48 protein-coding genes and 3 pseudogenes (2 of these 51 only partly in view) are annotated in these 57,671 nt (G+C 43.8%); 33 read left to right on the top strand and 18 right to left on the bottom strand.

The window, feature by feature from the left end:
- Nucleotides 1–1,148: the 5' portion of a dipeptidase gene (locus UQ64_RS21255; RefSeq protein ID WP_060625459.1), read on the bottom strand. It extends 208 nt beyond the left edge of the window; only the first 1,148 of its 1,356 coding nucleotides appear in the window; the start codon lies at nt 1,146–1,148; its stop codon lies off the left edge, out of view.
- A 142-nt stretch (nt 1,149–1,290) separates the two neighbouring features.
- Entirely contained in the window at nt 1,291–1,974 is a 684-nt protein-coding gene (locus tag UQ64_RS21250; RefSeq protein WP_060625458.1) for an SDR family NAD(P)-dependent oxidoreductase, read from the bottom strand.
- Between the two features lie 113 nt (nt 1,975–2,087).
- Between UQ64_RS21250 and UQ64_RS21245 the strand changes: the two genes are divergently transcribed.
- From UQ64_RS21245 to UQ64_RS31040, 4 genes are all read left to right on the top strand, one after another.
- Entirely contained in the window at nt 2,088–2,483 is a 396-nt protein-coding gene (locus UQ64_RS21245; protein ID WP_245238140.1) for a winged helix-turn-helix transcriptional regulator, read from the top strand.
- 42 nt (nt 2,484–2,525) lie between these two features.
- Entirely contained in the window at nt 2,526–3,479 is a 954-nt protein-coding gene (locus UQ64_RS21240) for a TRM11 family SAM-dependent methyltransferase (protein WP_060625456.1), read from the top strand.
- A gap of 31 nt (nt 3,480–3,510) precedes the next feature.
- Complete coding sequence (locus UQ64_RS21235; RefSeq protein ID WP_060625455.1) at nt 3,511–4,128, top strand: NUDIX hydrolase; 618 nt, start codon at nt 3,511–3,513, stop codon at nt 4,126–4,128.
- Between the two features lie 169 nt (nt 4,129–4,297).
- A complete protein-coding gene (locus UQ64_RS31040; RefSeq protein ID WP_156113065.1) occupies nt 4,298–4,450 on the top strand; it encodes a hypothetical protein in 153 nt (50 codons plus the stop codon).
- Nucleotides 4,451–4,650: 200 nt separating this feature from the next.
- Here the strand turns inward: UQ64_RS31040 and UQ64_RS21230 are convergent, their stop codons facing one another.
- The 3 genes from UQ64_RS21230 to UQ64_RS31035 all read right to left on the bottom strand — a co-directional run bounded on the left by UQ64_RS21230 (nt 4,651) and on the right by UQ64_RS31035 (nt 7,404).
- Nucleotides 4,651–5,118: an ASCH domain-containing protein gene (locus UQ64_RS21230; RefSeq protein ID WP_060625454.1), complete on the bottom strand. Its 468-nt coding sequence runs from the start codon at nt 5,116–5,118 to the stop codon at nt 4,651–4,653.
- A 26-nt stretch (nt 5,119–5,144) separates the two neighbouring features.
- Nucleotides 5,145–7,115, bottom strand: a complete 1,971-nt coding sequence (locus tag UQ64_RS21225) for an ABC-F family ATP-binding cassette domain-containing protein (RefSeq protein ID WP_060625453.1) — start codon at nt 7,113–7,115, stop codon at nt 5,145–5,147.
- A 121-nt stretch (nt 7,116–7,236) separates the two neighbouring features.
- Entirely contained in the window at nt 7,237–7,404 is a 168-nt protein-coding gene (locus UQ64_RS31035; protein ID WP_156417634.1) for a hypothetical protein, read from the bottom strand.
- Nucleotides 7,405–7,585: 181 nt separating this feature from the next.
- Between UQ64_RS31035 and UQ64_RS21220 the strand changes: the two genes are divergently transcribed.
- Nucleotides 7,586–7,963 carry a PH domain-containing protein gene (locus UQ64_RS21220; RefSeq protein WP_060625452.1) on the top strand — a complete coding sequence of 126 codons (378 nt, stop codon included), beginning with the start codon at nt 7,586–7,588 and terminating at the stop codon, nt 7,961–7,963.
- A gap of 5 nt (nt 7,964–7,968) precedes the next feature.
- Here the strand turns inward: UQ64_RS21220 and UQ64_RS21215 are convergent.
- Nucleotides 7,969–8,415 (bottom strand): annotated as a pseudogene (locus UQ64_RS21215) (chromate transporter); the annotation flags it as partial.
- Here UQ64_RS21215 and UQ64_RS31030 point away from each other — a divergent pair.
- The 3 genes from UQ64_RS31030 (at nt 8,380) to UQ64_RS21205 (ending at nt 11,376) form a co-directional block, all read left to right on the top strand.
- Nucleotides 8,380–8,523 (top strand): hypothetical protein, encoded by a 144-nt coding sequence (locus UQ64_RS31030; protein ID WP_156417633.1) that lies wholly within the window; start codon nt 8,380–8,382, stop codon nt 8,521–8,523. The pseudogene UQ64_RS21215 and the gene UQ64_RS31030 sit on opposite strands and share 36 nt — an antisense overlap.
- Nucleotides 8,524–8,760: 237 nt before the next feature.
- Nucleotides 8,761–10,572 carry an adenine deaminase gene (locus UQ64_RS21210; protein WP_425339609.1) on the top strand — a complete coding sequence of 604 codons (1,812 nt, stop codon included), beginning with the start codon at nt 8,761–8,763 and terminating at the stop codon, nt 10,570–10,572.
- Nucleotides 10,573–10,923: 351 nt separating this feature from the next.
- Nucleotides 10,924–11,376, top strand: coding sequence for an IDEAL domain-containing protein (locus UQ64_RS21205; RefSeq protein WP_060625674.1), 453 nt, complete (start codon nt 10,924–10,926; stop codon nt 11,374–11,376).
- Between the two features lie 91 nt (nt 11,377–11,467).
- Here UQ64_RS21205 and hemH read toward each other — a convergent pair whose 3' ends face one another.
- On the bottom strand, nt 11,468–12,481 hold the full coding sequence (hemH, locus tag UQ64_RS21200) for a ferrochelatase (protein WP_167348513.1): 1,014 nt from the start codon (nt 12,479–12,481) through the stop codon (nt 11,468–11,470).
- A 450-nt stretch (nt 12,482–12,931) separates the two neighbouring features.
- Here hemH and UQ64_RS21195 point away from each other — a divergent pair, with 450 nt between their 5' ends.
- Both UQ64_RS21195 and UQ64_RS21190 read left to right on the top strand, forming a co-directional pair.
- Nucleotides 12,932–15,199, top strand: a complete 2,268-nt coding sequence (locus UQ64_RS21195; protein ID WP_060625449.1) for an FMN-binding protein — start codon at nt 12,932–12,934, stop codon at nt 15,197–15,199.
- Between the two features lie 196 nt (nt 15,200–15,395).
- Nucleotides 15,396–16,352 carry a 3'-5' exoribonuclease YhaM family protein gene (locus tag UQ64_RS21190; protein ID WP_060625448.1) on the top strand — a complete coding sequence of 319 codons (957 nt, stop codon included), beginning with the start codon at nt 15,396–15,398 and terminating at the stop codon, nt 16,350–16,352.
- A 69-nt stretch (nt 16,353–16,421) separates the two neighbouring features.
- Here the strand turns inward: UQ64_RS21190 and UQ64_RS21185 are convergent, their stop codons facing one another.
- Nucleotides 16,422–17,078: a 3'-5' exonuclease gene (locus tag UQ64_RS21185; RefSeq protein WP_060625447.1), complete on the bottom strand. Its 657-nt coding sequence runs from the start codon at nt 17,076–17,078 to the stop codon at nt 16,422–16,424.
- 112 nt (nt 17,079–17,190) lie between these two features.
- Between UQ64_RS21185 and UQ64_RS32330 the strand changes: the two are divergent.
- The 4 genes and pseudogenes from UQ64_RS32330 to UQ64_RS21170 form a co-directional block, all read left to right on the top strand.
- Nucleotides 17,191–17,706, top strand: a pseudogene (locus UQ64_RS32330) (TerD family protein); the annotation flags it as partial.
- A gap of 111 nt (nt 17,707–17,817) precedes the next feature.
- Nucleotides 17,818–18,489: a vWA domain-containing protein gene (locus tag UQ64_RS32325; protein WP_060625673.1), complete on the top strand. Its 672-nt coding sequence runs from the start codon at nt 17,818–17,820 to the stop codon at nt 18,487–18,489.
- A 182-nt stretch (nt 18,490–18,671) separates the two neighbouring features.
- Complete coding sequence (locus UQ64_RS21175) at nt 18,672–19,289, top strand: DNA-3-methyladenine glycosylase family protein (protein WP_060625446.1); 618 nt, start codon at nt 18,672–18,674, stop codon at nt 19,287–19,289.
- Nucleotides 19,290–19,311: 22 nt separating this feature from the next.
- A complete protein-coding gene (locus tag UQ64_RS21170; RefSeq protein ID WP_060625445.1) occupies nt 19,312–20,016 on the top strand; it encodes a DNA alkylation repair protein in 705 nt (234 codons plus the stop codon).
- Between the two features lie 36 nt (nt 20,017–20,052).
- Here the strand turns inward: UQ64_RS21170 and UQ64_RS21165 are convergent, their stop codons facing one another.
- Both UQ64_RS21165 and UQ64_RS21160 read right to left on the bottom strand, forming a co-directional pair.
- Nucleotides 20,053–20,736, bottom strand: coding sequence for a PspA/IM30 family protein (locus tag UQ64_RS21165; RefSeq protein WP_060625444.1), 684 nt, complete (start codon nt 20,734–20,736; stop codon nt 20,053–20,055).
- Between the two features lie 47 nt (nt 20,737–20,783).
- Nucleotides 20,784–21,002: a PspC domain-containing protein gene (locus UQ64_RS21160; protein WP_060625443.1), complete on the bottom strand. Its 219-nt coding sequence runs from the start codon at nt 21,000–21,002 to the stop codon at nt 20,784–20,786.
- Between the two features lie 287 nt (nt 21,003–21,289).
- On the opposite strand from UQ64_RS21160, the gene UQ64_RS21155 reads away from it, so the two are divergent.
- Entirely contained in the window at nt 21,290–21,703 is a 414-nt protein-coding gene (locus UQ64_RS21155; RefSeq protein ID WP_060625442.1) for a zinc ribbon domain-containing protein, read from the top strand.
- 80 nt (nt 21,704–21,783) lie between these two features.
- Here UQ64_RS21155 and UQ64_RS21150 read toward each other — a convergent pair whose 3' ends face one another.
- Nucleotides 21,784–22,887 (bottom strand): GerAB/ArcD/ProY family transporter, encoded by a 1,104-nt coding sequence (locus UQ64_RS21150; RefSeq protein WP_060625441.1) that lies wholly within the window; start codon nt 22,885–22,887, stop codon nt 21,784–21,786.
- 144 nt (nt 22,888–23,031) lie between these two features.
- Here UQ64_RS21150 and UQ64_RS21145 point away from each other — a divergent pair, with 144 nt between their 5' ends.
- From UQ64_RS21145 to UQ64_RS21125, 5 genes are all read left to right on the top strand, one after another.
- Nucleotides 23,032–24,546 (top strand): spore germination protein, encoded by a 1,515-nt coding sequence (locus tag UQ64_RS21145; protein ID WP_060625440.1) that lies wholly within the window; start codon nt 23,032–23,034, stop codon nt 24,544–24,546.
- Complete coding sequence (locus tag UQ64_RS21140; RefSeq protein WP_060625439.1) at nt 24,543–25,766, top strand: Ger(x)C family spore germination protein; 1,224 nt, start codon at nt 24,543–24,545, stop codon at nt 25,764–25,766. The genes UQ64_RS21145 and UQ64_RS21140 overlap by 4 nt, the downstream gene beginning before the upstream one ends.
- A 5-nt stretch (nt 25,767–25,771) precedes the next feature.
- Nucleotides 25,772–26,002, top strand: coding sequence for a hypothetical protein (locus UQ64_RS21135; RefSeq protein ID WP_060625438.1), 231 nt, complete (start codon nt 25,772–25,774; stop codon nt 26,000–26,002).
- A gap of 303 nt (nt 26,003–26,305) precedes the next feature.
- Nucleotides 26,306–27,079 (top strand): SDR family NAD(P)-dependent oxidoreductase, encoded by a 774-nt coding sequence (locus UQ64_RS21130; protein WP_060625437.1) that lies wholly within the window; start codon nt 26,306–26,308, stop codon nt 27,077–27,079.
- A 467-nt stretch (nt 27,080–27,546) separates the two neighbouring features.
- The gene (locus UQ64_RS21125) at nt 27,547–27,906 is read left to right on the top strand and encodes a hypothetical protein (protein ID WP_060625436.1); all 360 of its coding nucleotides are present in this window, start codon (nt 27,547–27,549) and stop codon (nt 27,904–27,906) included.
- 64 nt (nt 27,907–27,970) lie between these two features.
- Here UQ64_RS21125 and nrdF read toward each other — a convergent pair whose 3' ends face one another.
- The 3 genes from nrdF to nrdI are packed head-to-tail and all read right to left on the bottom strand — an operon-like array spanning nt 27,971 to nt 31,400.
- The gene (gene nrdF / locus UQ64_RS21120; protein ID WP_060625435.1) at nt 27,971–28,930 is read right to left on the bottom strand and encodes a class 1b ribonucleoside-diphosphate reductase subunit beta; all 960 of its coding nucleotides are present in this window, start codon (nt 28,928–28,930) and stop codon (nt 27,971–27,973) included.
- A gap of 39 nt (nt 28,931–28,969) precedes the next feature.
- Nucleotides 28,970–31,054 (bottom strand): class 1b ribonucleoside-diphosphate reductase subunit alpha, encoded by a 2,085-nt coding sequence (gene nrdE, locus UQ64_RS21115; protein ID WP_060625434.1) that lies wholly within the window; start codon nt 31,052–31,054, stop codon nt 28,970–28,972.
- A complete protein-coding gene (gene nrdI, locus UQ64_RS21110; protein ID WP_060625433.1) occupies nt 31,041–31,400 on the bottom strand; it encodes a class Ib ribonucleoside-diphosphate reductase assembly flavoprotein NrdI in 360 nt (119 codons plus the stop codon). Before nrdI ends, nrdE begins: the two co-directional genes overlap by 14 nt.
- Before the next feature lie 487 nt (nt 31,401–31,887).
- On the opposite strand from nrdI, the gene sigK reads away from it, so the two are divergent.
- Together sigK and UQ64_RS31025 are read left to right on the top strand one after the other, a co-directional pair.
- Nucleotides 31,888–32,589: an RNA polymerase sporulation sigma factor SigK gene (sigK, locus tag UQ64_RS21105; protein WP_042125228.1), complete on the top strand. Its 702-nt coding sequence runs from the start codon at nt 31,888–31,890 to the stop codon at nt 32,587–32,589.
- Nucleotides 32,590–32,750: 161 nt separating this feature from the next.
- Entirely contained in the window at nt 32,751–32,912 is a 162-nt protein-coding gene (locus UQ64_RS31025; protein ID WP_156417632.1) for a hypothetical protein, read from the top strand.
- A 244-nt stretch (nt 32,913–33,156) separates the two neighbouring features.
- Here UQ64_RS31025 and UQ64_RS21100 read toward each other — a convergent pair whose 3' ends face one another.
- Together UQ64_RS21100 and UQ64_RS21095 are read right to left on the bottom strand one after the other, a co-directional pair.
- Nucleotides 33,157–34,383, bottom strand: coding sequence for a response regulator transcription factor (locus tag UQ64_RS21100; protein ID WP_060625432.1), 1,227 nt, complete (start codon nt 34,381–34,383; stop codon nt 33,157–33,159).
- Nucleotides 34,361–36,172, bottom strand: a complete 1,812-nt coding sequence (locus UQ64_RS21095) for a sensor histidine kinase (RefSeq protein ID WP_245238168.1) — start codon at nt 36,170–36,172, stop codon at nt 34,361–34,363. Before UQ64_RS21095 ends, UQ64_RS21100 begins: the two co-directional genes overlap by 23 nt.
- A 126-nt stretch (nt 36,173–36,298) precedes the next feature.
- On the opposite strand from UQ64_RS21095, the gene UQ64_RS21090 reads away from it, so the two are divergent.
- Together UQ64_RS21090 and UQ64_RS31770 are read left to right on the top strand one after the other, a co-directional pair.
- A complete protein-coding gene (locus UQ64_RS21090; RefSeq protein ID WP_156417631.1) occupies nt 36,299–36,631 on the top strand; it encodes a polysaccharide deacetylase family protein in 333 nt (110 codons plus the stop codon).
- 224 nt (nt 36,632–36,855) lie between these two features.
- A complete protein-coding gene (locus UQ64_RS31770) occupies nt 36,856–43,221 on the top strand; it encodes a LamG-like jellyroll fold domain-containing protein (protein ID WP_060625429.1) in 6,366 nt (2,121 codons plus the stop codon).
- Nucleotides 43,222–44,155: 934 nt separating this feature from the next.
- On the opposite strand, the gene UQ64_RS21080 is transcribed toward UQ64_RS31770, so the two are convergent.
- On the bottom strand, nt 44,156–44,557 hold the full coding sequence (locus tag UQ64_RS21080) for a hypothetical protein (protein WP_060625428.1): 402 nt from the start codon (nt 44,555–44,557) through the stop codon (nt 44,156–44,158).
- Nucleotides 44,558–44,946: 389 nt separating this feature from the next.
- On the opposite strand from UQ64_RS21080, the gene UQ64_RS21075 reads away from it, so the two are divergent.
- From UQ64_RS21075 to UQ64_RS21050, 7 genes are all read left to right on the top strand, one after another.
- Nucleotides 44,947–45,867 (top strand): ABC transporter permease, encoded by a 921-nt coding sequence (locus tag UQ64_RS21075; RefSeq protein WP_167348512.1) that lies wholly within the window; start codon nt 44,947–44,949, stop codon nt 45,865–45,867.
- 20 nt (nt 45,868–45,887) lie between these two features.
- The gene (locus UQ64_RS21070; protein ID WP_060625426.1) at nt 45,888–46,763 is read left to right on the top strand and encodes a carbohydrate ABC transporter permease; all 876 of its coding nucleotides are present in this window, start codon (nt 45,888–45,890) and stop codon (nt 46,761–46,763) included.
- Between the two features lie 56 nt (nt 46,764–46,819).
- Nucleotides 46,820–48,340 carry an extracellular solute-binding protein gene (locus UQ64_RS21065; protein WP_060625425.1) on the top strand — a complete coding sequence of 507 codons (1,521 nt, stop codon included), beginning with the start codon at nt 46,820–46,822 and terminating at the stop codon, nt 48,338–48,340.
- Nucleotides 48,341–48,411: 71 nt separating this feature from the next.
- Nucleotides 48,412–50,505: a DUF5054 domain-containing protein gene (locus tag UQ64_RS21060; RefSeq protein ID WP_060625424.1), complete on the top strand. Its 2,094-nt coding sequence runs from the start codon at nt 48,412–48,414 to the stop codon at nt 50,503–50,505.
- 78 nt (nt 50,506–50,583) lie between these two features.
- Nucleotides 50,584–50,814, top strand: coding sequence for a hypothetical protein (locus UQ64_RS21055; RefSeq protein ID WP_060625423.1), 231 nt, complete (start codon nt 50,584–50,586; stop codon nt 50,812–50,814).
- The gene (locus tag UQ64_RS32605) at nt 50,811–50,945 is read left to right on the top strand and encodes a hypothetical protein (protein ID WP_280818236.1); all 135 of its coding nucleotides are present in this window, start codon (nt 50,811–50,813) and stop codon (nt 50,943–50,945) included. Before UQ64_RS21055 ends, UQ64_RS32605 begins: the two co-directional genes overlap by 4 nt.
- Nucleotides 50,946–53,717, top strand: a complete 2,772-nt coding sequence (locus UQ64_RS21050; RefSeq protein ID WP_060625422.1) for a glycoside hydrolase family 38 N-terminal domain-containing protein — start codon at nt 50,946–50,948, stop codon at nt 53,715–53,717.
- 10 nt (nt 53,718–53,727) lie between these two features.
- On the opposite strand, the pseudogene UQ64_RS32965 reads toward UQ64_RS21050, so the two are convergent.
- Nucleotides 53,728–53,972: pseudogene (locus tag UQ64_RS32965) on the bottom strand (IS4 family transposase); the annotation flags it as partial.
- 152 nt (nt 53,973–54,124) lie between these two features.
- Here UQ64_RS32965 and UQ64_RS21045 point away from each other — a divergent pair.
- Entirely contained in the window at nt 54,125–56,497 is a 2,373-nt protein-coding gene (locus UQ64_RS21045; RefSeq protein ID WP_060625421.1) for a glycoside hydrolase family 38 N-terminal domain-containing protein, read from the top strand.
- Nucleotides 56,498–56,782: 285 nt separating this feature from the next.
- On the top strand, nt 56,783–57,671 hold the 5' portion of the coding sequence (locus UQ64_RS21040) for an alpha-galactosidase (RefSeq protein WP_060625420.1). The gene runs 1,298 nt beyond the window's last position; 889 of the gene's 2,187 nt are visible here — the first part of the coding sequence; its start codon is at nt 56,783–56,785; the stop codon falls past the right edge of the window.

Below are 57,671 nucleotides of genomic sequence, written 5' to 3'. Positions count from 1 at the left end.
CCGTAAGCGTCTGCTGCAGTTTGCAGAATAGGGTTCGATGGATCGATGTTAAAGGCGCGCGCCTTTTCCATTTGCTTCACATGTACTTTCGCTCCGGTTTGGATGTTAGCTTTCAGATGCGCCTCAACGGCATCAAGAATATGCTGTGGATCCTGATCGCCAACGAGGCGGCAAGTAATCTTAGCATGTGCTTCTTTCGGAATAACTGTCTTGCTTCCTTCCCCTTGGAAGCCGCCATACACACCGTTAAGCTCAAGGGTAGGGCGAGCACCAATACGTTCTACAAAGGAATAACCTTCCTCGCCATATAACGCATCGAGTCCAAGTCCTTCACGGATTTTATCTTCATTCACGCCTTGCTTCACGAATTCCTCACGCAGCATTGGAGAAAGTTCAGGTACACCATCATAGAAGCCTTCTACAGAAACGCGACCTTTGTCGTCATGAAGGGAGCTGAGCAAGGACACGAGCGCGTGCAGTGCATTCGGAACGCCACCACCGTAAGAACCGGAGTGCAGGTCTGTAAGAGCTGTAGTTACGCTCACTTCAAGTGATCCTAGACCACGTAGTCCTGTGCAAATTGCAGGGCGACCGCGTTCCAGCAGGGAAGTATCGGAGACTAGCACCGCATCCGCAGCCAGCTTCTCTTTGTTAGCTTCCAGGAATGGAGGGAGATTTGCGCTGCCGATTTCTTCTTCACCTTCGATACAGAGCTTGATGTTAACAGGAAGAGTACCTTCTTGTTTCAAGATTGCTTCAATCGCTTTGAGGTGAATGAATACTTGTCCTTTGTCATCCGTTGCTCCACGTGCATACAGCTTGCCGTCACGAATCTCTGGCTCAAATGGAGGTGTGGTCCATAGGTTTAGTGGATCTACTGGCTGCACATCGTAGTGGCCGTATACAAGAATGGTTGGCTTACCCGGAGCATGAAGATAATCAGCATATATAACGGGATGTCCCGCAGTCGGATGAAGTTCAATATTCTCAAGTCCGGCCTTCTTTAGTGTGTCTGTTAACCAGTGGGCTGCAGCTAGTACATCGTCCTTATGCTCAGACAAGGCAGAAATACTTGGAATCCTGAGCCATTGCTTTAGTTCTTCGAGATGTTCATCCCGGTGCGTTGAAAAATAAGTTTCGTATGACATAGTGGGTATGTACCTCCTTAAGTTTTGCTGCGCAAAACCGGCTATGAGCTTAATCGCCATGCGTGACCGTCTTGTTTAGCATTCTATAGGAATCATTATACTGGAGAACTCACTATGGATCAAAAGCGATTAGAGAAATATCTTACCAGATGATTGTAGCCGGCGTCACACCTTGAGGAAAAGTATCTTCTGCTTTGTCTTTATTTACATACATGTCATACCAAGCGTCAGCAATGAGTCCCGGATCTGTAGCTGTGCCTGGCTTGATAAATACGCCTAGAACCAGATGACCTGCATAGATTCCTTTCGGAGCCAAGTCAGCATGAAGATTGAGGGCATAATTTCTTAGTCCACTTAGTGCGATACCGACATTACCCATCATCTGCATCGGATAGATGGAGGACAGACCGGTTGTGAACAGTAGCGCTCCGCTGCGTTTCTCCAGCATTTCAGGCAATACTTGCTCCACGCTTCTGATTGCGGCTACAACCAGCGCTTGGAAAGCATCTAGTGCATTCTCCTCAGTAACTTGAGAAGCTGGAGTAGGCGGGTATCCTCCACTTGTAGGGCTGAACTCAAGCACATCGATAAAGCCGTATTTCGCTTTGATGTCGTGGAAGGCAGCAATTACTTGTTCTTTATTGTATACATCTGCATGAAAAGCAGCGGCCTCGATATTCAACGATCGAAGCTCTTCAACGAGGGTATTCAGTTTATCCGCATTACGAGAGATTAAGGCGACTTGGAATCCGTTTGCTCCGAATTTTTTGGCGATGGAGAGTCCTAGGCCGGGGCCAGCTCCCATGATAGCTATCGTTTTTTTCATAATTAATAGTTCCTTTCCGGTTGTTGATTACTAACAGTAACCATGATAAGCTGGATAAGCTTAAGGGACAAGAAGGCACTATTAGATGCTTAAGTTACATGGAGGTAACCACTTTGGAACATTCAATGGACGAACCCACTCGGCTAATGCCGACGCTAGAGGATTGCTCCATCACTCGCCAAATACTGGACAGAGTTGGGGACAAATGGAGTGTGCTCATCATTGTCAATTTGGGTGCAGAAGCATTGCGGTTTAAAGAACTGCAGCGGCGTTCTGGTGGTATATCACAACGGATGCTGACCCAGACCCTCCGTCATTTAGAACGGGATGGCATAGTTTGGCGTAAAGTCACGCCTACAGTGCCTTTGACTGTTGAATACGGTCTGACGAGTTTAGGAGAGTCCTTGCTGAATCCTCTAACCTCCCTAGTGGAATGGGTCAATAGAAACAACACTGAAATCGCCAAAGCACGTATAGGGTATGATCGTCAGCACGAAACGCAAGAGTAGCAAGCTAGGAGTACAATTTACTGGGATAGAGGATGGATTATTGTGCAAAAGAAAAGTGGAAAGAACACATTTATATATACTTACACCTGCTCAGAGGACGAGTTATCGCTATGTCAGATGGAGCTTCGTTGTCTTTTTGGTGAGGAAGTACCTTCTTCAATCTTTAAGAGTGAGGTAGAGGTGGATGTCAGCCGCAGTCCCTTCATTAAAGAGCGGATTGATGTCATGTACGAGGGAGACAGCTTGCCTGAGATTTATGATCAGACGGAGCAGGTGGAGCTTGGCGGCAAGACGTTTAAGGTTATTTTTGTGAAGACCAATGATCTGTCTCCTGCGGATAAAATAGAATATGATGAGCGAAGAGTGATCGAGCGAGAAATTGGGCTGCGTATTGAAGGGGAAGCGGATGTAAACCACCCTCAGTTGGTATACGGTATTGTTACGCTGGGCGGTCGCTGGTACTTTGGAGCTTATCATAAGAACAAGGCCACATGGTTCCGTCAAATGAAAAAGCCGCGTAGCTACTCAATCGCGCTTAGCACACGTGTAGCCCGAGCAGCGGTTAATATAGCTGTTCCGAATCCGGCAGGTGTTCGAGCAATCGATCCTTGCTGCGGCATCGGAACAGTAATGGTAGAAGCTCTGTCGATGGGAATCAACATGGTCGGGCGTGACATTAACCCTCAGATTGCGATCGGTGCCAGAACGAATATTGCCCATTTTGGATTCACAAGTGAGGTAACACTTGGGGATATTGCTGACATTACAGAACATTACGACGTAGCTATTGTAGATATGCCATATAATCTATATTCTAGTATTACACCTGAGGAACAGTTTGCGATTCTAGTGAACGCACGCCGGATTGCAGATCGGGTGGTGATTGTTGCGATTGAACCGGTGGATGAGATGATCAATGAAGCCGGATTTACGATTATCGACCGTTGTGAAGCTAAAAAAGGTTTATTTTCCCGTCATTTAATGCTTTGCCAGTAATCCTAATTAGGTATTTAAAAGGGGTGCAGCAATGGAGCAGAAATGGTTAAGCTGGGCAAAAGAAATACAGGCCATCGCACAGACTGGACTAACTTACGCTAAAGATGTCTATGATATAGAACGGTATCAAGCTTTGCGGGAGCTAAGTGTGGATATCCTTGCTAATTATACGTTCGAAAGCAAGGAGAGAATAAGACTCTCCTTTGCTAGTGAGGGTGGTTATGCTACGCCGAAAGTGGATATCCGTGGTGTTGTTTTTCAGGAAGACAGAATCCTGCTTGTCCGCGAGAAATTGGATGGAAAGTGGGCGCTTCCAGGGGGCTGGGGAGACATCGGTCTGTCACCGAGTGAGGTCGTTGTCAAGGAAATTCAAGAAGAATCAGGATTTGAGACAAAAGCAATTCGCTTGCTGGCTGTTCTAGATAAGAAATTTCATAACCATCCTCCGGAGCCGTATCACGTGTATAAGTTTTTTATTTTATGCAGAATCGTGGGCGGTGAGGCGATGCAAGGGGTGGAGACGAGTGAAGTATCCTTTTTTGCTGAAGATGAACTGCCTGAGCTCTCAGTAGAGAGGAATACAAATGAGCAGCTACGGACGATGTTTGAATATTTACGAAATCCAGAAAAAGTAGTAATATTGGACTAAGAATTTGCATATCATATATGACTTCCGTAAAGTGATGTTTTTTAATGTTTTAAATTATGGGTAATAACTATTATGTAAGCACTTACAATGTTGGCATTCTAAGTTTTTGGGTCGAGCGGTCTACATTTTTTCCTCTACAGTGACGATAAGAATTTTAGGAGGGGATCGCATGGAACAAGAAGAGTTAAGCATTCCATTGAAACAGGAAAATGTGGTGCGTCCTGCAGAGGGCAATATTGCCACTGGGCTGGTTTGGGGTATCTTAATCAGCATTCCGTTATGGATCTCTGTCATTGGTTGGATTCTGGGGTTTTGGCGCTGAGCCGTATTTTATAATTATCTAACTCTAATAGTTGTATAGTATACATCAAAGGCGGTCTCTTCGTATCTGAAGAGGCCGCCTTTTTAGAAATATAAGAAAGTATAAGTTTCACACCATACTTTATGTCTTCTATTTCTCGCTTAAACGCTTACCGTCCTTATAAGGACGCCGAAGGCGTTTATGCTTGTTTCCTGAGTTTCTCAGGATTTTGTATATACTAGTCTAAAGTTCTCGCAAACCACTTTCATCTTTGGATCAAAAGGCTTCTTCAAGAACGCTAAAGATTCTCTGGTGAAGAACTTCTCATGCTCATGGCGCCACGACTCTAGCGTTCTGTCATCCTCGCCTTCGCTATAGGCAAAGTCAGCACCCACCTCATCAAAGGGTGTAATTTGCACATTGGTCGTAACGATCACTGCTTGCGGATTACCACGGCCATCCAGCAAAATACTGTGTCGACCAATTTCCGGCAACGTCTCATCGCAGACTGCATAAATTTCATAGTTAGAAGCGGTTCCTGTCTTAATCCCACGGATCACCAGATCTAGCAGTTCATCGGCCATATGAGGATTGTCGCCAAAGGCCCAAGCCTCGTAGTTATCCGCTGCTTGTGGATAAAGCTGGGTGTATTCTTCCCAAAAAAGCTTAATCTTCGTTTCGTTGCTCATATCCGTATCTCCTCGTTGAATAATCGTTATTGTCCCGCAGTTTCCATCCAGCCCGCATAAAACTCATCTAGTTGCTCTTGCACTGTATCGCGTTCTTTCTGTAGCTCGGCGAGCTCTGCCGCATTGCTACTGATCAGTGGATCTAACATCTTGGCATCGATTTCCCCAAGCTGATCCTCAACCTCTGCAATAGCCTTTTCCCAATCAAAGTGGATGCTTCTCTTGCGGAAACTGGTTGAGTTAGCTGTAGTGCCATTCACGGAACCGTTAGATTGAGGCTTACTGGAGCGTGAAGTGGTTCCTTCCGAAGAGGAAGGTTTTGGCTGATTAGGAATAGAGACTGGTGTCGCTAATGTTAACGCCTGTTCAGCTTGCTTCTCCTTGTAATACTCATAATTACCGTTGAAGACTCCAAATCGTCCACTTTCAATGGACCAGAGCTTATGGAATAGACGATTAATGAAATAGCGGTCATGCGATACGGCCAGTACTGTACCTGAAAATTCCTCTAAGGCTTCCTCTAGCGCCTCACGGGAGTCAATATCTAGATGGTTCGTTGGTTCATCCAGAATTAGCAGGTTTGGTTTACGATGCATCAACACAGCGAAACGCAGGCGGGTCCATTCCCCTCCAGACAGATTCGTGATGTCTTTGAACACATCGGCACCATAGAACAGGAAACGTGCGAGCTGCCCGCGCGCTTCACCTTCTTCTAGTCCGGCTTCTTCACGAAAGTAGCGGAGAACAGATTGTTTGTTATTGTCAGGGACAGCCTCTTGCGCGAGATAGCCAACAACGGTTCTTGATCCAAGCGTGCAGCTTCCGGTGTCTGGCGTCTCCTGACCTAATATAATTCTTAAAAGCGTACTTTTCCCTGCCCCGTTACCACCGATAAGTGCCGTGGTCTCTCCGTAGCGAAGCACTTCGTTTGCGTCTGTAAACAGGCTTCGCTCTCCATATGCCTTACCGATATCCTCCAGAATGACGACTTGATTCCCGGAGCGATCATTTTGCTGTAGCTGTAAATCCATCGATTTGCGCTCTAGAATAGGACGTTTAACCTTCACCATACGATCCAGTGCTTTTTGCATGGAAGCTGCTCTCCGGTAAAAGGCAGGGTTAGGGGGAGTCCCGCGATTCCCAAATTCGATGAGGCGTTTGATGCTCTCCTGCATTTGTTTTATTTTTTTCTGCTGCTCTTGATAATCAGCAAATTGTTGAAGTAGACGTGTTTCCTTCTCTACTTGATAGCCGCTGTAGTTGGTATGAAAGGTAAATGCTTCGCCATCCTCAATCTCGATCACTTTCTTGACTACAGCATCGAGGAAGTAACGATCATGGGAAATGGCTAACACTGTACCGTCATAGCTCTGTAAGTACTGCTCTAACCACTCAATGGCGTTCATGTCTAAATGATTGGTTGGCTCATCAAGTAGAAGTACATCTGGTCTACGCAGCAGCAGTTCTGCGAGTCCGACTTTAGTTTTCTCGCCGCCAGATAGAGAGGAGAAGAGTCGGCTATATTGCCCAGTTCCGATTCCTAGACCAGTGGAAACTCGCTGAATGGTGGATTCAATTTCGTAGCCTCCAGCGGTCTCAAATTTATCCTGAAGGCTACCATATTCTTTCAGCAGCCGATTCCATAGTGTTTCATCCGTTCCGGTATTGAAGGTGGACATTTCAAGCTCCAGCTCTCGCAGGCGTTGTTGCCACTGCAGTTGCTCAGCAAAACTACGTTGTAGAACTTCATATACGGTTTCTTTTTCGTTAACCTCTTGAATTTGAGCCAGCATACCTACTACGCTACCTTTGCGAATTGAGATTTGCCCTTGATCGGGGCGTTCTTCACCATTCAGTAGGTGGAAAAGCGTAGTTTTACCGCAGCCGTTGCGGCCGATTAGACCGATTTTTTCTCCTTGGCGGATATCGAAGGTGATGCTATTTAGTACGAGCTGTGCACCGTGGTATTTTTGAACATTTTGGCATTGAATAATCATATATATTCTCCTTTAAGAATGCCCTTTGCACCGCCAGAACCCTAAATCGAAACTGGAGTTCTGTAAAAAACCATAAAAAAAGACCGTAGGGAAATTTCCCCACGGCCTTATCATTCTCCGGTTAACTGATCCGTCCGGGTGATGGCAGGAAAGGCATTTCACAATTGTTTAGTGTTATTAAATTCATGGAAATGGACAGACTTCTCCCGTTATCGCCATTTACATGAGCAATGCCAGCTATCGCTTTAGGTAGCCGACTCATAACACTGTTGGTCCAATTGTGATCCATTCCTTCCACACCCCTTTCTTAACAAATTTAATGTCAGTGTAAACAATAATCGGAAATTTAGCAAGTAAAAAGATGGCAGAGAGAAGTTTTACACTGCATAGAATATGAATTGTGGAATAATATGGTTTTATGTGGGGGGAGACAAGCCACTAACAATTACAAGATGAAAAGGGGAAGTTATATGGCGCTTTTTGACGGATTGATGGGTAATGCATCACAAGTAAATCTAGCGGAGGTACAGCGGGAATACGCACAAATTCTTGCCCCTCAAGAGAAAATTGAAAGAGCCTACAAGCTGATTAGAGATATGTTTATTTTTACAGACAAACGATTGATTCTAGTGGATAAACAGGGACTGACGGGCAAAAAGACGGATTATCATTCCATCCCGTACAAAAGCATCTCGCATTATTCCGTGGAGACGGCAGGACACTTTGATCTGGATGCGGAGCTATGTATCTATATTTCCAGCAGCACTGTGCCGCTCAAGAAGACCTTTAACAAATCCGTAAATATTTATGAGGTGCAGGCGGTATTGTCACAATATATTTTGAAATAGTTTAGTTAGACAGTGTAGCGAAGCACCAGACCACCATAGGCAAAAGCGGCTAAGATGACTAAGGCAGGATGCACCTTATGCCGCTTTATGACCCAGAATGCGATTACGGCAATGAACAGTGTTTGCCAGATTCCGATAGAGTCCGCAGGACCTTTCGCCATTGTCCAAGTGAGCACAGCCATCATAACTGCAATAACCGGTTGAACAAGCAATGTCATCCCTTTCACTACGGGGGATTGCTTGTATTTTTGCATGACCGTTAACAGGATGATAAGTGCTGCTGCGGAGGGGAGTACGGTCGCTAATAAAGCCACAGTTAGTCCAAACCAGCCGTAGACATCATAGCCGACATAAGCAGCGATTTTGGTAGCAATCGGGCCAGGCAGAGCGTTGCCAAGTGCAAGCATGTTGGTGAATTGTTCATCGGTCAGCCAGCTGTAATGGGGAACGATGCGGGTGCTTGGAGCGCTGAAGCAGCTTTGCTACGAAACGGATTTGGAGTTGTTTGCAGACTTGGTGTTCAGGCGGAACTTGACGTATATGAGGAAAACGTAAGATAATCGTTGGAATAGATGCTGGCGGGTGAGTTCATACCAGGGGCATGTCCGGAGTGTTGGACAATCTTTGGAATAAGAAAACGGCTATCATCTATAGGGATGACGGAGCCGTTTTTTCGTACAATATCAGATTTGCTAACCATGATATCAACACAGCCGATGGTTAAGCAATCCTCTATTAATATGTAACTATTCACTACATCAAGAATGCACTTGGATACTAACGGGGGAGAGATGAAGATGACAACTTTTACAAGAAAGCCTTTAGCAGATTGTGTACCTGAGCTTGTGGCTACGGCAAGAGGCGATAAACCGGCAACATTGGTAATTACAGGCGGGAAGCTGGTTAACGTATGCTCTGGTGAAATTCTAGAAGGAATGTCTGTTGGTGTTCAAGGTGGACGAATAGCTTATGTTGGTAAAGATGTGACACATATGATTGGCGAAGGAACGCAAGTTATTGATGCGAACGGCAAGTATATAGCTCCGGGATTGCTCGATGGCCACTGTCATATTGAGAGCACACAGCTAACCGTTACTGAATTTTCCCGCGCTGTTCTGCCGCTGGGCACAACAGGTGGTTTCTTTGATGCGCATGAGATTGCTAATGTATTCGGGCTGAAGGGGATTCAATTGATGCTGGATGAGATGCGGGGTACGCCGTTAGCAGCTTACATGCAGGTGGCTTCTTGTGTGCCTGCGGCAGGTGCGGAATTCGAGACAACGGGAGCTTCTATTGGGCCGGAAGAAGTGGCAGAAGCCTTTACTTGGGGACCCGATGTGATTGCTCTAGGAGAAGTAATGAATTTCCCTGGCGTTGTTTACGGCGATGAGAAAATGCTTGGAGAAATTCAAGCTACGCTGCGAGCAGGCAGATTTGTAGATGGCCATTTCACATGGCCTTCCAGCGACTGGAGACTCCCGGTATATGCGGCGGCAGGTGTGACTGGCGATCATGAATGTGTGACAGCAGGCGATGTGATTGAGCGTGTTCGACTGGGGATGTATGCCAAAATGCGCCGTGGTTCCGCTTGGCATGACGTAGCTAAAACAATTACGGCCCATACAGAACATGGAATTGATACACGCAGAATGATGCTGGTAACGGATGATCGTAGTTCAGAATCTTTGCGAGATGAAGGGCATATGAATTTCGTTCTACGTGATGCTATTGCTCAAGGTGTTAAACCTATAACGGCGATTCAAATGGCTACTATTAACACTGCTGAACGCTTTGGTTTAGCGCGGGATATTGGTTCTATTACTCCGGGTTCTTTTGCAGATATCATCCTTCTGGACGGCAATTTGGCAGATATTAATGTAGTGCTGACGATTGCCGCAGGTGTAGTAGTTGCGGAGAACGGTGTAATGACGGCAGAGCTTGCTAAATTCACATATCCAGAGGAAGTTTTGGCTTCCGTTCATTTGCCACAGCGTCCTACTTCAGAAGATTTCATCATTGCTGCTCCAATTGAAGCAGGTGAACTTACTACAAGAGTTATTAAAGTAAGGGAAAATCATGTGGAGACTATTGAGCGTATGGTTTCGATACCTGTAGTGGCAGGTCAGCTGGATGTAAATGCTGTAGAGGGTTTGTGCAAAATCGCTGTGCTTGAACGTCATAAAGGGACAGGCAATAAATCAGTGGCCGTTGTCGAAGGCATTGGATTTGAAGAGCCGGCTGCCATTGCAATGACGGTAGCGCACGATAGTCATAATGTACTCGTCATCGGCAATGACGATGAGTTAATGGCAAAAGCTGCAAATGCGGTGGCGGATGCCCAGGGTGGTGTTTGCATGATCACATCCAGTGGAGAAACATTATTCCCGTTGGCTATTGCAGGTCTGATGTCCACAGAGCCATTCGAAATTGCTGCTGCAAAATCAGCTGCGATCAGCAAAGCGCTATATGATGCAGGCTGTACTTTGAATTATGCGTTCATGACCTTATCATTGCTTGCATTGGCGGTTATCCCTACGCTACGCATCACAGATAAAGGTCTCGTTCGGATCTCGCCTGAAGGTATACAGTTAGTGCCGCTGTTTGTTTAAGTAAATTAACTAAGCATAATCCTAATACAAAAAACTGTTCTGAGGTCGTAATGACCATTCAGAACAGTTTTTTTTGTTTAAATATAAGAAAGCAAAAGCTTCACATGATGCGTAATCTTTATATATCTTATTGTAATGAACAATAAGATTAAACAAATTATTAGGGATTGAAACATTTTTCTGAGCCAAATTAAATATAAATAAAGCGTAGTCAGGTGACGATAATAATGTTAAATTAGATAAAATTAAAGTGAATTAATGGAGTTAATTTTACATTAATGGCATATAAAGAATTATAGATAATGGCAGGTTTCGAATAACCCAACTAAGAGGGACGAGGTGCATGGAGAGATGATCAGACTAGAAACGCAAGATATTTTGAATATTAGCATGAAGCAAATTGCTACTATTTTTAAGATGAAGCCGCTTGAACTGAGATTTGTCACCGATTTTCAGGGTGAGAAATATCTCTTAACTAATGATAAGTTACACCTCAACAACCAGCAATATTGGGCAAAGGTTATGGAATGTGTCTTTGTTGATCATGTTAGACCTGTGTTAATGTGTGAGGTACTATATTTCCTTCGTAATGAATTTCTGGAAAGTGATATTAAGTTATGTTTTTCATATGATTACGCAGAGGATGGGAATGACGCAGCTACAGCTACGGCTGAAATATCCTTTAATGACTCAGCAGATTTACAACCGAGTGAGATTGCCGAGCTGATTGATTTTGCGTTGACCTTACAGGACAAGCAGTGGTTCCATGAACTGACTACTAAATATAAGCAGCTTACAGCATAAGCATCCTTTCGATTCTTCATGCTTAACAATTAATATAGCTAACCGTCTTGTCTGCAACAGAGATGATCTGTGGACAAGACGGTTTTTTGTTTTACCACCCTTGGGCATTTTTTTCTATATGTTCAGCCAAAAAATCAAGCCAGTCCTCATGATTATTCAAGCAGGGGATCGCAGTGAAGTCTTCAGCATGTCCTCCTCCAGCCTCAAATTGTTCACGCCCTTCTATCGCTAGCTCATGCAGCGTTTCCAGACAATCGGTCACAAGACCCGGTGAAAAAATCAGAGGTTTATGAATTCCGCGCTCCGCTAGCTTTCCCAAAACATCTGCTGTTGAGGGACCTACCCACTCTTCACGTCCGAAGCGTGATTGGAAAGTAACCTGCCAGCGTCCAGGCTCCCAATGCATTGCAGATGCGAGAAGGCGTGCTGTTTCCATACATTGCTCTGGATAGGGATCGCCTGTATCTGCATATCGTTTGGGGATCCCGTGAAAGGTCAGTACGAAGTAATCAGGATCGGAGCTCAGAAGTTCCATTTGCTGCAGTAAATGCGACTTCATGGCAGAAATATAACCGGGTTCATTATAATAAGCATCCATAAATCTGAGAGCAGGAATAAGGCGCTTCGTTACCGGTCCGGTGGAGCTTTGGCGTCCTAGTGCAGCAAAACTCGCCTGATCGAATACGGATGCCGTTGTAGTGGACGAATATTGAGGGAATAACGGCACTATGATGATGCGTGTGACTCCGTTAGCTTCCAATGTGTTCATCGCTTGTTCCATACTTGGTTCGCTATACGCTAAGCCAAGCTCTACTTGATACCGTGATCCTAGAAGCGTCTGCAAACCAGATTGCTGAGCTAATGAGTGGAAGAGCAGAGGTGATCCTTCTGTAGTCCATATTTGTCTGTACAGCTCAGCCGACCGGCGTGGACGTAAGCGCAGAATAACACCTCGCAGCAAAGGCTGCCAGAACAGAGGTGAATAATCTATGATTCGGCGGTCGGATAAAAAACGTTTCAGGTAAGGACGTACCGCCTTTGCAGTAGGTGCAGTAGGTGTTCCAATTTGAGCGAGTATAACTCCAATAGGTGGCTGTTTGTTCAAAGCTTTGAACTCCTTTCCCATGTTAGAGATCGTTCTAAAATAGCATAGCTAACCTTGAAAGCACAGTTATTGAGATCACTTTGCGCGTATAAATTAATTTTTAATCGCAAATAGTGATATTTCTTATAGGGTGTGTGATTTTCGATACAGAAGAACCGCAGAAAGGTCTGGTAGTATCAAACCAGAAATTGATGGGAAACGGGTTGTAAGTGTATTTGCAATACCTTATGTGAATTATTTCACCTTTTATGCAGCTTTGTGTTAAGAGGAAGAAATGAAATAAATTCAAGATATTTTTATTGGAAGTGGAGCGTGCAGAAGCATGAGAGGGGGGATGGGTTCTTATGAAGAGAGATGTAATGCTTCATAAGAAGAGAAGGGGCGCCGTGAAAGGTAAGTTTAGTTAAAAAAAGCTATATATCACTGGGGATTTGGTAAAGGAGAATTTTATTGAAAAAACTAATTTCTTTAACGGTTAGCGCGGCAATATTGTTAGCGCCATTTGCTTACACACTTAATGTGCCTGCTTTGAACTTGAAGGTGGATGCAGTATCGGCAGCTTCCGAAGAAGCGGATGCACCGGCAGCAAAACCAACAGCAAAACCAACGGCAAAACCAGCAGCAACAGCAAAACCAACGGCAAAACCAGTAGCAACACCAAAGCCAACGGCAAAACCAACAGCAACGCCAAAGCCAACGGCAAAACCAACAGCAACGCCAAAGGCAACAGCCAAACCAGCAGCAAAACCAAAAGCAACCGCTGCACCGGCAGCGACAGTAGTACCAGCGGAAACTGTTAAGCCTGTGCCTACGACATTGCCTGTTACAGTTAATGAAAACGTATACCAAGATGGAGTTTACGTAGCTTATGGCGATGCATACTCCAAAGGCACGGAAGGTGCCAAGATCGAAATTAAATATGGCAAAATTACTAGCATTGAGCTTTTGAGAACCAGTCCTAAGCTGATCGATAGAGATGCCCGTAACAATTATAGTGCTTTATGGCAAGCTTATGGATTGATGAAGGATAGATTGCTTGGCAAAACAAGAGATGGAGCAGCGGCAGTTGATGCTGTTTCGGGAGCTACCCGCTCCAGTAATGGCTGGAAATTGTCTGTAGATAGAGCCTTTGAAAGAGCTCTAACAGTGAAAGATACAAATGCCGTTTACTTTGATGGTGTTCATATGGGCATAGATCCAACAGGTAAATATGCAGTATTTGCAACCTACGAATCCAATAAGCTCACAGCTGTTAAAGTGTACCCGCTGAACAGTACTGGTGATTTCGTGGATGAGAAGGCCTACACAGCTGAGCAATCCGCAGCAGTTGCAGCTATAACGCCAGCATTGCTGGCTAAAGGAACAGCTGCAGAGCCTGTTGCAGGACTCGAAGCCGACTTTAAGGCTGCGACTAATGCTTTCTGGGATGCTGAGCAGAATGCTAAGATTAACAATACTTCTGCTTATGTAGACGGATTCTATTCCTCTTATGGAACTGCAAGAAGTGTTGGTGTTGAAAGAGCTGACATTGTGATCCGCAACGGTAAGCTGGTGGATGTGAAGCTGCTCAGACTTGGGAACAATCTAATTGACAGAGGTGCAACGGCTTATGCAGATGTTGTAAAAGCTAATGCTCCGATGACAGCTAAGTTGCTTGCTAATGGATCTTACTTCGCTAACTACGATGAGAAAGTAGATGGAATTTCTGGCGCTACAGAAAGCAGTCACGGTTGGAACCAAGCCGTAGAAAGAGCTTTCGAAAAAGCATTAAAAGTTCCTGGTGAAGGTAAATATTTTGACGGCAAATTTGCAGGCGTAGATAACCACTCTAAAGTGTTACTGCTTGTTGATGTTGCTTCAGATGCAGTTACAAACATTAAATTAGGCTTGTTTGGGACGGACGGCAAGCTGATCGCTGATGACAAACTAAGTGCAGAACAAAAATCACTGGCGGGTACACTTACTTCAGGATTACTTGAAAAAGGTGTGCAAATGTCTGATATCACAGGTCAAGAAGAGCTATCCGCAGCTGCCAAAGCTGCACTGACTGATGCTTTGACTAACGCATCCAAAGTTCAAGGAACCTATAAAGATGGAACCTTTACTGCATTTGGTGATGCCTATGATAAAGGAACAAACAGAGCAGACGTTACACTGCGTAACGGTAAGATCGTAAATGTTGCCTTGTATCGTGTAGGAATGAATCTTGTTGATAGAGGCAAAGCTGCTTACCCAGAGGTGGTAAAAGCAATTCCACAATTGACCTCTAGCTTCCTTGCAGCAGGTACTAGAGAAGCTGTGCAAGATGTAGATGCTGTTTCCGGTGCAACTAGTAGTAGTGTAGCTCTCAAGACAGCGGTGGATAGAGCATACGGGAAAGCTGAAATCGTTGAAGCTAACAAAGCGGCTTACTTCGATGGAATCTTCATTGGTGTAAGTGCTAATAAGCTTGTAAATGTTATGACGTATGTAGAACATGGCGTTCCTGTTAAAATGCTCGTTTACTATCTAGATAAAAACGGAAGCACAAGAACGATCAACCAGTTGACTGACGCTGAGCTGGCTGTGAAGAGCGAGATTGAGTCGACTTCAACGGGCTATAGCTTACACAAGTATGGCTATCGCGCAGCAGCCTTCGGAAATAATGATGCTGAGAAAGAAGTATCTGCTAAAGTGGTAGAAGCTATTAAATCAGCGCTTGAATCTGCTGGTAAATAATTATCTTTTTATAAAAAAGGAGGATATTCCAGTGCCAGAAGATGGCCGAGGAGTAGCCTCCTTTTTCAAATGTTCTGGGCTTGTACATAAATATGAAAATAGATCGTATAGTGATTTAAAGGGATTTTGGAGGTGAGTGTCTAAAGTTTAATATAGAGAGCAGGCCGAAAGCCTGTTATTAATAGGAGGCTCCAACATGACACAAATTAAACAGCTCGCTCCACAAGATGAATTTGTTGGCTTTTATCTTTTAAGAGAGCTGGCAATTAAACAAACGAACGGCACTCCTCCAAAAGATTATTTTGACATCGTTCTGGGGGATTCCACTGGACAATTATCCGCGAAATATTGGGATGCCAGCACAACTGATAAAGAAACTTTTTTTCCTATGGCACTGGTGAAGGTTCGCGGGATTGCGCACACTTATCGTGAGAAATTGCAAATCAAAGTAACCAAAATTAGATTGGTGAACGATGAGGATGGCGTTGCACTTACTGATTTCATCCGTTCGGCCCCTATTCGTCCAGTAGACCTTATTCATACGATTAAAGGGGTTATGGCAAGTATTACAGATCCGGAGATTGCCTCGATCGTCTCTTTTTGTGTGGGTAAAGTGGAAGAGAAATTGATGCATTATCCGGCAGCCAAAACACATCATCATGCTTATTTTGCCGGACTTGCTTATCATATGGTGCGTATGCTGGAAATCGGTGATTTTCTGTGCAAGCAGCGTCCGTTCTTGAATCCAGATCTAATGAAGGCCGGGATCATTCTGCATGATATCGCGAAGCCAGAGGAGATGGTCTCCCAGCTTGGGATTGTCTCGGAATATAGCGTGCAGGGTAAGTTGATTGGACATATCTCGATGGCTTCTAACTGGATCACGGAAGCGGCCATCCGTCTAGACATTGATTTGAATTCGGAAAAGGTTATGGCGTTACAGCATCTCGTATTGTCACATCATAATCTGGGCGAATGGGGTAGTCCCGTTCAGCCACAGACAGCTGAGGCAGTCGCTCTGCATCATATCGATGCGATGGATGCGAAGCTGCAAATGGTGGAGGATGCTCTGGATACCACACCGGAGACCGAGGAATGGACACCGTTCATCAGAGGTTTAGAGAATAAGGCTGTGTATCGTTTGAAGATTTAAGTGATGTTCTGTAAAACCAAACCCCCAATCAGCAGAAAGGAGCTGGTTGGGGGTTTTTGATGTTCTTGATTATTTCGACAAAGTGGCGCGGCTGCTATAAATGGAGGGTTTATGTTTAGTGCCTTGTTTCTTAGCAGGTTTATTCTTACGAGCAGAAAAAGGAGTGTATCCACCGGCAAACATCGTTCCGCTAGCATATCCTTGACTGGCAGAGAGCAACAGAGGATCATAGTGTTCCTCCTGCTCCATAAGTTTTACTAGAATCGCAGCGGCAGCCCGCGCGTCATCGAGAGCGTCATGGTGCTTCAGCTCAATGCCGAAATGCTCGGATACTACATTAAGTTTATGAGAGGGAAGCTCGGGCAGCATTTTTTTGCCTAATAAATATGTACATAAGTATTGAAAACTCGGATAGCTTATGGACATTCCATCGAGGCAATACCGCAGTACACTCATATCAAAAGCGGCATTGTGCGCCACGACGATCTGCCCGTGCAGCATAGGTTCAACGGTGGGCCATAATTCATGGAAAGTGGGCTGACCGATTACCATTGAAGGGGTGATGCCATGTATTGAAATGTTCATGCCGTCAAACCGCTGCTCCGGATCGATCAGCCAAGAATGTTCTGCAGTGATTACGCCATCTTTAACTTCCACAAGTCCTAAAGCACAGGCGCTGGATCGACTGGAATTCGCCGTTTCAAAGTCAATTGCTATAAAGTCCATTCGTAAAGCTCCTTATCTATCATATATACATTCATATTAAAGTAGTAAAATGATAAATACAATCTAGTACAAGTTACAAATAGTAGTTGAGTAAAAATAAGGAGATGAGTGAGTGCGGCTTATAAAAGGACAAAAGGTGGATCTCACGAAAGGGCGAAGTGTGAACAAGCTGGTACTGAAGTTTGGTTGGACGACCGCTGATGCTAGGGTTAGCATAGATGCAGCTGCCTTTTTGTTATCAGATCGGAATCGCTGCGAACGCGATGAGAACTTTATCTTTTACGGAAATCCGGTGTCTATTAACGAAGCGGTAAGTCACTCAGTTTTACAACAAGGAGATAAAGAAGCTATTTCCATAACACTCTCCGGGCTTCCTGTGGACATTACTAGAATAGCTTTAACATTAACGATCTATGAAGGAGAACAATCAGGACACTCTATGAAGCAAGTATCCGCTCCTTATCTACGTTTAGTAGATGGTGATAGTGATGAGGAATTGTTCGTTTTTGATTACGGTTCTGATCTTTCCAAGGAGACGGCAATTGTAGTGGGAGAGCTTTATCGGCATGGTTCAGAGTGGAAATTCAGTGCTATTGGTAGTGGATTTGATGGGGGATTGGCTGCTTTATGCACCAACTACGGGTTAGATATTGAAGAAGCCGAGGAGAATAAAGAGGTTGCTGCGACCCTTGAGTTAACAGTTCCTTTAGTACCGATTACTTCTGAAGAAAAGAACGTGCTGTCCAACATAGATTTACGTAAAAAGATTGTCCAGATCACCTTAGAAAAAAAGAAACTGACTGGTGTAACTGCGAGGGTAGGAATCGTACTGGATATTACAGGCTCAATGAGAAACCTTTATGCGAATGGGACAGTGCAAGAAGTGGTAGAGCGTATTTTGGCAGTTGCCTGTAAATTCGATGATAACCATTCACTGGACGTATGGGTATACGATACCGAGTTCAGTCGCTTACCACCTGTGACAGAGCAGGAATTAGGAAGTTATGTGTTTACACATATTATGAACAATAATACAATCCATAAATTTGGCCGTAATAATGAACCACCGGTAATGGAGGATATCATTAAAAAATACACGGAGGAAGAACCTGACTCTACGCCGGTATTTATTATCTTCATCAACGATGGTGGTGTCGTGAAGCCTACTAAGAAGGTGATTACAGCGGCATCTGTTCAACCGATTTTCTGGCAGTTCGTAGGGATCGGAAATTCCGATTTTGAAGTTTTGATGCAGCTCGATACGATGAAGGGGCGTTTGGTGGATAACGCAAACTTTATTCATCTGGAGCGGATTGAACAGGTGACGGATGAGGAGCTATATGATCAGCTACTTAATGAATTTCCTTTGTGGCTAAAAGCGGCGAAGGAAAAACGAATTATTCGAGCATAAATAATAAATAAATAAATCTAAACAGAATAATCGAATACTATACATGGAGCCATAACCGCCTACTCGAGTAGAAGTGTTGTGGCTTATCTAGTTTCGTTATCTTGCTATCCTATTCAAGAATCCGTACACTGCAAAATAGATGTTGTATATTATGGTTAAGCACAGATACGGGAGGAAATGCTTTGGGAGCTGTAATCACTAAATTTTTTGAATATGGGCAAGCAGAAATAGATTATCTCGGAAGTGTGGACCCAGTGCTAGGTGCGGCGATGGCGCGAATGGGGAAAGTAGAACGTGTGATTATTCCGGATCTTTTCACTGCGCTTATCTATGCCATAGTGGGTCAGCTAATATCAGTCAAAGCAGTTCGAACCATCTGGACAAGAATGCAGGCTCAATTTGGAGAAATAACTCCGCAGCAGCTAGCTATACACACAGCGGATGAAATTCAGGGTTCCGGCATGACGATGAAAAAGGCATTATGCATTCATGACATTTCCAATTTGGTCGTGCAGGGTGATTTTAAGCTGGAGGAATTATATGGATTGCCCGATCAAGAGGTTATTCAAAAACTCATGAATCTAAAAGGCATTGGCAAATGGACAGCAGAGATGATGCTAATTAATTGTATGGAGCGCCCAGATGTAGTTAGTTGGGGAGATATCGCCATTCGTCGCGGCATGATTAAGCTGTATGGGCTTGATACGCTTACCAAAGAGCAATTTGAACAATACCGTCTCAGGTACTCACCACTCGGTTCAGTAGCCTCCATATATTTGTGGGAGATTTCATTTCAATAATTAATAAGCAGGGAGCACTATAGTGGACAAAACAATAAAGGAACAGCTAATGGATTTGGCGGACGCGGACTACCAGAAGTTTTCTGCAGCTTTACTTCCGACGATCGATAATGTGATAGGGGTCAGGCTACCGGAGCTGCGTAAGCTCGCCAAAACCATTGCAAAGGGTGATTGGAGAGCCTATTTGGAGCACGCCGAGTCTGATTATTTTGAAGAAGTAATGCTGCAAGGTATGGTGCTTGGTTATGTGAAGACAGATCTTGAAGAAATTCTACATTATATTGCGGACTTTATTCCTAAAATCGATAACTGGTCAGTATGCGATAGCTTTTGCACAGGGCTGAAGTTTACCTTGAAGAATAAAGAGCAGATGTGGGACTTTATAGTGCCGTATCTGTTATCTAAAAAAGAATATGAGATTCGATTTGCGGTAGTAATGATGCTTAATTTCTTTATCGAAGAGGCGTACATCAATCGGATTCTCCAGCTTCTCGATCAGGTCAGACATGAGGGGTATTATGTAAAAATGGCGGTTTCTTGGGCGCTTTCGATGTGTTATGTGAAGATGCCTGCGGCAACGATAGATTATTTGAGAACCAACACTTTAGATGATTTCACCTATAACAAGGCTTTGCAGAAAATCACAGAGTCTTACCGTGTAGATCCAGAATCGAAAAAAATGATTCGCGGGATGAAGAGGAATAGAAAAAACAAGCCCCTTATATAGCTCAGTAGCTAATAGATAAGGGACTTGTTATTATATTTATTTTTTGTCGGTATTAATTTTCCGGTTGCGGATACGTTCAATTTCATCATCAACTGCACTACGAAGGTTGGGATCAATGGACGATGCTACGCCTGCGCCTGAGTTGGATTTATACTTGGAGTTTTCCGCCAGAGCTTCCCACTCGAAAATTTTCTCTTCCATTCGTTCGAAGCCACGTGAAGCAGTACCCACATTCGGTCCTTTTACACTGTTACTATGAGGAGCCGAGCTTAGTGTTTCTGTAGCTTGTTGAGCACGAGCGATAAGTTCAGTTCTTTTCGCTTTAAGATGTTCGCGCTCTTCTTTAGCTCTAGCGATATTGATCTCCAGCTCTGCCAGGGAGTGCTGAGTTTGTGCCTGACTATTGATACTCTCATCCAGCTGTTCTGCATACCGCAGCTTGGCCATGAGTGCAAGGCGTGCTCTTTCTTCATTTCCTTGCTCAACCGCCTGAACGGCTTCAGCTTCACTTTGCTCTATCAACTGAGTGTATTCTTGCTTACGACGTTCCAATACAGTCGCTGTAACTTTCAAATCACGCTCATTGCGTTCTGCCGTAGCTATTTCGTTCTCAAGATCGCGTAGATACTGACCAGTCAATAGTACCGGGTTTTCTAATTTATTTAGACCTTCGTGTAGGGCAGCTTTGGTGAGGGTGGAAATTCTTTTGAATAAACTCATAGTGTATCTCTCCTTAGTATGTTTGATTGGTATTAAATGACGATCTGTTAATAGAAATTATGTCCATCCGAAAAGCTGCTAAAAGGTTCTTTGGGGACGATGATGCTGGCGATAAAGTAAAAGATAAGTACTGTGCCAAAACTGAAAAATGCTGCAGCAACGGCCACGAGACGGAGTATTGTGGCATCGATGCCTGACCAAATAGCAAGACCTCCGCATACACCACTAATCTTCTGGTCACTTCTGGAACGATATAATTTTTTCATTTATTATTGTCATCCTCTCTTATGGGGGTGATTGTGATTGAATCTTGCAACCCGCTTGCTTATGTACTCATTGTATAGCCTTTTTGAATGCGGCAAAACGGACTGAAGGCGGTTTTAAATACCAGACCTGAGTCGAGGTTCGTTCCCGCAGGAAGGCGGGGGAAATAAGTTCTTGATTGTGGATGAACTACAAATTGCGGTTGAAGTTAGGTACAATAAAGAAAGGAATATTTGTGGTGGTGTCGAAATATGCTTAGATATGACTACTACGGAATTGGGGGCTGAATATGAGCTTTTTTAACAAGGTAAAGGCAGGCGTGAGCGAGGCTGGGAATAAAGCAAAGACAGTGGTGGAGATCAATCGTTTGAAATTACAGAACAATAGCAAGCAGAATGACATTGATCAGCAGTATCAGGTAATGGGTAAACTGTTGTTTGAAGCTGTAACTCAAGGTGCAGGACCACTGCCGAGTGAGCAGATCGAGAAGAATATTTCCCGTATCCTTGAACTGAAATCGGAGATTGATGTCAATCTGCAGCAAATTGCTGGTTTGTCCGATGTGAAGCAGTGTAAAGCATGCGGTGGCAATGTGGCAATCGAGGCACGTTTCTGCCCGAGCTGCGGATCAACTTTTGAAGCATCCAATGAACCTATTCGTGATGTAACCCCATCGTCGATTACTTTGGATAAGAAGGAATAAATCTACTACATGTAAGAAATTCATGAACAAAAGGACAGCTCAATAGCTGTCCTTTTGATATTTATAGGGTGAGAGGTCGCTTAAACTTTAGCAGCATGACGTTTTTTGAAATAATACACAATTAGCAACATAAGCGGCAGAACAAATGCACAGGTGAAATCCCAATCTACCCAGTAGGCGGGGATTTCCTTTACATAGAAAATGATGTTTTTGGCAATCAGCTGTGACATACCAAATAACAAAAATCCAGTGGGTATAATCAGAGGACGGTGGCTTTTGAGTTTAAATAATTGGGCTGTACCTAAGGTTAAAGCATAGTAATAAATGGCTGTTTTGAAGTACGTGCTGATAATCCATGCTGTAGCCATAAGCGCTTCGATACGTTGCAGAGAATTAGCAATATTAATTTTTTGAGCAAGAATATAAGCGGCATAAAATTGATGTTCAGAAGCGTGAACACCAAGAACGGTAAGTGAAATAAATAGGATGAGGTTTAGTCCCAGAGCTCCGATGATCAGAGCTATGAAAATATTCCGGCTTGTTTTGCTATTCTTCTGAGCATAGGGATATATCATAAGAAACACACACAATTCGCCAAATGGATAAAAAACACCATACATCAAAGTATGAAGCATGTCCGGTACTGGTGTATTCATGATGGGGTATAAACGTTCCATTTTGACATCGGGAGTCAGCAGAAGCAGCAGACCGATCAAAAAAACTGCAAACAAAGGGAAAAATAGCTGAGCTGCCCGTCCCAATGTCTCCAGACCAAGTCGTACGCCATAAACCAGCAGGAATATGGCCATGAAACGGATAACCCCACCGGGTGTTTTCTCGTAAATCTGTGTACACATGAAATCTTCAATTTCTCTTATGTATGTGGAGGCGGCAATCAGGAAGAACCCTAAATAGAACAAGGCTACAGCAGTTCCGGCCCATTTTCCTAAAATTTGTAGGCTAAGCTCGATAATATTCTTGTTTGGTTCAAGGTCTGCTAAGCAGAGCAACAGTTTTATGGTCGCCAAACCTAAAGGAATACTTATCAAAGCAACAATCCATGCATCTTGTTTTGCTCCTGATATCATTAACGCTGGATACACAAGCACCATATCCCCAACAAATGTAAATAGCCCGAGTATAATCATTTGATTGGTACTAATTCGATCTTTCTCCAAACTCATATACCCCCTACAATTTATTGACTAGTTTTTAGTATGGTTGTAGTTACCAGAATTATGCCATCCCGAGTTTTAATCAGAAAGGAATAATTATCAAAATTAACATCAAACTATACTCATCTATCTTTGGGAAGTGGAGGCTGCATCATGAAAGACACGGAGATTGGTAGTTTATCAAGTCGGTTAGAAGTTAATATTACTAATTTGTACCAATTGATGGGTAAAAGCTCTGATGTAGTGATAAAAGAGTTGCAGATAGAAGAAAATACTCATATTTCTTTGATTTACATAGATGGTCTTGTGGATACTCAGGTGCTGCATAATTCAATTTTGTATTCTTTGCAGGAACATATTCCTTATGAACAGCTGGGGAAAATTGAGCCTGAGCAGAAGATTGAGATCATTAAGAAACAGATATTAATAGCCGGTGATCTAACCGTCATCGTTGATTACAACCAATTTGTACACGAATTGTTGTCCGGTAATGTAATGCTGCTGCTTGATGGGACATCCACCGCTCTCCGGATTGGCTTACCTGGCTGGGAAGATCGCAATGTAGGAGAGCCTAGTTCCCAATCGGTTGTTCGAGGTCCAATGGAAGGATTCACTGAGAATCTGCGGACAAATACGGCACTGGTTAGGCGAAAAATCAAAGATAGCCATTTATGGCTGGAAACCGTTCAGATCGGAAGGGTGACTCAAACCAGCGTATCCATTATGTATCTAAGCAACATCGCGAATAAGGAGTTGGTACAAGAAGTAAAACGCCGTCTGAATAGAATTGATACGGACAGTATTCTTGAGAGTGGATATATTGAAGAGTTTATTCAAGAGACGGCAGTTACACCTTTTCCTACCGTATACAACAGTGATCGTCCGGATACGATTGCAGCGGGTATTTTGGAAGGAAAAGTGGCTATTCTTGTCGATGGAACTCCTTTTGTTCTGTTAGTGCCCACCTTTTTTGTGGCATTTTTCCAGTCTGCTGAGGATTATTACCAAAGGGCTGATATTGGAACATTGCTAAGATTAGTTCGTTTTATTTCATTTTTTATTACTTTGCTTGCACCTTCAATGTATGTTGCGATTACTACTTATCATCAGGAGATGATACCGACCAACCTTGTAATTAGTTTAGCCGCCCAACGGGAGAGTGTTCCTTTTCCTGCTTTTGTCGAGGCACTGATCATGGAAATGACTTATGAGATTTTGCGGGAGGCCGGGGTGCGGATACCCAAAAATATCGGACAGGCGATATCCATTGTCGGAACGTTGGTGATTGGGCAAGCTGCGGTTGCAGCGGGTTTTATTTCATCTGCAATGGTCATTATAGTATCGCTTACAGCCATTTCCAGTTTTGTTATTCCGGAGTCAGGAATGTCCATAGCTGCGCGGATGATCCGTTTTTTACTTATAGCTTTGGCCGGTTTTATCGGCTTATATGGAATTCTATTCGGTATTTTTATCATCGTACTGCATTTGTCGAGTTTACGTTCTTTCGGAATGCCTTATATGAGTCCACTCGGACCTTATAATTCAAAAGATTTAAAAGACTCTATTTTTCGCTTTCCGTGGCCTTTTTTAAAGACAAGACCTGCTGAGAATAAGACGCAGAACCTGTTTCGTCAAAGCACATCCAGTGATGAGGAATCAATAAAATGAATAAGAAAATAGTTAAAGGCGTTCTCCGGTTGATGTTAGCTCTCCAATTTACGGTGTTGCTAAGTGGCTGTTGGGAAAGAAAGGAGCTGAATGAGGTAGCTTTTGTCCTGGGGATAGGGATTGACAAGGCTGAAACTGGCTATACAGTTTCGATGCAGGTCGTTATTCCATCTGCGATTTCCTCGCAAGCGAGTGGAGGAGGGGGAGGCAATGGTGTCCCGGTGGTTGTTTATAAATTTACAGTACCTACGTTTTATGATGCACAGCGTAAGTTGAATCTGGATAGTTCTAGGACGAGTTATCTCGGTCATATCCGGGTGTTGGTTATTGGGGAGGAACTTGCCCGCTCTGGAGTTGGCGAGATATTGGATGTATTTAAAAGAAGTCGGGAACCCCGTATGGATTTCTACGTTATGGTTGCCAGAGATACAACCGCCAGCGATGTCTTGAATGTCCTTACACCTATGGATAAATTACCAGCGAACAAATTATTTAGTTCCCTAGATAATTCTTATAAAAATTCAGCAAAAACAGTCGCTGTCACGCTGGATGATTTCATTGAAAATTTATTGTCGCAAGGTGATAATCCTGTATTGACCGGAGTGGAAGTTATGGGAGATCCCAAAGAGGGGGAAGATAAAAGCAATGTAGAGCGAACTATGCCTAAGGCGAGATTGGAATACCATACTGTAGCTGTGTTCAAAAAAGACAAACTGATCGGTTGGCTAAACGAGAGAGAAACGATTGGTTACAATTATATCAACGATAAGGTAACCTCACATTCTGGTTCGATAGCAGGGGAAGACGGAAAGCCCATTGTTATCGAAGCGCTCCAGGCTTCAACCAAACGCAAAGTGAAAATTATTGATGGAGAGCCGCATATTTACCTTAGTGTTAAGACGCTTTGTAATATTGAAGAAGTGCAAAGTGCAGAGAATTTGGAATCGGAAAGCACTATCAAACGTTTGGAAAAGGAAACAGAGAAACGGATTATTGAGCGAATGCAAAACACTGTAGAGCAAGTAAATAATCGCTTCAATGTTGATATTATGGGATTTGGACAATCGATTTACCATGCCAATCCTAAAGCTTGGGCAAAGCTGCAGCAAAAAAAGGGCGACGATTACCTTAAATCATTGCCCATCCATTACAGTGCCTCAGTAGTTATTAACCGCGTAGGTCTAACAGATAATTCTTTTCTTGAGAAAATCAAGGAGTGAGTCAAATGGTGTTATTGTTTTTTTTGGTGCTTGCTGTAGGTTGTATGGCACTTGATTTGCCTAAATTAATGCAAAAGCGCCGAGTGCGTGATCTTAGCGTATATTTTGTATTTTGGATATTGGGTCTTGGCGCGACCGTATGTGCGTTGTTAAAATTGAACATCCCGAGTCCTCTGTTTCTGATTATTCTTATCTATAAGCCAATAAATAATTTATTTGGAGTATGGTTTCATTAACAACGACGGATTTACAAATTATCAAACCCCTTAGAATAAGCATCGGATAAAGCTTCTGGTTTATCTGATGAAATTCTAAGGGGTGTATTTTTTATGACGATCAAAACCAAATTCTCATTTGTTGTAAAAGCAGATTAAAATATTGATTGCTATATACAATTAAATACAATAAAGTTGTCATATAGAGGATAATTTTGTCGATTTTTCTGCAAAAATGTTCCAATCCATATTGCATCAGGCGATATTAGGGTCTATGAGGTTCGAATCCTCCTCCTGAAAAAGACATAAGAAAGTGGTGCGCATATGAGTAGCAACAGATTTGAGAACAAAGTAGTTATTATTACAGGTGCAGGTACTGGAATCGGAAAAGCTACAGCCTTAAGAGTAGCAAGAGAGGGCGGTACTGTAGTAGTTGCCAATCGATCAGATGCCGGCGCTAACACAGTTGAGGAAATCAAGGCTCTAGGTGGGGAAGCGATGTTTGTTCGGTCAGATGTTTCTCTCGAAGCAGACTGCAAAAATATCGTAGATCAAACATTAGCAGCTTATGGGAAAATTGATTGCCTATATAATAACTCAGCAATTACAGGAGACAATACGGATGTTATAGACTATGATCCGTTGTTGTTTCAAAAAGTGATTCAGACAAATCTCACTAGCCAATTCTACATGTTGCATTATACATTACCTCATATGAAATCTGGAGCTTCCGTTCTAAACTGCTCCTCTTTGCATGGTGTTTTTATCGGGATGGCCAATGATGCAGCTTATTCAGCAAGTAAACATGCTATTGTGGGGATGACTAAATCGGTTGCCAAAGAAGTGGGTCACCGTAACATTAGAGTAAATGCCCTTTGCCCAGGACCTATCCCTACACCAACCATGAACAGATATGAAAAGCTGTTGTCTGATGATGTAGAGATGCTTCAATCTCTTATCGCTTCTGGAACGGCTCTGGGTAGATACGGTACGCCTGAGGAAGTAGCTGCGTTTGCATGCTTCCTACTAAGTGATGAGGCTTCGTTTATTACAGGTACAGCACATGTGATTGACGGGGGCTATTCCGCAACAAAGTAATCACGGATTGATTTACTTATATAACAGCTAAAATATAGTATTTGAGGCTTTGCGGCGTATTCTGATTCCAAAAACCTGAAGGATGACTGGATTGGAATCGGAAGTCGCACGCAGAGCTTTTTTTAGTTGTCTAAAAAACAGATTCTTCGTATGTTGGCAAATTGAATGGTTGCAAGAGAGACAGTAGATACACAAAAATGAATGAATTAAGGAAAATATGACCATGAATATGTTGGAATTTGTAGAAATTTGTATTTTAATATAAATAAAAAAAGAAATTTGTCGATAATAATATAGGTAATATGTATTAGTTAATATTCTAGAAAGGGTGTTGTTATAAAAACGATACAGGAAGTAGATGTCGTCGCCCTGAAAAAGCATGGGGCGGGTATTTTTTGTCTGTGAAGTTACATACATTTCATCTCTATTAGTAAAAAATAACTTTAAAACTTGGAGGAAAAATAATTATGTCATACACAATTAAGTACAACCAAAATGAGAACCATATCGATGTAATATCTATTGATTTTTCAGCTGAAGATGTTCCAGGATACCTGAAAGATTTTGAAAATATCATGAAGCTTGTTAAACCTAAATTTACAGGAACAACTGATGTAACTGATTCTAAAAGTGTACTTTCTCCTGAGGTTGCAGCTATGCTAGCCCCTACAGGTGCGATGGCGAGTGAAGCTGGTCAAGCAGGATGGGCTTATGTAACTAAAAATCCAATTTGGAAGATGCAATTGAAACGTATTTTTGGTAGAGATTTTGCAGATGCTTACGATACCTACGAAGAAGCTAGAACATACCTGAAAAGTTTGCAATAATCTAATTATGAAAGTTAGCAAAAAGTGCGGAGAATTTTCTCCGCACTTTTTGCTTTATCTATATTTAAAATTGAAAATCTTCATCCTTCAGCGGCTCCACGTTAAGCGCCCGGACGTATCCGTTACCTTTTTTCGAGAAGAAGTCATGCTGCTTGGTGTGGGTACTGATGCCATTCTGAACAATCGGGTTGATCTCTTCCTCGTCGAATAGCGGATCCTGCCCCAGATTCATCATGGCTTTGTTAGCATTGTATCTAAGGAAGGTCTTGACCTCGTCCACCAGTCCGATGGGAGCGTAGATCTGCTCGGTATAACGTTCTTCATTCTCATGGAGCAGTCTAAGGAGGTTTACCAGCTTCTGGTGTAGCTCACGCTGCTCGTCATCTGGTAGCCCGTCAAAGATCTCCTGCGCCAGCACACCGACATATACTCCATGGATGCTCTCATCCCGCAGAATAAGGTCGATGATCTCACCGCTGCAGGTCATTTTGCCTTGGCCAGCTAGATAAAGCGGGTAGAAGAAGCCACTGTAGAACAAGTAGCTTTCGAGCAGCACTGAGGCTGCCATGGCAAGGTACAGGTCTTTGGGTGACTCTATTTTTTTGTAATATTGTGATATGGTCTCCGCCTTGAACTGCAGGTAAGGGTTCTCTTCTACCCAGCGGAACACACTGTCAATCTCCTCCGTGGAGGACAAAGTGGTGAAAATACTGCTGTACGATTTGGCGTGAATCTGTTCCATCATACCCATAAAGCCAAGCACAGCCTTGCGCTGAAGGCCTTCGACATGCTCCATAATCTGCGGCATACCTACTCCGCCTTGAATCGTATCCAGCAGCGTCAGGCCACCGAGCACTTTCATATAGGAGTCTTTTTCTTGCTCACTGAGCGTGAGCCAGGACATTTTATCATCGGATAATGGAATTTCATCGTCCGTCCAGAATTGCATAATGTTCTGATTCCAGAACATCAATGAGAAATCGTCGTCGGGACGGTTCCAGTTCACGGCTTGGATAGCGGTCATAATATTGCAATCTCCTTTTCTGCGGCTATAGCCTTCCAGTTAGATCGAGCAGGTGAGGCATTCCTCGACGGACAGTTTTTTGGTCCGGGTGTAATACAGCGACTTCAGGCCTTTATGCGCCGCATACAGATAGGAGCGGGCCAGTTCTCTGGTTGAGACATCACTGTTCACATGCAGTACGGTCGAGATGCCCTGGTCGATATGGGGCTGAATTTCCGCGATCAGATCGATCACCTTGAATTGGTCCATTTGGTAAGCCGATTTATAGAAAAATACATTATCCGGCCGCAGATACGGCATCGGATAGTAAGTCGTTGAATTGGCATAAGTCCGGGTCTCAATTTGCTCTACAATAGGCATAACGCTTGAAGTAGCATTTTGAATATAGGAAATGCTGGCTGTTGGCGCAATTGCCAAACGGTAAGCATGGTACAGACCATTTGCTTTTACTGCATCCCGCAGTTGTTCCCACTCCGCAGGGGACGGGATGAAAATATCTCCGAACAGCTCTTGTACTCTTGGCGTTACAGGGCGGTAATCCGTAGTCAGGTAACGCTCGAAATAAGCTCCTGTAGCATAATCAGAAGCCTCAAACCCATGGAAAGATCGGCCGGTTGCAGCAGCGATCTCCATGCTTTTCTCCAGTGAATGGTAGTTCATGGTCATGAAGAAGGTCCGGGCAAAATCGCGAGCTTGTTCGCTTTCATAAGCGATCTTATTCTTGGCCAAATAGCCGTGCAGATTCATGACGCCAAGACCGACCGAGTGCATCTCTTTGTTAGCTTTGGCTACGCCTGGGGCATTGGAAATGCTGGTCATATCGCTGACTGCAGTCAGGGCGATCATGCCTTCATGTACCGATTCACGGATTTTGCCATGCTCCATCACGTTGACAATGTTCAAGGAAGCCAGATTGCAGCTTACATCACGGCGGATGGTATTCTCCTGTCCGTAGTCAGCAATTTCTGAGGTCTCCTGCAACTGGAAGATTTCCGTGCAGAGGTTGGACATTTTAATCTGTCCGACATTTTTCAGGGCATGGGCCTCATTGGCATTGCTCTTGTTCATAATATATGGATAGCCAGATTCCAGCTGGATCATGGCGATTTTGGTCAGCATATCCCGTGCACTCATGGCCTTTTTCTTTTTGACACGTGGATCAGCTAGCAGCTTATCGTACATATCATCCAAATCCATGTCATCAAGATGCGTGCCGTAGGCCTTGTACACACTGTAAGGGGCAAATACATGGAGCGGTTCATTCTCCTTCGCCAGCTTATAGAAGCGATTCGGAATGATCAGACCAATGGACAGGGTTTTAAGTCTTGTTTTTTCGTCGGCGTTGATCTTCTTACTGTCGAGAAATTCAAGAACATCCCATCCAAAAATGTTATAGTAGGCGGCTCCAGAGCCTTTACGTTGACCCATCTGGTCCGCATAGGAGAAGCCGTCTTCCATCAGCTTGAGCACAGGTATAATGCCCTTGGCCGCATCTTCGACCCCTTTGATTGTCTCCCCGCGGGAGCGAAGCTTGGACAGATTGACGGCTACGCCACCGCCGATCTTCGACAGCTGCATGCAGGTATTGAGCACATAGTTGATCGAATTAAGCGAATCGTCCATTTCGATAAGGAAGCAAGAGACAAGCTCACCGCGACGGCTTTTGCCGGCATTTAAGAAGGTTGGGGTCGCAGGTTGTAGGCGCTGCTCCATCATCGAACGGGCAAGCGTGCCGGCAGTATCGGAGTTGCCGCGTCCTAGGTGAAGGGCAACTGCCGCCACACGGTCCGGATAATGCTCCAGATATTGCTTACGGTCATTGGTTTTTACAGCGTAATCTGTGTAGAACTTCGAAGCTGCCATATAAGATGGAAAACTGAAGTTGTAAGCATGGGTAATTTGGTAAACTTCCTCAATTTCAGCCACGCTGTACTGCTCGTAAAAATTTTCGTAGAAATCCTGTTCAATCATATAATCAACCTTGGCTTTTGTATTCGCAAAAACCAAGCTTCGCCGTTCTACATCCCGCATAAATTCGGCTACTGCCTCAAGGTCTTTATCTAATTGAAAGAAACCACTTTCGTCTCTCTTCATCAACATGTTGTTTAGTTCAATATGCCGCAACCCGGCTCACCTCCTGTTTAATTCGTTCTACATCGCCAAATGTGCCTGATAGCTCAAATTTACCGATAACGGGTACGTCGTACCGATCTGCTATCAAGTCTGCGCTATGCGCGAACAGCTCGCCCCAGTTTTTGTTGCCGCTGGCGGCGATGCCTTTCAAATTGGAATAATTGTTCTTCAAGAAAGTAGACACCTTCTCTGGAATCTGTCCAAAGCCGGTGGTGTATGTAATAAGCACATAGGGCTCGTCAATGGTCATATGCTCTTCAATCTGCACAGCTGGCAGCTTAAGCTTACCAATGAAGCGTTTGACGTTTCCCGTTTTCGAATCATATGCGACTAGCATGGAGTCTCTCCCCCTGTATATATTGAAACTACTATAAAGATTGAATAGATAAGCTATAAATACTGGAAAATCATATGCATACTATATTTAGTGTGCGTTGTTTATTTTAATCACTATATGTTGAAAAGTCAACATGAAAAGTGCTTCCTAACTAGTTGGAAACTGGTCTAGTAAACGCTCTACTAAAGTGTTGATATCCCGAAAATACGCAGGTTATTGCAGTTTGCTGAGGCAGCTGTACTGTTTTTCGTGCTGAATCTTGCTGCATCTTTTTTATCATGACAAACTAGCGTTGCCCTGTTGAGCAGAACTGGGAGCAGATGGATGAGATCATTAATGAAGCTAAAGCGGAGAGACTAACAATGGGGTTGTACAATTTCCCCCGTACATGCACTTCTAGGCATCTACCCACATACAATAAGATGACCATGAACCCGTAAGGCTAACAGATCGGTTTCATTGTACAAGTGCGGGAGGTGTCGCCAAGTTGCCTGGATTCTTAAGTACGATCGCGTTGCTAATCAAAGAACTGACGTTGCTGGTATCCTACGTAAGGAACAACGCATTTCCACAGCCGCTCTCGGAGCAGGAGGAAAGCAAATACTTAGGCATGATGGCTGAAGGGGATGCTAAAGCCCGAAATTTGCTTATTGAGCACAATTTAAGACTTGTCGCCCATATAGTAAAAAAATTCGACAACACCGGAGAAGACATGGAGGATTTAATCTCCATCGGCACAATCGGCTTGATTAAAGCTATCGAGAGCTACCGTCCGAACAAAGGGACAAAGCTGGCCACTTTTGCTGCCCGTTGTATTGAAAACGAAATCCTGATGCACCTTAGATCTTTAAAGAAAACACGGAAAGACGTGTCCCTGCACGATCCGATTGGGACAGACAAGGAAGGTAATGAAATTACACTTATCGATATCCTCGGCTCTGAGGCTGATGATGTCATTAAAGAAGTAGATCTTAAGATTGAGAAGAGCAAGATTTATCGTAACCTTGATATTCTGGATGACCGGGAAAAAGAAGTCGTAGTGGGCCGCTTTGGATTAGACACGGGTGGAGAAGAGAGGACGCAGAGGGAGATTGCGAAGGAGCTTGGAATCTCGCGGAGTTATGTGTCGAGAATAGAAAAAAGGGCGCTGATGAAGCTTTATCATGAGTTTTATAAGGCGAAGCGGTAATTTTAAGTTATTTAGCTTTGTTGAAGTATACGTAGATTTGTTCGCCTCCTTGGAAGAGTAAGGAGGTTTTTTTATTTTGTTGTTCAAGATTTCGATAATCAGCCGAACCTTTCACAGGCATTCTTCCTTTTCCGGAGTTATTCTAAACGGGAAGGATGATTATGGAATGGTTGAGATCTATTCTGCTGGTCGTCTCTTTAAGCACGTCTAACCTTGCCATAAGTTTAGTGGATGTAGATTTCACCAAAATTAGGGACATTATTGATCAATCAGTTCTGAATTCGGGAGATTTAGTGTTGCTTGTTGATCAAATAATCTTCTAGTCTATGCAACATCAGCCGATATGACACACAACAACATCATATGAATTTTGCGTACTAAACAACGGATTTAATATGATGCTGGACCGAATAGAAAAGTTGAGAATATTTACAATCCGCGTCGGAAGGGCAGCGGATCCAAATGGAGACTGCGATTAGCAGAGGAGAAATTGCATTTGTTTCATTTATTGGTGATAGAAAAACCGTCCTAGTTCCATCTTAGGACGGTTTTTTTGTTTCTAATCCATTATTTCGTCTGATGCTGCTTGCGATATTCAGCGGGAGTTAAACCGGTCGTCTTCTTGAATATTTTTCCAAAGTGGCTTATGTTAAGATAACCGCATTTTTCGGATATTTCCGTTGTTTTCTCGTTTGTGAGAGAAAGAAGCTCTTTGGAATATCCGATACGTAGATCCGTGATATACTCCCAGAAGGTTAAATTAAAGTGCGACTTAAATAAGGTGCAGAAATAGTATTTATTGAGATTTAGGTGATCGGATATCTTTTGCAGACTGATATCCTTCGTAAATTCCTTTTTGCAGTATTCCACTGCTCTTGTCATAAGTTCGGAATGATAATCTTCTTTTTCATTCGATGAAAGATCGTGGTCTGGGAGAGTGATGACTGAACTCGTATAGGACTCGATAAGGTTTTTATCGGCTTCCACATAAGCAAACGATATTTGTTCAAGCGTGAAGTTCATTCTGCAACTACCGGTTAGAATTGTAACTTCCGTATATTTGGACAATGTCTCAAGACAAACCTGTAAGATCGGAATATCGTCCAATTTAGGTGTATGTAGGACAACCAATTCGTTTTCATTTTGAAAAAAACTCACGACGCGGCAACCATGTTTCGCAAATAGGCTGTTGATCTCTTCGGACATGCTGATCTTAACGATTTCTTCGAGAATCTCTTTATTTTCGGAGGTGCGATTGAATCGGAAAATCGTTAGAACATATTGGTTCCAGTCGCCGCCCGATAAATTTATTAACAGGTTGAGATCGCCTTGCTTGAGCTTGCCTACAAGCAACTTCCTAATCATATTCTCTTCTACGAAAGGAATGATCTTAGAAATGTCTTGTTTATGTGCGAGTTCCGTTTCGATCTCATTGCATACGCGACTTACTTCCTGAATGAGCTCGTTTTGCATGAAAGGTTTGACCATGTATCCGAAAGCGCCAAGAGAAATAGCTCTCCTCGCGTATTCGAAATCGTCATAAGCGCTAATTAAGATGACTTTGACGGACAAGCCTGCCTCGCGTATCCTCTCCATTAATTGCAGTCCATCCATATGGGGCATGCGAATATCGCTAATGATGAAATCCGGCGTTCTCCTCAGAATAGAATCCCAGGCTTTATCACCGTTCGTAACTTCTCCAATAATATCGATCGATGGAAAGTGAACTTGAAGAATTTGACGAATGGCTTGGGTAGTTAGCGGTTCATCATCAATTAGTAGTACCGTCGTCATGTTGATCGCCTCTTTCCGTATAATGCTGGGGTATCGTCAGAACGATGATTGTCCCCTCATGTTGTATGCTATCGATCTCCAGAGTTGCGCTTGGGCCGAATTTGAGCTCTAAACGATCTGCTACACTGAATAATCCGATTCTTCCTGTACGCAAATTCTTATTGGATAATTGGGATCGTAAATCAAGAAGCCGTTCAGGCGTCATTCCAATTCCATTGTCGGATATTTTAATTCTCACTTCTTCGGATTGTTTGGTAATACGAATACTGATTAACCAATCTCCATCGATTCCTTCGACCCCGTGATAAATTGCGTTCTCAATAAGAGGTTGAAGCGTGAATTTATTGATGGAATAGTAGAGGACGTCATCGTCGGCATGAAATTCGAAGCGGATTTTGCCATCGTATCGAATATTTTGGATGTTAAGATAGTTTTCTACGGAACGAACCTCGGATTGAATGGGTACCATATCATTCTGACGATATAGCGAATAATGCAACATGTCCCGCAAGGCGTACGTGACTTTTTCTATGTCCGCATTACGACCTAGAATAGAGAGAGATGAAATGGATTGCAACGTATTGTAAAGAAAATGCGGATCCATTTTGGACTGGAGTGCATCATATTCGGCTTCTTTTTGGAGTAGCTGGCGTTTCACGGATTCCTCGATCAGTTCATTGATTTTATCCAACATATCGTTGATTCCGCGATTTAGCACCGAGAATTCTTCGTATTTCGTTTTCCTTTCCAGACGGAGATTAAGGTTACCTTTGCCGACGTTCTTGATGAATTTCACAAGAACCAATATCGGCTTATTCGTTCGAATCGTCATTGCCGATGCGAATAAAATCGTGAGCGTAGCCATTATGGCAAGTAGAGTAAGCGTTGTATTACGGATAAGCTTTAAATTTTGGTCGAGTTGCGCGAAGGAGAGCATGCTAACGGTCTTCCAACCGGTTACATCTGAGGTGGAATAGGAAATCAAACTCTTGCCGCCTCCGATGTTCTCCGTCCAGTAACCGGAGGAATGCTCGAATAGTTTCTCCATGGAAGAGCTCGATAAGGTAAGAGACGGATCGGTCTGATAGATAAATTGTTGCTGGTCATCGACGATAATAGATTCAATGCCTGTTTGGGTTTGAATTTGGTCATAGATGCGTTTGAGCTTGCTAATGTTGTAATCGAATATGGCGACCCCATATAACGTAGAGTTCGAAGGGTCGTAAGCATCCTTAATATTGGCGGCTATCGTAATAACGTTACCATCGGTTTTATTGTAACTGCTTTCATAATAATCGGGCTTATGGGAGCCATAAAAGCGGGTTTGCAACGCATACTGAGTATTCTTGAAATCAGCCCATACCTTGTTAAGAAAAGGAGAATCGTATCCAATCAGCGCTTTGTTATTAATAAAGGAAATCTTATAGTCGTTATTATAAATAAAGTATCCGCGAATATCGCTCTTCTCGGCAAATATGTTGTATAGGAGCTCAGTTATTCTTACCCGGATTTGATCGTGCTCTATGGCATAACTGTTTTTAGATATGGAATCTTGCAGATTAGAGATTAAATCCTTATCGACGGAAAGGAAATGCAAGGAGTCTTTGATTTCGCTTAAATAGAGATCTAGACTTTGATTCGTCTGCGCCGTTACGGAGGTGACGTGTTTAATCATGTCATTTTCAGTGAATCTCGAGAAGATTTGATAACTGATAACGCCTAAGCTGATTAGGGATAGTCCAATTACGAGAGAGAGAGAGAGAATGATCCTGGCATTAATCGATTTCATTATTTTCAATAGAATCTCTCCTTGTAGTTCTAAATATAACGTCTTGAATAATAGCTGACAAGAGAATAGTGATATATCCCAATATTAGAACACTACATCAACATTTGACCATGTTCAGAAAATTGAATGACCGTTATAGTGTGGAGGGCAGCACCTTCTGAAGCGCCTGTGACCGGGGAACAGACGCCCTCAGGTGAAAAAGTACATGTTGTTTTTAAAACGGATTTGGACATTGGGTTTACTGATCTTGCGGCTAATGTAGTTGATGAGTACATGACTAAGTTTATTATGAAAGCGTTGTCATTGTCTGAACGTATGCATGGCAAGAACGGACAGTCGAAATTTATTTGGACAGTGGGGTCTTGGCTAATCGAGGAATATTTGCAATCTGCGCCTGAAGAGCAGCGGGTGCATAGACACAGCGTCCGATCCCACCTTATCGGGAATTACTTCGCTTAAGAGATCATTGGGTGGATACGGGTTCTCTAGATCCAAATGGCGAAAGTTACGCCAAGTTTTGGAATCGACTTATGTTGATGTAGAAATGAAGCAACAGCTTTACCGACGCATCTGACATTGCAACCTATGCGGTAGATGCAGTAGCGACAATATTCCACGATGGTATTATTACAGGTAAAGGCTTCAGGAAATCCAAATTGTAAGTAAAAGAAGGGAGAGTTAACATGAAAAGAAATGGAAAAAAATTATTAAGTTTGGTCTTAGTACTAGTGATGTTTACAATTATTACCGTTATCTCTTTGCCGAAATCTGTTTTCGCGACTGATCAAAATCAACTTGATGTATATCCTGATCCGCCGGCAGGAACTGCAAGCTATTCAGCCTTTACAGCAGAGGTTAGCAGTCCAGGGGGATCTTGGAACAAATTATTTACACATTCAGCAAAAATGTTTAATGGTGATTCGGGTGATCCAGGTAATAGCAATATGCCTACAGGTTTTGTAATGTTTGACTCTGCAGGTACAGTGGAAATGAAGGTTACGTATCATGGCGGTCCATTAACATCAGCAAAGGTTTGGCCTCAGGCATACGGAATAACGCCAACAATTGAGGGCAATGTGATGACGTTTTCAGTGACCGGGGCTAAAAACATCGTACTTGAGGTAAATGATAATATCTATAGTGCGCTTCATATATTTGCAAATCCTATCGATACGGACATTCCGTCAGAGGGTGATCCGAACGTCATGTACTTTGGCCCTGGAGTTCATGAGTATGGAACCTCTGACTACATAAAGAGGCAGAAAATAGGTGCTCATACAAATGGCAACTACAAGGCAGATATGGATTATATAGATGTACCGAGTGGAAAAACAGTCTATTTAGCGCCAGGTGCTATAGTAAAGGCGCAAATTAGAACCAATCCGTATTTGAATGAGCCCAATTGGGATAAGAGTCCTATTAAAGAGAACATTACCATTAGAGGACGAGGCATACTTGAGTTGTCTAAGTGGAGCGGTGATTTTACGGATGCTGCTAGAGCTAAGAACCCCGAAATGCCAGGTATTGTCGCATTCTACTCGAAAAATGTCAAAATTGAGGGATTAGTTATCGTCAATCCTGAAAGGCAGTCTGTCAATGTAATCGGCAGTACTGATGTAATAATAGACAATATTAAAGGGTTTACCAGTATGCATGAAGGTGACGGCATTGTGCTTGTAATGGACAATAATAATGTGACAGTGAAGAATAGCTTTATTAGAAGTTCTGACGATGGTCTTGTGACTGGCAATAGAAGTAGTAACATCTTATGGGAGAATAACGTGGTTGCTAGCATGAGAGTGCATAGTATTATGATTAACGCTGGTGATACTACAAACTATGTAGCTAGAGATATCTACATTATTAACTCTAATGCATATCCTGGCATAAGAGGTACTATTGGAGTTTATTCCGCCGGAGGTTTAGTTGATAATGTGCTCTTAGAGAATATTGAAATAGAACGTACAAGATACGGGAGCATGCTGGAAGTATATCCCTATCAAATGTGGAATCATGCAACTGGAAGGATGAGTAATATAACATTAAAGAATATCAATTATGCTTCCAATCCATATGATTTCGGGTCGCAGATAGGCGGGATAAGTGAGAATGAGTATGTCGACGGAGTACATTTTGAAAATGTGAAAGTTGATGGGAAGCTTGTTACAGATAGCGCAAGTGGAAACTTGTCTATAGGTAGTTATGTTACAAACGTCACATTTAATGGGGAGCCTTATTCAGGAAACCTTTCACTCCCGACGAGTATTGTCCCTGCGGACTCCGACGGTAAGTATTATCAAATCTATAATCGCAAGCAGATAGGTAAAAGCCTTTTTGATGATTCCGGAACAGTAAGTTATGGAGATGGAACAGGATATGAATATCAATGGGCTCTAGAAAATAGTGATGGATTTATCCGTTTCAGAAACCGGTTAACCGGAAACTATATGAATTTTGAAGCTAATAACGGTCGAATTAAGACTGGACCCGCTATAGAATGGAATGCGGATTGGATGCCAGTCGGCTCTGAATATGGATATTTCCAACTCAGAAACCGCAAGCATGGGCTAATGCATATCCACACACAGAACGGTTATGTACAATCCAGTATGGTAGGTGGGGGGGATTGGACGAGCGATCAGTGGAGATTTGTGGAACAAAATAATTATGAGGCAGAGGATGCTTCACTATCGGGCGGTGCAGAGGTAGGTAACGACCAACTGAATTATTCCGGAAGTGGTTTCACAGCTGGATACGATTCTATCGGTGCAACGACTACCTTTACAGTAAATACTGCGTCAGAAGGACGTTATAATCTGGATCTTAGGTATGCGAATACTACAGGTGGAACAAAGACACTCAGCCTGTATGTGAACGGTAGCAAGATAAAGCAGATTAGTCTACCGAGCTTGGCAAATGGAGATACATGGGGCGACAAGGTTGAGACGATAAACCTGAATGCAGGGGACAATACGATAGCATATAAGTATGAATCAGGCGACAGCGGCAATGTTAGTCTCGATTATATTACAGTAACAGCATATAACATGTATGAGGCTGAGAATGCCGTACTCTCGGACAAAGCAGAGATAGGTAGCAGCGGCCTGAATTATTCCGGGGATGGTTATGTGACCGGATACGGGGAATTCGGTGCAACGACTACCTTTACAGTAAATAATTCATCAGCGTTAACGCGTAGTTATTATCTAGATCTCAGATATGCAAATGCTACGGGTGCAACACAGACAGTCAGCCTGTATGTGAACGGCATCAAGTTAAGACAGATTAGTCTACGGAGCTTGGAAAATTCGGATACATGGAGCGACCAGGTTGAGCTTGTAACGCTAAAATCCGGAATTAATACGATATCTTATAAATACGATGATGGAGATAGCGGCAACGTAAAACTTGACTACATTATACTGCACTCAACAACAGATAATGGCGTAACGGTTAGCCCTGCCGAACTAGTGGCCCATTGGAAGTTCGATGAGGAATCTGGTACAGCGATCAATGATTCTTCTGGCAAGGGCAATATTGGAAAGCTCGTTAACAACCCAGCTTGGAACAGCTTGGGCAAGTTCGAGGGATCACTTGCTTTCAATGGCGGCTCAAGGGCCGAGATTAACGCTTTCTCATTTTTGGAGCAAACAGGTGATGAGGCGGTGTCATTGTGGTTCAACACTTCTCAGCCTTCCAATGGCTACTACAACATTTTCAAACAAGAAAATCGTTTCACAGCTCTTCAGATGGAAGGAGGAAACAAGGCTCGCGTGGTTTATTGGCCGGGCGGTGCATCTCAACCTAAAACATTATCATTTCCATGGACCTACAATGATAACAAATGGCATCATTATGTCGCTTCTTACGGTCAGAAAACGGGATTGAAAATCTATGTCGACGGTAAAGTAGTGGCAAGCGATGCAACGAATCTCGGTCCGCTTCCGCGAGTAACAAGTAAGATTCTACTTGGAGCCGATGTGTCTGGCGGGGAAGCATACAATGGACAACTAGATGACGTTCGCATATTTAACGGTCCGTTGACTCAGAATGAGGTATTGCGATTGATGCATGGTGTTCAGGAATTGACGTTGCAGAGCATAAAAGCGCCTGCGACAATAACAAGGGTAGCGAGCGGTACGGCAAAGACTGCGGCGGCACTTGGATTACCCGCAACCGTAGAATTGGTTACTAATGTAGGAAATATAAATGCTAATGTGACATGGGATGTTAACGCCTCAAGCTACGATCCGAATGTTGAGACAGTACAGAATTTCACGGTCGCTGGAATCGTAACACTGCCAGAATTTGTGAAGAATACGAGCAACGTGTCATTGACAACAAGCATTAGCGTAACGGTTAGGCCTATCGAACTAGTAGCTCACTGGAAGTTCAATGAAGGCTCCGGTACAACCGCTGTCGATTCTTCAGGCAAAGGCAACAACGGAACTTTGATTAACAATCCAACTTGGAACAATTCAGGCAAGATCGACGGAGCGCTTGAATTCAGCGGTGGCTCATCAAAGGCAAGAGTAGAGGTTGCTCCTTTCGCAACGGTGAACCAAACAGGTGACCAGACAGTGTCGCTGTGGTTCAAAACTTCGAAGCCTGCAAACGGCTACTATAGCGTTTTCCGTCAAGATAATCGTTTCACAGCTCTACAGTTGACCGACAAGGGTACAGCTCAAGTGGCCTATTGGCCCAATGGATCATCTAGTAATAAATCGCTGTCGTTCCCATGGACCTACAGCAATAACCAATGGCATCATTATGTAGCTTCCTACAGTCAGAAGACTGGGATGAAGATCTATGTAGACGGTGTACTGGTGGCAAGCGATGCAACGAATCTCGGGCCGCTTCCGAGCGTAACGAGTAAAATCATGTTGGGATCCGCTGACTACGGAGAATCCTATACTGGACTGCTAGACGACGTTCGCATATTTAACGGTCCGTTGACTCAGGCTCAAGTCACGCAATTGATGAATATCGGGCTAGGTATGAAGTTGCAGAGTATACCAACGCCTGCAGCGATTACAGGTCTAGTGAACGGAACGGCGAAGACAGCAGCGGATCTTAGATTGCCTGCAACCGTAGAATTGGTAACGGATCTTGCAAGCATGAACGCTGATGTGACATGGGATGTCTCCGGTTCCGACTATGATCAAGCTGTTAAGGAGGAACAGACCTTCACTGTAAATGGAACCATAACACTACCAGAAGGTGTGACGAATCCGAACAACGTACCATTGACAACGACCATTAGCGTGACGGTGTTAGAGAAAACAAACGTAGCAGCCACTGGAGTTACGTTGAACAAAACAACGGCTTCGCTAAATGTAGGAGCTATTGATCAATTGATAGCGACGGTAACACCAACGAATGCAAGCAATAAGAAAGTAACTTTCACGGTAGACAATGACCAAGTAGTTGAATTGACTGATGTGGTCTTCAACGCTGACGGAACGACAAGCGCAACAGTGAAGGCGCTGTCTGTAGGTGAAGCCAAGATTACGGTAGAAACCGAAGATGGACATTACAGAGATTACTATAATGTGACGGTTAACGACGTTCAAGTGCCTGCAGAAGGCGTTTCACTGAATAAGATTTCCTCGACTATGATCGTTGGAGCTACGGATGAATTGACCGCAACGGTCAGTCCGGCTGATGCAACCGATAAGACCGTAACTTTTGCGGTAGAAGGAAATGCGGTCACCGTCTCAAGTGCTGTGTACGATGAGGTAAGTGGAACGACAAGCGTAACGGTAAGCGCCGTGTCGACTGGCTATGCGAAAGTAACAGCGACTGCGGTAGACGGCAGCAAGGCCGAATATGAAGTGACGGTGGTTGCTTCACCAGTCACGGCAACGGGTGTTACCCTGAATAAATCGTCTGCGGTGTTCGACATTGGCGTTTTGGATACCTTGATCGCAAAGGTTAATCCGGCGGATGCAACCGATAAAATGGTAACCTTTGCGGTAGAAGGAAATGCAGTGTCGGTTACAGATGCGGTGTACGATGTAGCGACCGGTACAACAAGTATTAGGGTAACGGCTGTATCTGCTGGACGCGCGAAGATCACGGCTACGACAGCAGACGGCGGTCACCAAGCGGTGTATAACGTTACTGTAAACTCCGGTAATACCGGAAATCCTGGAAATCCAGGAAATGTGGCCGTGCTCACGGGAATCAGTCTCGATTCTGCGTCCTCTTCGCTGGAAGTAGGCAAAACCCAGGCGATTCAGGTTACGGCAATCTATAGCGACGGAACCAAGGAGAACGTAACAGGTAAAGCGTCGTACGCCACTTCGGATGCATCTGTGATTGCGGTAAGTGCGAACGGGATCTTAGAAGCGGTCGGTAAGGGAAGCGCCGCCGTAACGGTAAGCTATCAAGGGAAAACAGCGGTTATCGCAGTAACGGGAGTCCTGAAGAAATCCGGGGGAGACAGCGATGGAGACGGTTCTTCCACGAATCCGGAACCAGGCACTCCGATCTTCACGGATATTGGCAAACATGCATGGGCTGAAGAAGCGATCCAGGCATTGGCCAAACTAGGTATCATTAAAGGCACTTCGGCAACGACGTTTGAGCCTGGTAAAGAGATCACAAGAGCGGATTTCGTGACGTTGCTGGTCAGAGCACTGGGCTTAAAAGCAGACATCAGCGGCAACTTCCAGGATGTCGTTCAAGGTGATTACTACTATGAAGCGCTCGGCATTGTGAAGGCACTGGGAATCGCTAAGGGAACTGGGGATGGGATGTTCAATCCGAAAGAGAAAATTTCCAGGCAGGATATGATGGTGCTAGTCGTAAGGGCACTACAAGCTGGCGGTAAATGGGAATCTCATGGAATGGCATCTGATTTGAATCGCTTTACTGACGCATCTGGCATTTCAGTGTATGCCGTAGATGCAGTGGCGGCACTAGTCCACGATGGCATTATTACAGGTAAAGGAGCAGGTAAGATCAGCCCGAATGCGACAACAACAAGAGCAGAAGTGGCAGTTATTATGTATCGATTGATGAACCAAATATTAAAGGTTGAATAATCAATAAGACGAAGGCCACAAGTAACGGCCTTTCCAAAAGCAGAACGATTACTTTCCCATTCACCAAGAGCAGCATGAGTGAAGAAGAATAACAATAACTGGTGAGCTGTAAATTTCGTTGCTGTAGTTATAATCTAAATCCTCTAGGATCCTCTTCACATCGTATGAACATATGTAACAAAAAAATTAAGGGACATAGCCTTGGGGCTATGTCCCTTTTACGTGCTGGTATATGTTCGATTTGGCGGCAGATTCAATCGTTTGAATCAATCGCTATTCAAAAGAAGAGAACGTCTAATACCACCGTTGATCTCGGAAGTTAAGTGGACTGGATTCGGGTGAAAGTCGATTGACGTGACCCAAGGAGAGCCCTACCGTCCCCGCAGAAGCGGTGACCCATGGTCAAGATCGCGTAGGTCAAGACTGAGGCTATGGATGGCGAGCAGTCATAAGAAGGGATAGAAGCGAAAAAGCTTGCAGGAAAAGCCGCAATGGCAAGTGACCCGACACAAGCGTTGCCGGGGCGCCCCCCGACCCAAAAGGCGGGGGAATCGTGCGAAGCCTGGAAACGTGGAAGAAAAGAAGACTCAGCACGAAAATGACACGCAACAGAAAAAAACAGTGAGACACGAACGCCGTAGAATTGAGGTCGAACATAAGGGGAGACCGTCTGGGTCAACAGGATAACCAACCGATTGCCGTTACATGGGCTAGGACACGGAGAAACTTATCCCAAATTGCGTGGATAATCAGGCGATGAGCTGTTTTCGTGTGGGAGTTACAGAGAGAAGAACGAAGGGTGGACAGGGCACGAGGCTAGAGAACAACACGTGAGTTCTCTAGTAATCACTCTGATCAGCAGCATAAAGAAAATGTGGATCCATTTTGGACTGGGGCGCATCATATTCGGCTTCTTTTTGAAGTAGCTGGCGTTTCACGGATTCCTCAGTAAGTTCATTGATTTTATCGTTGTATTACGGATAAGCATTAAACTTTTGTTACATTCAATGTCCTCCGTCCAGTAACCGGAGGAATGCTCGAATAGGTTCTCCATGGAAGAGTTCGTTAAAGTAAGAGATGAATCAGTCTGATAAATAAATTGTTGCTGGTCATCGACGATAATAGAATCAATGCCCGTCTGAGTTTGAATTTGGTCATAGATGCGTTTGAGCTTGCTAATGTTGTAATCGAATATGGCGAACCCGTATAAAGTAGGGTCCGATGGATCGTAAGAATCTTTAATATTGGCGGCTATCGTAATGTCGTTGCCATCGGTTTTACGGGAACAGAGCTCATAATAATCAGGCTTATGGGAGCCATAAGAGCGGGTTTGCAACGCATATTGAGTTTTTTTGAAATCATCCCATACTTTGTTAAGAAAAGGAGAATCGTATCCAATCAGCGCCCGATTATTGATAAAGGAAATCTTTTCGTCGTTATTATAAATAAATTTGATAACTGATAAAGCCTAAGCTGTTTAGGGATAGTCCAATGATAAGTGAGAGATAGAGAATGATCCTAGCATTGATCGATTTCATTATTTTCAATAGAATCTCTCCTTGTAGTTCTAAATATAACGCTTTCATTAATGGCTGGCAAGTGAATGGAGACAATTCACAACATTAGAATATGACCTCAATATTTGACGATATTCAGAAAATTGAATGCCCGTTATAGTGTAGGAAATGAACACAATAACGAAGATAACAGGTGAAGCTAATGAACATGAAGAACGGTATACTGGCTGAATTATGGAAGAACAGATCTTATTATTTAATGGCGGTACCGGGTTTGGCGTTGTTGATCGTTATTTCGTATTTTCCCTACCCGGGAATGATTCTCGCATTCAAGAACTTCAATCCTATGGACGGAATCTATGGAAGTCCATGGGCAGGATTCGAGAACTTTAAGTTTTTCTTGGATAACGGAGATTTCTTGCGGATTACCATGAACACGTTATGGATTAACTTCAACAACATCTTTTGGGGAACGATGCTAGCCGTCGTATTCGCACTTATGCTCAATGAGTTGAGGAATCGAACGATGAAAAGGGTGTTTCAAAGCATCATGTTTATTCCTTATTTCTTCTCCTTCGCTATTGTAGGGAAGATTGTCTTATTGTTGTTTAGCAGTGAATATGGTCTCGTAAACGAGCTCATTCATGCTTTTAATGGACATTCGATTCAATGGTATACGGATCCCGCACCTTGGGTGAAGATCCTCGTATCAACGAACATATGGAAAAATGTTGGTTATTCTGTAATTATCTATCTTTCCGTAATAACCGGTATAGACGAAGAAATGCTTGAAGCCGCATCTCTCGACGGAGCTTCCCGCGTGCAGAAGATACGTTATATCTTAATTCCGAATCTAATCCCTACTATTATTATTTTGACTTTAATGTCCATAGGCAGAATCTTCTTTGGTGACTTTGCGTTAATCTATGCCATCATTGAGAATAACGGATTGTTATTCGAGACGACAGATGTTATCGACACCTATATCTATCGGTCGATGATTACTGGAGGAGGAGATTACGGTATGATAACCGCAATTGGTCTGTGTCAATCCGTTGTAGGCTTTATCGTTGTATTAGGGAGTAACTGGATCGCCAAAAGATATGATAAAGACTCAGCATTGTTCTAATCAGAAGCGAGGTGAATGGAATGAAAAGCAATACTATTAACAAATTGAGTGTAATGGATTTTCTAATTTACGGTAGCCTTATTCTATTTAGTTTATTGACGATAGTCCCGTTTATCTTGGCTGTCGTCGTGTCATTCTCGAGTGAACAGTCAGTTGTCATGAATGGGTATCAATTTTTCCCGGATGCATTCTCACTATCAGCATATAAAGTTATATTCATGGACGGTATTGTGTTAAAGGCTTATTCAATTACAATTTTTGTCACAGTAGTCGGAACGATATTCTCATTGGTCATCTCAACGTTGCTTGGATATTCAATCTCCATACCGAAAGTAAGATACCGCAACGTAATCGCTCTTATTATCTTCATTCCGATGATATTCGGCGCAGGGCTCGTCCCCTGGTACTTGAATATGACGAAGGTGCTTGACTTGAGGAATTCGTTACTTGCTTATATTATTCCGCTTGCAATAAGTCCCTTCAATATTTTCTTGCTTCGAAATTATTATAAATCGATTCCAACGGCATTATCGGAATCAGCCGAAATTGATGGAGCTGGACCATGGTACGTGTTCCTCAAGATCATTACGCCATTATCGGGACCGATCCTGGCGACAATTGGCTTGTTTGCTTCCTTGGCATATTGGAACGATTACACAACGCCTCTCTGGTTGATAGATGATCACAGCTTATTCTCAGTGCAATTTTTGTTATACCGAATTAGTTCGATGATTCAGTATATGAGCATGAATACAAATATGGCAACCGTTGAACTACCATCCGAAACGTTGGTATTCGCCATGTTCCTTGTGGCAATAGGCCCGATTATTCTCGTATATCCATATGTACAGAAGTATTTCGTCAAAGGAATTATGATTGGATCTGTGAAAGGTTGATCCCGACGGCAAAGTTGGTCAACATACATAAGACTTAGACAAAGGGAGCGATAGTTATGAAGAGCAAAAAAAGCAAGATTACTAGCATTGTTCTTACGACAATTCTAGCAATAACGATGCTTGCAGGTTGTGGAAGTAATAACAATAAAAATGGAGGAGCAGTACCTTCTGAAGCCCCTGTGACCGGCGAACAAACGCCCTCAGGCGAAGAAGTAACGTTGAAAATTCTATTCCCAGGAGATCCACCGAAAGATTTGGATGCAGTATCAGCTGCGATTGCAGAGAAAATGAAAGCCGACGGCCTTAACATTAAGCTTAACTATACTTTTGTTCCATGGGATGCGTATTGGAATAAACAAAGCTTAGTCGTCGCTGGCGGAGAAGATTTCGATTTGACTTGGTCCCAGGTTGCATATCTGCCGTCAAGTGTAGTCAAGAACATTTTATTGCCGTTAGATGAGTATTTGGATAGCGATGGACAACAATTAAAGGAGAACACGCCAGACTATGTCTGGAAGGGCGTCCAATTTGACGGAAAAACCTATGCGATACCTCGGGTAGTACCAACCGCGCAAAATAATGATACTTACCAGATTCGTGGCGACTTGCGTAAGAAATACAACCTACCGGAAATCAAAACGCTCGAAGATTTCGAGAAATACTTGGAAGCCGTGAAAGCGAACGAACCGACAATGACCCCATTAGGCGCCGTAACAACTGGACTTGGCCGGGAATACATGCCTAGTTATTACGCGAACGGAGATCTATTCAATAGCTTCTTCTACATTGATGCTACGCAACAGCCTTTAACGTTCGAAAATCTTTTTGAATCCGAAGCATTCAGTAATTTAGTTAACAAGGCGCATGAATGGTATAAAAAAGGATACACTCCGAAAGATCCTATCGCAAAGGGTGAAGAATTCGGTAAAGGCAAAACTGCTGCCATAGCATCGAATTTATTCCGTCCAACAGAGAGCATTGATGGTTTAGTGGCGAGTGTACCTGGAGCGGAAATCGAATTCGTTCAATTCCAAGCTGATCAACCGAAGTATATCTTCAACTCTGTAGATAACTTATTGGCCGTATTTACGACGAGCAAGCATCCTAAAGAGGCTGTTCAATTCGTGAACTGGTTTCACAGCAACGAAGAAAACTATAATCTGATGTCCCTTGGCGTAGAAGGCATCAACTATAAATTAGACGGCAATAGCGCTTCTTACGACGGAATCGCAGTTGACAAGCAATACTTGCCGATCAGTTGGGCTTGGACGGATATGAGATTCGCTAAGTTCAGCAAGAACATAACTCCAGCGCAATTGGATATTATTAAGAACTGGGATAACGATGCCGTTAAAACAGATTTAATCGGCTTTAGCGTAGATTCCGAGCCAGTGAAGAGCGACTTGGCCAAAGTAAACGCTATCGTTAAAGAATATCAGCTCCCATTGTATAGTGGTCTAGTAGAATACTCCTCTATTAAAGAAAAAATGCTAAAGCGATTGAAGGATGCCGGAATCGACAATGTTCTTGCAGAATATCAAAGACAACTGGATGCGTACTTGGCTGAACAAAAATAAATGAAATGAATATGCCCGAGTCTGGTTATCCGGACTCGGGCTCAATTATATGAAAGAAGGAAGTTGAATTTATGACTACAGTTAAAAAAGTGCATGTTATTTTTAAAACACATTTAGATATTGGATTTACCGATCTTGCAGCTAATGTGGTTGACAAGTATATGACTACGTTTATTCCACAAGCCTTATCATTGTCTCAACGATTGGCAAGTGAAGACGGACGGTCGAAATTTATTTGGACAGTTGGGTCTTGGCTGATCGAGGAATACTTACAATCCGCGCCTGAGGAGCAGCGGATCCAAATGGAGAATGCGATTAGCAGAGGAGAAATTGCATGGCATGGTCTTCCTTTTACAACCCATACGGAATTGATGGATAAAACACTGCTTGAATATGGCTTGTCGATTTCCAAGAAGTTGGATCGACGATTCGGGAAAAATACCATTGCCGCGAAAATGACAGATGTTCCTGGACATACGATCGGCATCGTACCTATATTGGCTAGTTACGGAATTCGTTATTTGCATATAGGAGTAAATCCTTCCAGCAAGGCTCCGTGCGTTCCGCAAGCGTTTGTTTGGAGAGCAAGCGATGGCTCTGAACTGATCGTCAACTATGCCGGTGATTATGGTGAAGCTCTGGAAGTGGAGGGACTTGAGGATGTGCTTTATTTTGCCCACACAGGCGATAATAACGGTCCTTCATCCTTAGAAGAGATAGAATTATTGTATCAACAATTACAATCGGAATACCCGGGTGCAGAAATTGTCGCGTCAACACTGGATGCCTTCGCCGAAAAGATGCTTGAATGTAAGCATGTGCTTCCGGTCGTAAGCGAGGAAATAGGTGATTCGTGGATCCAGGGCACGGCTACCGATCCGCTCAAAGTAGCACGCTACCGGGAACTACTTCGATTAAGGGATAAATGGGTGAGCGCAGGTTCCCTGGATCCAAATGGCGAAAGCTACGGCAAGTTCTGCAATCGTCTCTTATTGGTCGCAGAGCATACTTGGGGGTTGGATGAGAAAACATATTTAGCGGATTACATCAATTACTCTGCGGCAGATTTTACGGCGGCAAGATTGAAGGATCAGTTCAGGGATGAAGCGGTTCAAGGTCCACATTTTGATACATTTAATCGTCTTAAACGAAAGGAAGAGCGCAGTTACTCGCACTTTGAAAGCTCGTGGGAGGAGCAACGCGCATATCTGGATCAGGCAATATCAGCGCTAAGTACGGAATTGCAAATCGAAGCCAAGAAAGTGTTAGACAACCTGAACCCTCTTAGTTCAGATCATTCCAATGATGCTGCAAACATTGGAAATCTTGAAATGAACCGATGCTATACGATAGGTAAATTTCGAGTTAGCTTCGATTCTGATGGTTCTATCAATCAACTGGTTGATAGAAATGGGAAAGTATGGGCAAATGATGGAAATAGGTTAGCTACCTACCGATATGAAACGTTCAGCAAAGAAAACTACGACCGCTATATTAAGGAATATACGATTGACATGAAAAAGAATTATATTTGGGCAATTCCAGATCACAGCAAGCCCGGAATTGAATATGCAGACCCTGCTCCGGAACATAAGCAGTACTGTCCGATTCTAAGAAATCTTCAATTGGAACGGCGAGCGGACGACGACAAAGTTTGGGCTCAATTGGAAATGCCTGCCGATGCTTGCGAGGAATATGGCGCACCTCATCAGCTTGAGATTGTATACACGTTCAATCATAACGATTTTAACATCGATGTAGAGTTGAGTTGGACGGATAAATCGGCATGCCGTTTGCCAGAAGCGAGCTGGTTCTCGTTTGTCCCTTGCGTTGACAGTCCGAACATGTGGACGATGGATAAACTGGGTACACGGATTTCGCCGTTATCGGTAGTAAAGAACGGCAACCGGAATATGCACGCTGTTAATTCAGGACTTTATTATGAAGGTGCGGATGGAAGTGTCGTGATTGAGACGCTGGATTCACCTGTAGTTTGCCCGGGTGAAAAACGACTGCTGCAATTTGACAATACGTTTGCTCCACTTGTGGGTGGCTTTCATTTTAATCTGCACAATAATTCTTGGGGCACCAACTTCCCGATGTGGTTCGAGGATGACATGAAGTTTCGGTTTCGGTTAACGCTGCAGTCGAATCGGATGTCCTAAGATCAAACAAGTAACCCGGAGAACTATCGGCTTTAGACGTATATCCAGCAACTGGTCATCTCTATAACGCCGGAAGCGATGAGTAACTTAACCTCAGATCAGCTGATAAAACTGATGAAAGCATCGGACAAAACTTTAAACGTGGCAAAGCTGATGGTGGAGATGCTCCCGATTCTTCTGATTTATCCGTTCTTGCAAGCGTTATTTCGTGCACGGCATAGTGTCGGATTGGTCAAAGAATGGCGGCGGAACGAAACTCGAGGCTCTGTACGGTGTAAATCTTCGAACGGAGTTAAACCGGAAGCTTGAAGAAACAAGAGAATAGTGCCGAAGCATTCGAAACATTTTCAAATCGTTTAGATGCCTATTTGTTTACGCTCGGCGAATATATATCCGGCAAGGTAAAGAACTTTGAGAGTGCGATTTATGATCATCGGTAATTGAACTTCGGTTTATCGGCGGTCAAATCACCAAAAGCCATGATTTATTTCTCGAAAGCTGCCAACAAGCGTTTGCAAAGCGATATTCAGGTAGAAGTGTCTTTGTTGGAACCCATTACCTTATCATCGAAAAAAAGCAAGTTAACAGTAAGGGTAGCACTATCAGAAAGGGAAATAGCGATGTCTAAAATTAAGGAAATTCTTGTGTACCATCATAGTCATTTGGATGTAGGATACACGCATACTCAGCCCGTGTTATGGGAGTTACAAAAAACGTACATCGATCAAGCGCTGGATTTGTGCGAACAAACAAAGAATAACCTAGAAGACGAGCGCTTTTATTGGACTTGCGAAGCGACGGCTCCCGTCATGAAATGGCTGGAAACGGCAAGTGAGGAAAGGGTTAAGCAGTTCCGATTTTTCCTTGACAATGGGCAAGTTTGTATCGCTGCTTTAAACATGCACACAACTGCGCTTTGCAATGCCGAGTCGTTAGCACGTCAACTTTATCCGGTTAAAGAGCTTCGCGAGAAGATTAATGCGCCTATTCGAACCGCGATTTCTCATGACGTTAACGGACAGCCTTGGCAGTTGGCGCAAGCGATGCTAGATGCCGGCGTCGAGTTGTACACGACCGGCATCAACATTCACTTTGGCGGCCTTCCGCTGCAGCGTCCGAGAGCCTTCCGTTGGGTCGCGCCGGATGGCAGAGAACTGCTGACATTCAACGGGGAGCATTACTCCATGTTTAACGCTTTCTGCAGTCTGGATGCAGAAAGCACTCAACTGATGAAGGAAGGGCTCGATAAGTATATTTCCCGCATCGAGCGCGAAGGATATCCGTACGATTTCATCTATTTGTCGGCAACTAACACGCCGATGTACGATAACACGCCGCCGGATCAACGGTTGATGGCGATGATTCGCAAATGGAATTCGGAAGGACATCAGCAACGTATTCGCCTTGTGACGCCCGACATACTGCTTGAGAAACTGAAACAACAGCCTGCAGAGACGATCCAGATATACCGGGGAGACTGGACGGATTTCTGGAACTTCGGCGCTGCAAGCTCAGCGGAAGAAACGCGCTTGAACCGTAGAACGAAAGTCAGCTTGAAGAGCGCGGAGTTTCTTTCGGCCTTTAATCCGAACGGACAATCAGGTAACGGACATCTATACGATCAAGCGTGGGATCAGGCGCTCATGTACGACGAACATACGTGGGGAGCGAATGAATCCATCACCAAGCCGGATTCTTTATTTACGAAAACGCAATGGATGCATAAGGCGCATTTCGCATATCAGGCGAACAGCCTCGCAAGCTACGTGCTCAATCAACAGCTGGAACAACTCGCAGAGAACCCGTTGCAGTCAGGACCATTAGGTAGCTTGCTGCTCGTCAATCCAACGCATATTGAGCAAACGTGCGACATCCATATCCCGCGTGAATATATGCTCGAAGGCAGAAACGTTTCGGCCTTCCGATTTATTGGGAGTCAAAACAATTACGACGTGGATTGGATGACGGAGTCTTACGGCACCGTCACGATGCCACCTTTCAGCTACAAGAAGCTGCCGCTTAAAAAAGCAGCCTCCGAGTCGACCGAAGACCTTGTACACATGACGGATCAAGGGATTGAGACCCCATACTATCGAATGAGCTACGATCAAGCAACCGGCAGGATTAAAGAATTGCTCGACAAATCGACCGGCTGGTCAATGATTGACCCGAACAGCGAATGGACGTTATTCCAATTCGTGTATGAGACGCCGAACCCGTTGTTTAATAAACAACATCGCGCAACCCTGAATGATCGTAACATCGAAGATTGCAACAACAGCATCAGCAATTGGAACCATAATTGGAAGGCAAGCCGTACAGGCGCAGAAAAACTCGTTTCGTGCAGCATCGACAAACACTCGGCAGGCGCAACGCTGAAGCTGATCTGGACAGCACCGGGCGTGAAGCGATTGGAACAAAAAATGACGTTCTTCGCGCATCGTGCCGACATCGAATTGTACGCGACGATCGAAAAACTTGACGTTCGAGAACCCGAATCCATTTACTTCGCCTTTCCGTTGCAGCTTGAGCGCGATTGGAATGCGGTATTCGATAGTGCCGGAGCGTTTGTTAGCTTGGACGCCGATCAGCTGCCGACCGTAAGCAAAGATTGGGTTACTGTTGATCAGACGGTTTCCGTCTTTGATGGCAAACATGGCGTGACGTTAGCTTGTCCGGATGCCCCGCTCGTCCAAATCGGCGGATTCAATTTCGGCAAAGAGCAAAAGACGATTCCGCGGGATGAAAATCCGCTCTTGCTTGCATGGCCGATGAACAACTACTGGGATACAAACTTCAGAGCTAGTCAGCCAGGAAGATTGGAATTTAAATACGTGCTGTCGACGTTTGCGAAATTTAATCCGGAAGAAGCCTTGAAAAAGGCGGTAGAGGCTTCTCATCCGGTTCAATTATTCCCATCGATTTACAGCGAAGGCGAACAAACAGGCCAATTTTTGAAATTCACAGGGGATGGTATCGTCCCTGCGTATATCAAACCGGCAGCCGACGGAAACGGCATGATCCTGCGATTACAAAATTTGCAGGACCAATCAACTTCGGCTGAAATCGAATTTCCAGGCTATTCGATTCTACAAGCGTATACAACGACGATTGTGGAAGAAAACATTGATGCGCTTACTGTCGAGAGCGGTAAGTTGCAAGTGAACTTGATTGGCAAGCAATGGTTGAACCTTCGCATTGTGAAAGACTAAATTCATGTTTCACCTTCACGGGATTACCGGGGGCAAGCTCCGTACGAATGAGGCGCAGGATGTGGCGGTTCTTGCCCTCAATCCGAGGCGCTACTTCATTAAGCGCCTTCAGGCACAGTCTTTGCCCATCCATTGATGTAGCGCTACCATGCCGATTACATGACGTCCACGTTTCATGATTTCTTGAATGAGTGGCGCAAGCGTAAACTAACTATCCATAAGTGCGTAAGAAGCCGACATACCTGACGCAACGGCAAGGCAATTCACGGGATTGTGCTCGGTTTTGTGAAAGAATGAATGAAGGCCGAAGTCATATCATTGTCTGATGGTATGACATGAGAAGACAGACGGTTGGACAGTTGAGTGGTTATGATGAACAATCTTTTTAAAGAGCAGGAGGACTCAAAATGCAACGCAGAGACCCATTCACGTTTTTTATCATTCAGCATTCACATATTGATATAGGATATACGGAACGTCAAGAAGTGATCACCGAGTATCAAACGCAGTTTGTAGAGCAAGCAGTTGAACTGGCGCTTTCCCCAGAACAATTATCCAGGGACGGCAATACCAAATTCAAATTTATGCTTGAAGGATTCTGGGCGGTTGAGAAATATTTAAGTAAAACCGGATCCTCAGGAAGGGCCAAACTGGTTGAAGCTTTAAAAAGCGGAAACATAGAACTGACGGCATTCTATCTCCATTTAACCGAGCTGCTTGATGAGGGCCATTTGAGAGACACGTTAAAACCAGCGCTCGAGTTTGCAACAGAAGAAGGCATTCCCTTGGTCAGTGCCATGTCTTGCGATGTGACCGGGTTCTCATGGGGGATGGTTGACGCTTTGTATGATGCAGGAGTGAAATATTTATCTACAAATATTAATACCCATCATGCCGGCTGTCCTTTCGGCAAACCGAACGTGCCGTTCTATTGGGAATCACCGAAAGGGAACCGTATTTTGGTCTGGCAGGGTTTGACCTATCACAAAGCCAACTTATTAGGAATCATGCCCGGATATAACATGGTCGGCAATCCGATGATTCCCGGACTTTCCGTTGAAGATGCTCATAAATATATCGATGTTCAGGATATTGGGTACGCCGAGAAATCCTTGTTTGCACTCGTGGAGGGGATCCGAAATGACGGCTATGAATACGGATTTATGCCAATCATGGGTTCTGGATTATACACCGATAATAGTCCTCCGACAGACTCCTATTGTGAATTGATCCGACAGTGGAACCAAAAACATGGAGATCAAATTGAATTGCGCACCGCAACGTTAGCCGAATATTTTGAGTACTTGGAATTCGCGGTGCCTGATATTCCTGTCTACCGTGGCGATTGGAACGATTGGTGGACGGATGGCGTCATCTCTACCGCTCTGGAAACGTCTTTATTTCGCAACGCACAGCGTACGAAACGGGTGGCTGAACGGTTGGATCCGGAGCGAAAGTATGTAACTGAAGAAGAATGGAAGTCCGTTACCAGTGCGCTTGTCCTGTATGCCGAACATACTTGGGGTCACTCCGCCTCTTTGCATAGACCTTATGATTTTCGCGTGCAGCAGTTGCTTTTACGCAAAACCAAGTATGCGGTTGAGGCGGATGAACTGTCATGCATTGCATTAGATAAAGTGCTTACCGGCAAAGGCCAAGGTGATTTTACTGCCCGGAGGACTTTTACTTACAAGGTCATGAATCCTTCGATCGAAGCGAGAATGTCGCTTGCCTATTTGTCGCTTGATTACTGGGAATCCCCTATTTTTGAAGATACGATCCGAGTGGTAGATTTGCAGGGGCGCCAATATCCCTATGTACGAGTGAATCATTCCCTGCGGGGACAAGAATTATGCATCCAGCTCCAAATGGAACCTTTGGAAGAGATAGAATTAAAACTCGAGTTCTTGACCGTAACTGATGAATCCCATAAGGCAGAAGTGAAATCCGTAATAGGAGAGGCAAAGGGGACGGGATGCTTCGAGAATGACTTGTTGCGCGTAGAGTGGGACGATAAGAAGGGTGTGCACACCCTCATCCATAAACCAAGCGAAAAGTCACTCTTAGTGGACGGGGCATCAGGCCTAGGCGCACCTCTGTACCAGCTATTTGAAGGAGTTAATCGTTGGGATCCGGCAGGCTTTGGTTATAAAGCTCGTATGATTCCGAAAGGAGAAGTTTTTAACGGACTAATCAAGCAAATTACAAATACAGGAAGCAATAACTTCTATGAGACATGGGAATTTGAATACGATGTTCGCGGCGCGCACTCTTATGCTTTTGAAATCAAATTCTACCGTACTGGCTCCCGTTTCGACCTGTCAGTAAGATTGAACAAGGAAAACCTCTTGGACCCTGAAGGCATGTATACGTCATTCCCTTTCCAAACCGAGCAAGGGATATGGTATTTGGATAAAGCGGGTGCAGCAATACGGCCGTGTATAGATCAGCTTCCAAATGCGTGTTGCGACTTTTATTCTGTTCAAAGTGGAGCATCGTTGGTAGGTAATGACCTGGGGATTTCAATCACTACCTTGGATGCCCCTATGGTGCATATCGGGAAGCTTCGATTATGGGACTATGCAGAACAAATTGAACCTACAGGTCCTTTATATTCATGGCTAACCAACAATAAGTGGGATACGAATTTCAAGGCCTCTTGTGGCGGCTTTTACGAGTTTCGCTATACGATAGATGTAAATCAAGCGTATACCGATTCCACTAAAGCCATACGCGCCTGTCAGGAAAATAGTTATGATTTTCTGGCGATAAGAAAATAGGATCAAACGGGAAACTTCTTCCTCCGTCATGCCGGCCCCGTTACTGAAGCCATTACATTGATTCTATCTATGTCGGACAATAAAAAATAAGATTTAACCAATCAAAAGATGACTCCTGATTTTGTCATGAGTCATCTTTTTCCTCTCATATGGCGACTTGATCAGGTCGCCATATCATTAATTTTCTTGATGAGGTTAAGAAATTAACTAGTAACTGAAGAAAACTTCAAAAGTTGTACTTTGATTCGTTTTAAAGTATTTAATATTCGTTATGGAGGTATTTTTATGAGCATTTCATATGATGCATCGACTCGTGTATTTAACCTGCAAGCTAATCAAACAAGCTATATGATTAAAATTTTGGATGGAGGTTACCTTGCCCACTTTTATTGGGGGCGCAAGCTTCGTCGTCAAACACAAGATCTTCGATATTTCGATCACCCCTCATTCTCCCCAACGCCTGAAGGATCGGATGGAAGATTTACATTAGATATGAACCCTACTGAATATCCTGCATACGGAAATGGAGATCTTCGTGTGCCAGCATACCAAATCCAATTGGAGAACGGATCGACGATTAGTGATTTGCGTTATGAATCTCATACTATTACGCCGGGAAAGCCACGTCTTGAGGGTCTTCCTGCAACCTATACAGAAAAGGATAGTGAGGCAGAAACGCTTGAAATTACACTTCGCGATGTAGTAACTGGGTTGAAGGTAGTGCTGTCTTATACGGCATTTGTGCAATACGACGCCATTGCACGTTCAGTCCGATTTGTGAATGAAGGTCAAGCACCACTCAAGCTGCTTCGAGTTCTCAGTGCTAGTGTTGATTTTCCGCATAATCGATTTGATATGCTAGACTTGGCCGGTTCATGGTCACGTGAGCGGCATGTTCAGGTAAGACCGTTGATGATGGGCATGCAGTCAGTTGAGAGCCGCCGCGGCTCCAGTTCGCATCAACATAATCCATTTCTCGCGATGCTCTCCAAGGATGCTACAGAGGATAACGGCGATGTGTATGGGTTTAATTTAGTCTATAGCGGCAATTTCATCGCTCAGGCTGAGGTGGATCAGTTTAACAACACGCGTGTGTCAATTGGTATGAATCCATTCGATTTTAGTTGGCATCTTGAACCTGGAGAAGCTTTCCAAACACCAGAAGCAGTGCTTG

The sequence above is a fragment of the Paenibacillus etheri genome (assembly GCF_001012825.1).
GTDB classification, from domain to species: domain Bacteria; phylum Bacillota; class Bacilli; order Paenibacillales; family Paenibacillaceae; genus Paenibacillus_AQ; species Paenibacillus_AQ etheri.
The sequence above is the reverse complement of the archived record's forward strand: the minus strand, read 5'-3'. Positions and strand labels throughout refer to the sequence as shown.

Coding starts and splice junctions, on each gene's coding strand:
- UQ64_RS21055 (WP_060625423.1), top strand. CDS start 50,584: ATGAGTAACTTAACCTCAGATCAGCTGATAAAACTGATGAAAGCATCG.
- UQ64_RS21065 (WP_060625425.1), top strand. CDS start 46,820: ATGAAGAGCAAAAAAAGCAAGATTACTAGCATTGTTCTTACGACAATT.
- UQ64_RS21205 (WP_060625674.1), top strand. CDS start 10,924: ATGATCAGACTAGAAACGCAAGATATTTTGAATATTAGCATGAAGCAA.
- UQ64_RS21235 (WP_060625455.1), top strand. CDS start 3,511: ATGGAGCAGAAATGGTTAAGCTGGGCAAAAGAAATACAGGCCATCGCA.
- UQ64_RS21075 (WP_167348512.1), top strand. CDS start 44,947: ATGAAGAACGGTATACTGGCTGAATTATGGAAGAACAGATCTTATTAT.
- UQ64_RS21155 (WP_060625442.1), top strand. CDS start 21,290: ATGAGCTTTTTTAACAAGGTAAAGGCAGGCGTGAGCGAGGCTGGGAAT.
- nrdI (WP_060625433.1), bottom strand. CDS start 31,400: ATGCTAGTCGCATATGATTCGAAAACGGGAAACGTCAAACGCTTCATT.
- UQ64_RS31770 (WP_060625429.1), top strand. CDS start 36,856: ATGAAAAGAAATGGAAAAAAATTATTAAGTTTGGTCTTAGTACTAGTG.
- UQ64_RS21160 (WP_060625443.1), bottom strand. CDS start 21,002: ATGAAAAAATTATATCGTTCCAGAAGTGACCAGAAGATTAGTGGTGTA.
- UQ64_RS21135 (WP_060625438.1), top strand. CDS start 25,772: ATGGTGTTATTGTTTTTTTTGGTGCTTGCTGTAGGTTGTATGGCACTT.
- UQ64_RS21185 (WP_060625447.1), bottom strand. CDS start 17,078: ATGGACTTTATAGCAATTGACTTTGAAACGGCGAATTCCAGTCGATCC.
- UQ64_RS21140 (WP_060625439.1), top strand. CDS start 24,543: ATGAATAAGAAAATAGTTAAAGGCGTTCTCCGGTTGATGTTAGCTCTC.
- UQ64_RS21095 (WP_245238168.1), bottom strand. CDS start 36,172: ATGAAATCGATTAATGCCAGGATCATTCTCTCTCTCTCTCTCGTAATT.
- UQ64_RS21060 (WP_060625424.1), top strand. CDS start 48,412: ATGACTACAGTTAAAAAAGTGCATGTTATTTTTAAAACACATTTAGAT.
- nrdF (WP_060625435.1), bottom strand. CDS start 28,930: ATGACCGCTATCCAAGCCGTGAACTGGAACCGTCCCGACGACGATTTC.
- UQ64_RS31040 (WP_156113065.1), top strand. CDS start 4,298: ATGGAACAAGAAGAGTTAAGCATTCCATTGAAACAGGAAAATGTGGTG.
- UQ64_RS31025 (WP_156417632.1), top strand. CDS start 32,751: ATGGAATGGTTGAGATCTATTCTGCTGGTCGTCTCTTTAAGCACGTCT.
- UQ64_RS21145 (WP_060625440.1), top strand. CDS start 23,032: ATGAAAGACACGGAGATTGGTAGTTTATCAAGTCGGTTAGAAGTTAAT.
- UQ64_RS21090 (WP_156417631.1), top strand. CDS start 36,299: ATGACCGTTATAGTGTGGAGGGCAGCACCTTCTGAAGCGCCTGTGACC.
- UQ64_RS21210 (WP_425339609.1), top strand. CDS start 8,761: ATGACAACTTTTACAAGAAAGCCTTTAGCAGATTGTGTACCTGAGCTT.
- UQ64_RS21225 (WP_060625453.1), bottom strand. CDS start 7,115: ATGATTATTCAATGCCAAAATGTTCAAAAATACCACGGTGCACAGCTC.
- UQ64_RS31035 (WP_156417634.1), bottom strand. CDS start 7,404: ATGGATCACAATTGGACCAACAGTGTTATGAGTCGGCTACCTAAAGCG.
- UQ64_RS21045 (WP_060625421.1), top strand. CDS start 54,125: ATGCAACGCAGAGACCCATTCACGTTTTTTATCATTCAGCATTCACAT.
- UQ64_RS21220 (WP_060625452.1), top strand. CDS start 7,586: ATGGCGCTTTTTGACGGATTGATGGGTAATGCATCACAAGTAAATCTA.
- UQ64_RS21250 (WP_060625458.1), bottom strand. CDS start 1,974: ATGAAAAAAACGATAGCTATCATGGGAGCTGGCCCCGGCCTAGGACTC.
- UQ64_RS21130 (WP_060625437.1), top strand. CDS start 26,306: ATGAGTAGCAACAGATTTGAGAACAAAGTAGTTATTATTACAGGTGCA.
- UQ64_RS21100 (WP_060625432.1), bottom strand. CDS start 34,383: ATGACGACGGTACTACTAATTGATGATGAACCGCTAACTACCCAAGCC.
- UQ64_RS21230 (WP_060625454.1), bottom strand. CDS start 5,118: ATGAGCAACGAAACGAAGATTAAGCTTTTTTGGGAAGAATACACCCAG.
- UQ64_RS21190 (WP_060625448.1), top strand. CDS start 15,396: ATGACACAAATTAAACAGCTCGCTCCACAAGATGAATTTGTTGGCTTT.
- UQ64_RS21150 (WP_060625441.1), bottom strand. CDS start 22,887: ATGAGTTTGGAGAAAGATCGAATTAGTACCAATCAAATGATTATACTC.
- UQ64_RS21125 (WP_060625436.1), top strand. CDS start 27,547: ATGTCATACACAATTAAGTACAACCAAAATGAGAACCATATCGATGTA.
- UQ64_RS21165 (WP_060625444.1), bottom strand. CDS start 20,736: ATGAGTTTATTCAAAAGAATTTCCACCCTCACCAAAGCTGCCCTACAC.
- UQ64_RS21070 (WP_060625426.1), top strand. CDS start 45,888: ATGAAAAGCAATACTATTAACAAATTGAGTGTAATGGATTTTCTAATT.